Annotated in this window: 48 protein-coding genes (1 of these 48 running past the window's edge); 23 read left to right on the forward strand and 25 right to left on the reverse strand. The window is 41.0% G+C overall.

Features of this window, described 5'->3' with window-relative positions; all coding sequences use genetic code 11:
* Positions 1-305: 305 nt before the first annotated feature.
* Complete coding sequence (locus tag ABLA33_RS02785) at positions 306-1,016, reverse strand: Crp/Fnr family transcriptional regulator (protein WP_311490874.1); 711 nt, start codon at positions 1,014-1,016, stop codon at positions 306-308.
* Positions 1,017-1,773: 757 nt separating this feature from the next.
* Between ABLA33_RS02785 and ABLA33_RS02790 the strand changes: the two genes are divergently transcribed.
* The 12 genes from ABLA33_RS02790 (at position 1,774) to ABLA33_RS02845 (ending at position 18,777) form a co-directional block, all read left to right on the forward strand.
* The gene (locus tag ABLA33_RS02790; RefSeq protein ID WP_347719156.1) at positions 1,774-3,747 is read left to right on the forward strand and encodes a glycogen debranching enzyme N-terminal domain-containing protein; all 1,974 of its coding nucleotides are present in this window, start codon (positions 1,774-1,776) and stop codon (positions 3,745-3,747) included.
* Between the two features lie 42 nt (positions 3,748-3,789).
* Positions 3,790-5,064: a glycosyltransferase family 4 protein gene (locus ABLA33_RS02795; protein ID WP_347719157.1), complete on the forward strand. Its 1,275-nt coding sequence runs from the start codon at positions 3,790-3,792 to the stop codon at positions 5,062-5,064.
* 17 nt (positions 5,065-5,081) lie between these two features.
* A complete protein-coding gene (locus ABLA33_RS02800) occupies positions 5,082-6,548 on the forward strand; it encodes a glycoside hydrolase family 57 protein (RefSeq protein WP_347719158.1) in 1,467 nt (488 codons plus the stop codon).
* Between the two features lie 165 nt (positions 6,549-6,713).
* On the forward strand, positions 6,714-7,505 hold the full coding sequence (locus ABLA33_RS02805; RefSeq protein ID WP_311490870.1) for a polysaccharide biosynthesis/export family protein: 792 nt from the start codon (positions 6,714-6,716) through the stop codon (positions 7,503-7,505).
* Positions 7,506-8,129: 624 nt separating this feature from the next.
* Complete coding sequence (rfbA, locus tag ABLA33_RS02810; protein ID WP_347719159.1) at positions 8,130-9,005, forward strand: glucose-1-phosphate thymidylyltransferase RfbA; 876 nt, start codon at positions 8,130-8,132, stop codon at positions 9,003-9,005.
* A gap of 195 nt (positions 9,006-9,200) precedes the next feature.
* A complete protein-coding gene (locus ABLA33_RS02815) occupies positions 9,201-10,709 on the forward strand; it encodes a hypothetical protein (protein ID WP_347719160.1) in 1,509 nt (502 codons plus the stop codon).
* Positions 10,710-10,738: 29 nt separating this feature from the next.
* Entirely contained in the window at positions 10,739-11,188 is a 450-nt protein-coding gene (locus ABLA33_RS02820; RefSeq protein ID WP_311490867.1) for a hypothetical protein, read from the forward strand.
* Positions 11,189-11,233: 45 nt separating this feature from the next.
* Entirely contained in the window at positions 11,234-12,787 is a 1,554-nt protein-coding gene (locus tag ABLA33_RS02825; protein ID WP_347719161.1) for an NAD(P)H-hydrate dehydratase, read from the forward strand.
* Complete coding sequence (locus ABLA33_RS02830) at positions 12,784-13,845, forward strand: DUF4831 family protein (RefSeq protein ID WP_347719162.1); 1,062 nt, start codon at positions 12,784-12,786, stop codon at positions 13,843-13,845. The genes ABLA33_RS02825 and ABLA33_RS02830 overlap by 4 nt, the downstream gene beginning before the upstream one ends.
* A gap of 62 nt (positions 13,846-13,907) precedes the next feature.
* Positions 13,908-15,653, forward strand: a complete 1,746-nt coding sequence (locus tag ABLA33_RS02835) for an alpha-1,3-galactosidase B (protein ID WP_347719163.1) — start codon at positions 13,908-13,910, stop codon at positions 15,651-15,653.
* Between the two features lie 124 nt (positions 15,654-15,777).
* Positions 15,778-16,593: a Cof-type HAD-IIB family hydrolase gene (locus ABLA33_RS02840; RefSeq protein ID WP_315091395.1), complete on the forward strand. Its 816-nt coding sequence runs from the start codon at positions 15,778-15,780 to the stop codon at positions 16,591-16,593.
* A gap of 414 nt (positions 16,594-17,007) precedes the next feature.
* Complete coding sequence (locus tag ABLA33_RS02845; protein WP_347719164.1) at positions 17,008-18,777, forward strand: DNA mismatch repair protein MutS; 1,770 nt, start codon at positions 17,008-17,010, stop codon at positions 18,775-18,777.
* Positions 18,778-19,103: 326 nt separating this feature from the next.
* On the opposite strand, the gene ABLA33_RS02850 is transcribed toward ABLA33_RS02845, so the two are convergent.
* Entirely contained in the window at positions 19,104-20,117 is a 1,014-nt protein-coding gene (locus ABLA33_RS02850) for a class II fructose-bisphosphate aldolase (protein WP_311491248.1), read from the reverse strand.
* A gap of 187 nt (positions 20,118-20,304) precedes the next feature.
* Positions 20,305-21,102: a DUF3256 family protein gene (locus ABLA33_RS02855; RefSeq protein WP_347719165.1), complete on the reverse strand. Its 798-nt coding sequence runs from the start codon at positions 21,100-21,102 to the stop codon at positions 20,305-20,307.
* Here ABLA33_RS02855 and ABLA33_RS02860 point away from each other — a divergent pair.
* Positions 21,085-21,339, forward strand: a complete 255-nt coding sequence (locus tag ABLA33_RS02860) for a type B 50S ribosomal protein L31 (RefSeq protein ID WP_009346781.1) — start codon at positions 21,085-21,087, stop codon at positions 21,337-21,339. The genes ABLA33_RS02855 and ABLA33_RS02860 overlap by 18 nt on opposite strands.
* Positions 21,340-21,429: 90 nt before the next feature.
* The gene (locus ABLA33_RS02865) at positions 21,430-22,548 is read left to right on the forward strand and encodes a Gfo/Idh/MocA family oxidoreductase (protein WP_347719166.1); all 1,119 of its coding nucleotides are present in this window, start codon (positions 21,430-21,432) and stop codon (positions 22,546-22,548) included.
* A gap of 43 nt (positions 22,549-22,591) precedes the next feature.
* On the opposite strand, the gene ABLA33_RS02870 is transcribed toward ABLA33_RS02865, so the two are convergent.
* The 6 genes from ABLA33_RS02870 to ABLA33_RS02895 form a co-directional block, all read right to left on the reverse strand.
* Complete coding sequence (locus tag ABLA33_RS02870) at positions 22,592-23,497, reverse strand: DMT family transporter (RefSeq protein ID WP_347719167.1); 906 nt, start codon at positions 23,495-23,497, stop codon at positions 22,592-22,594.
* Positions 23,498-23,502: 5 nt separating this feature from the next.
* Entirely contained in the window at positions 23,503-24,240 is a 738-nt protein-coding gene (gene truA, locus ABLA33_RS02875) for a tRNA pseudouridine(38-40) synthase TruA (protein ID WP_347719168.1), read from the reverse strand.
* Between the two features lie 124 nt (positions 24,241-24,364).
* Positions 24,365-24,889 (reverse strand): 50S ribosomal protein L9, encoded by a 525-nt coding sequence (gene rplI, locus ABLA33_RS02880; protein ID WP_311491253.1) that lies wholly within the window; start codon positions 24,887-24,889, stop codon positions 24,365-24,367.
* Positions 24,890-24,908: 19 nt separating this feature from the next.
* Positions 24,909-25,178, reverse strand: a complete 270-nt coding sequence (gene rpsR, locus ABLA33_RS02885) for a 30S ribosomal protein S18 (RefSeq protein WP_009346786.1) — start codon at positions 25,176-25,178, stop codon at positions 24,909-24,911.
* Positions 25,179-25,197: 19 nt separating this feature from the next.
* Positions 25,198-25,524, reverse strand: a complete 327-nt coding sequence (gene rpsF, locus ABLA33_RS02890) for a 30S ribosomal protein S6 (protein WP_311491254.1) — start codon at positions 25,522-25,524, stop codon at positions 25,198-25,200.
* 227 nt (positions 25,525-25,751) lie between these two features.
* On the reverse strand, positions 25,752-26,720 hold the full coding sequence (locus tag ABLA33_RS02895) for an ROK family protein (protein ID WP_311491255.1): 969 nt from the start codon (positions 26,718-26,720) through the stop codon (positions 25,752-25,754).
* Between the two features lie 240 nt (positions 26,721-26,960).
* On the opposite strand from ABLA33_RS02895, the gene ABLA33_RS02900 reads away from it, so the two are divergent.
* The 7 genes from ABLA33_RS02900 (at position 26,961) to fmt (ending at position 34,423) form a co-directional block, all read left to right on the forward strand.
* The gene (locus ABLA33_RS02900; protein WP_311491256.1) at positions 26,961-27,632 is read left to right on the forward strand and encodes a LysE family transporter; all 672 of its coding nucleotides are present in this window, start codon (positions 26,961-26,963) and stop codon (positions 27,630-27,632) included.
* A gap of 10 nt (positions 27,633-27,642) precedes the next feature.
* Positions 27,643-28,185, forward strand: a complete 543-nt coding sequence (locus tag ABLA33_RS02905; protein WP_311491257.1) for a DUF4924 family protein — start codon at positions 27,643-27,645, stop codon at positions 28,183-28,185.
* Position 28,186: 1 nt separating this feature from the next.
* Positions 28,187-29,041, forward strand: a complete 855-nt coding sequence (gene rfbD / locus ABLA33_RS02910) for a dTDP-4-dehydrorhamnose reductase (RefSeq protein WP_347719169.1) — start codon at positions 28,187-28,189, stop codon at positions 29,039-29,041.
* 30 nt (positions 29,042-29,071) lie between these two features.
* Positions 29,072-30,640, forward strand: coding sequence for a peptide chain release factor 3 (locus ABLA33_RS02915; RefSeq protein ID WP_347719170.1), 1,569 nt, complete (start codon positions 29,072-29,074; stop codon positions 30,638-30,640).
* A gap of 362 nt (positions 30,641-31,002) precedes the next feature.
* Entirely contained in the window at positions 31,003-31,653 is a 651-nt protein-coding gene (locus tag ABLA33_RS02920; RefSeq protein WP_311490089.1) for an L-threonylcarbamoyladenylate synthase, read from the forward strand.
* Positions 31,654-31,673: 20 nt separating this feature from the next.
* Positions 31,674-33,455, forward strand: a complete 1,782-nt coding sequence (locus ABLA33_RS02925) for a chloride channel protein (protein WP_347719171.1) — start codon at positions 31,674-31,676, stop codon at positions 33,453-33,455.
* Positions 33,456-33,457: 2 nt separating this feature from the next.
* Entirely contained in the window at positions 33,458-34,423 is a 966-nt protein-coding gene (gene fmt / locus ABLA33_RS02930; protein WP_347719172.1) for a methionyl-tRNA formyltransferase, read from the forward strand.
* 199 nt (positions 34,424-34,622) lie between these two features.
* Here the strand turns inward: fmt and pyrF are convergent, their stop codons facing one another.
* From pyrF to ABLA33_RS02960, 6 genes are all read right to left on the reverse strand, one after another.
* Positions 34,623-35,450: an orotidine-5'-phosphate decarboxylase gene (gene pyrF, locus ABLA33_RS02935; protein ID WP_347719173.1), complete on the reverse strand. Its 828-nt coding sequence runs from the start codon at positions 35,448-35,450 to the stop codon at positions 34,623-34,625.
* Positions 35,443-37,185, reverse strand: a complete 1,743-nt coding sequence (locus ABLA33_RS02940; protein ID WP_347719174.1) for a DUF4153 domain-containing protein — start codon at positions 37,183-37,185, stop codon at positions 35,443-35,445. The genes pyrF and ABLA33_RS02940 overlap by 8 nt, the downstream gene beginning before the upstream one ends.
* Positions 37,186-37,214: 29 nt before the next feature.
* Positions 37,215-38,324, reverse strand: a complete 1,110-nt coding sequence (gene prfA / locus ABLA33_RS02945) for a peptide chain release factor 1 (RefSeq protein ID WP_347719175.1) — start codon at positions 38,322-38,324, stop codon at positions 37,215-37,217.
* 60 nt (positions 38,325-38,384) lie between these two features.
* Positions 38,385-39,548, reverse strand: a complete 1,164-nt coding sequence (locus ABLA33_RS02950) for an AIR synthase-related protein (protein WP_347719176.1) — start codon at positions 39,546-39,548, stop codon at positions 38,385-38,387.
* 24 nt (positions 39,549-39,572) lie between these two features.
* Positions 39,573-40,181: a LemA family protein gene (locus ABLA33_RS02955; RefSeq protein WP_347719177.1), complete on the reverse strand. Its 609-nt coding sequence runs from the start codon at positions 40,179-40,181 to the stop codon at positions 39,573-39,575.
* A 93-nt stretch (positions 40,182-40,274) separates the two neighbouring features.
* On the reverse strand, positions 40,275-41,237 hold the full coding sequence (locus ABLA33_RS02960; protein WP_347719178.1) for a TPM domain-containing protein: 963 nt from the start codon (positions 41,235-41,237) through the stop codon (positions 40,275-40,277).
* A 233-nt stretch (positions 41,238-41,470) separates the two neighbouring features.
* Here ABLA33_RS02960 and ABLA33_RS02965 point away from each other — a divergent pair, with 233 nt between their 5' ends.
* Positions 41,471-43,183 carry an endonuclease gene (locus ABLA33_RS02965; RefSeq protein ID WP_347719179.1) on the forward strand — a complete coding sequence of 571 codons (1,713 nt, stop codon included), beginning with the start codon at positions 41,471-41,473 and terminating at the stop codon, positions 43,181-43,183.
* A 384-nt stretch (positions 43,184-43,567) separates the two neighbouring features.
* Here ABLA33_RS02965 and ABLA33_RS02970 read toward each other — a convergent pair whose 3' ends face one another.
* The 5 genes from ABLA33_RS02970 to ABLA33_RS02990 form a co-directional block, all read right to left on the reverse strand.
* The gene (locus ABLA33_RS02970; RefSeq protein ID WP_347719180.1) at positions 43,568-46,384 is read right to left on the reverse strand and encodes an outer membrane beta-barrel protein; all 2,817 of its coding nucleotides are present in this window, start codon (positions 46,382-46,384) and stop codon (positions 43,568-43,570) included.
* Between the two features lie 132 nt (positions 46,385-46,516).
* The gene (locus ABLA33_RS02975) at positions 46,517-47,260 is read right to left on the reverse strand and encodes a shikimate dehydrogenase (RefSeq protein WP_347719181.1); all 744 of its coding nucleotides are present in this window, start codon (positions 47,258-47,260) and stop codon (positions 46,517-46,519) included.
* Positions 47,257-47,991, reverse strand: coding sequence for a bifunctional demethylmenaquinone methyltransferase/2-methoxy-6-polyprenyl-1,4-benzoquinol methylase UbiE (ubiE, locus tag ABLA33_RS02980; RefSeq protein ID WP_347719182.1), 735 nt, complete (start codon positions 47,989-47,991; stop codon positions 47,257-47,259). Before ubiE ends, ABLA33_RS02975 begins: the two co-directional genes overlap by 4 nt.
* A 134-nt stretch (positions 47,992-48,125) precedes the next feature.
* The gene (locus ABLA33_RS02985; protein ID WP_347719183.1) at positions 48,126-49,067 is read right to left on the reverse strand and encodes a phosphoribosylaminoimidazolesuccinocarboxamide synthase; all 942 of its coding nucleotides are present in this window, start codon (positions 49,065-49,067) and stop codon (positions 48,126-48,128) included.
* Between the two features lie 66 nt (positions 49,068-49,133).
* On the reverse strand, positions 49,134-50,129 hold the full coding sequence (locus ABLA33_RS02990; protein WP_347719184.1) for a PhoH family protein: 996 nt from the start codon (positions 50,127-50,129) through the stop codon (positions 49,134-49,136).
* Positions 50,130-50,279: 150 nt separating this feature from the next.
* Between ABLA33_RS02990 and ABLA33_RS02995 the strand changes: the two genes are divergently transcribed.
* Positions 50,280-51,095 carry a DUF5715 family protein gene (locus ABLA33_RS02995; RefSeq protein ID WP_347719185.1) on the forward strand — a complete coding sequence of 272 codons (816 nt, stop codon included), beginning with the start codon at positions 50,280-50,282 and terminating at the stop codon, positions 51,093-51,095.
* Between the two features lie 292 nt (positions 51,096-51,387).
* Here ABLA33_RS02995 and ABLA33_RS03000 read toward each other — a convergent pair whose 3' ends face one another.
* The 5 genes in view from ABLA33_RS03000 to ABLA33_RS03020 are tightly spaced (at most 57 nt apart) and all read right to left on the reverse strand, a layout consistent with a single transcriptional unit that may run on beyond the window.
* Positions 51,388-53,943: a transglycosylase domain-containing protein gene (locus ABLA33_RS03000; protein WP_347719186.1), complete on the reverse strand. Its 2,556-nt coding sequence runs from the start codon at positions 53,941-53,943 to the stop codon at positions 51,388-51,390.
* Between the two features lie 57 nt (positions 53,944-54,000).
* Positions 54,001-54,912, reverse strand: a complete 912-nt coding sequence (gene miaA / locus ABLA33_RS03005; RefSeq protein WP_347719187.1) for a tRNA (adenosine(37)-N6)-dimethylallyltransferase MiaA — start codon at positions 54,910-54,912, stop codon at positions 54,001-54,003.
* Positions 54,909-55,469 carry a hypothetical protein gene (locus ABLA33_RS03010; RefSeq protein WP_311490107.1) on the reverse strand — a complete coding sequence of 187 codons (561 nt, stop codon included), beginning with the start codon at positions 55,467-55,469 and terminating at the stop codon, positions 54,909-54,911. Before ABLA33_RS03010 ends, miaA begins: the two co-directional genes overlap by 4 nt.
* Before the next feature lie 30 nt (positions 55,470-55,499).
* The gene (gene lpxA / locus ABLA33_RS03015) at positions 55,500-56,279 is read right to left on the reverse strand and encodes an acyl-ACP--UDP-N-acetylglucosamine O-acyltransferase (RefSeq protein WP_347719188.1); all 780 of its coding nucleotides are present in this window, start codon (positions 56,277-56,279) and stop codon (positions 55,500-55,502) included.
* A gap of 13 nt (positions 56,280-56,292) precedes the next feature.
* Positions 56,293-57,671, reverse strand: partial view of a bifunctional UDP-3-O-[3-hydroxymyristoyl] N-acetylglucosamine deacetylase/3-hydroxyacyl-ACP dehydratase gene (locus ABLA33_RS03020; RefSeq protein WP_315091347.1) — the 3' portion only. Its footprint extends 7 nt past the window's final position; only the last 1,379 of its 1,386 coding nucleotides appear in the window; the start codon falls outside the window, past its right edge; it ends in the stop codon at positions 56,293-56,295.

The following is a 57,671-nucleotide window of genomic DNA, read 5'->3' on the forward strand; positions in this document are numbered from 1 at the left end:
AGGGCTTCGGGAAGCTTTCTTGTGCCGTTTGGAAGTTTACCGGACAGCAATATTTCAATATCGCTTTTCATCTATCAGGCTAAACATTTGAAAAGAAAGCTATGACCGTCTACACGGGATCAATCAGCGAATATGGGAAAACTCCCAGTACTGTTTTCTCACAAGAAACTACTCAATATGGCATAAGTGACAAAATTTTCAGAAATAAGAAATGCTACAGTTAACATACTTATACCACAAAAAAACTGAAGATAGAATTCTAATGAGGAAATAGAGTTTCTACTTCCTTAAAAGTTACGAAAAATTTAACCTATTTCTGAGACAAGTTTCAATTTCTGTTCATCAAGAATCGTGATCTTCCGTCCATCTACTACTATTAGTCCTTCTACAGCAAACTCGGATAATGTACGAATTGCATTAGATGTTGTCATATTAGAAAGATTTGCCAAATCTTCACGCGGAATCTTAATTGCTATCGCATGAGAATCTTCAGCAACGCCATAAGTATCGCGCAAGAAAAGCAAAGATTCCGCCAAGCGCCCTCGTATGTGTTTTTGAGTAAGACTAACGGTGCGAAGATCCGAACTACCTAAAGCTTGTGCTAGATTCGTGATAAAAAACCTACATAACGCATTATTTTTTTGTAGAGCAAAATCAACTATCTTCATAGGAATCAGGCAAACGACTGAATCTTCAAACGCTGCAGCTGAAGTCAGATAACATTCGCCTGCCATCGAAGCACGATAGCCAAAATACTGAACAGGACGCATTAAACGGAGCAATTGACTTCGACCTCCTACACCATCACGATAAATTTTAACCTTCCCTGAAATCAAACACATTAAGTATTCAGGTCGATTGCCAACTTCATAGATAGGTTCGTGTTTTCGATAAGTCACAACTTGCATACTCTCTGCAAAACTTTGCCTTTCATCCTCAGAAAGAAACAGCCATAAATCAGCCATTAAAGCTGTAATCTCTGATATTTCCCATTTATAACTTGACGCTATTCTCATAAGATTAAATAAAAAGTCAAAACAACAAAGTTCGAGTATGTTTCATAACATTTCTTGCTACAAATATAAGAACGTCATTTTATTCGTACAAGGCTTTAACATCTTTTTCATAAACTTTTATACATCTTTACCCTTGCTTTATTATTGCACTTCGACTGTTCGCATCATTTGGCATTCATACTTGACATTTATTCCTCAAATAGCTATAACTATAGAAATGTCGTACGAATTTGTCTAAGAATAGAATCCCCCCCCTATTAACCCGACTGATGCAATAAGCGCATCAGCCGATAGGCTTATTCTGCCGGCTGACAGCCTTATTATATTTTCAAACGCAATAAGGATATTTTCGGCTGTGTCACAAATCTTTCACAGTATAGGACAAACGCTGTTCACTAATATAAAGTTTCAACTAGTGAAATCCTAAAAAAGAATAAATAAATTATTACTTTTCATTCAAAACTGGTTGTAATGAAAATACACCTGAAATCATCTCTGTATCTGTAAAAAACGCAACAGAAAGAAACCTCCTCAAGCTCTTATGAGAAACACAAATTCATTAGCTTTTAGAGATGAAAAATATTAACTATGCATAGTTTTATCAAGTCAAAATAAAAAAAATACATGAAAAACATCCTTATATCATTTTTTTGTATAATTTTGCTTTTAGGTCAATAACTAAGCTGTCTACATAGCATGATGGCACCAAATGAATCATCCAAAGTAATATCAAACCTTAATCATAACTTATTCTACTATGTCCTATTTGCAATTTGATAAAACGCAGATGACAAACCTTCAGGACTCCCTCTTCAAGGAGTTTTTGATAACAAGTCGCTCCGGTGCGTATTGTTCCACAACACTTGTGGGCTGCAATATTCGTAAGTATCATGGTCTTCTTGTAGTCCCTGTTCCTGAATTAGATGACGAAAATCATGTAATTCTCTCGTCACTAGATGAAACTATCATTCAACATGGTGCTGAATTTAACTTAGGCTTACATAAATATCAAGGAGAAAACTACAGTCCCAAAGGACACAAGTACATCACAAAATTTGAATGGGTCAAAGTTCCTACATGGACATACAGAATTGGCGGAGTTGTCCTAAAGAAGGAAATTAGTTATGGAGTCCACGACTCACGACTATATATTCGCTACACACTACTTGAAGCTCACAGTCCTACCACACTCCGACTTCGTCCATTCTTAGCTTTCCGCAATGTTCACGAATGGACACATGCGAATGGCACTGCCGACAAGAGTTATCAACTCATTGAAAATGGCATAAAGATGCGCCTATACAAAGGCTATCCAGAGCTTAATATGCAGCTCACAACCGAAGCGGCCAAATTTCATTATGAGCCCAACTGGTATATGGGACTTGAATATCCAAAGGAACGAGAGCGTGGCTACAACTCATTAGAAGATCTCCTCGTTCCAGGATATTTCGAAATGCCTATTAAAAAGGGAGAAAGCATTGTTTTCTCTGCATCGGTCAAAGAGCCTGAGGAAACTGCCAAACTATCCGCCATGATGGACAAGGAAATAGCCCCACGCCTTCCACTTGATAGTTTCTACCATTGCCTAGTTCACGCTGCCCATCAGTTTAAATTCCAAAAAGACGGTGAATCTTATCTCCTTGCTGGCTATCATTGGTTTAAGTCGCGTGCTCGTGATACGTTCATCGGACTTACAGGATTAACACTTTCAATTGGAGAGACTGAGGAATTCGAATCATACATGGTTACAGCTCAAAAAGCCATATATGACTATATAAACAAGCGCCCTATTAGTGTTCAAATCTATGAAATGGAGAAACCAGATGTCTTACTTTGGGCCATTCGTACAGTACAAAACTACGCACTTTACACATCCAACAAACAATGCTATGCAAAATATGGTACTTTGCTCAAAGATATGCTGGAATTTATCTGGAGCGGTAAGCACCCAAACCTCTTCCTTCATGAAAATGGTTTACTTTATTCAAATGGAAAAGACGAACCTATTACATGGATGAACTCCGTAGCCAATGGCAAACCGATTGTAGCACGTTCTGGATACATTGTAGAGTTCAATGCTCTTTGGTATAATGCTTTAAAATTCATTGAAGAACTCCTCTTAGAAGCAGGAATTGAAGAAGAGAAAGATTTTGCAACCCGAATCCATCGCATGGCAGAGAAAGTGGCCATCTCTTTCAAAAATACATTCCTCAATGAATATGGCTATCTTCTTGATTATGTTGATGGCAACATGATGGATTGGAGTGTCCGTCCCAATCAGTTGATTGCTATTGCTTTGGAATACTCTCCACTTAACATAAAAGAACGAAAGACTGTTTTAGATGTTTGCACAAAGGAACTCGTAACACCTAAAGGCATCCGCTCACTCTCTCCTAAGAGTGGAGGTTACAATCCTATGTATATAGGCAAGCAAACACAGCGCGATTACGCATACCATCAAGGTACTGCATGGCCATGGCTAACAGGGTTCTATCTCAAAGCCTACCTCAAAGTCTACAAGATGAGCGGAGTTAACTATATCGAACGACAACTCATTGGGTTTGAAGAAGAACTCTTCTATCACTGCATCGGAACTATTCCTGAACTATTTGATGGAAATCCTCGTTTTAGTGGCCGTGGTGCCATCTCTTTTGCAATGAATGTCAGTGGTATTTTAACAGCACTGCATCTTGTAGAAAAGTTTCGAATCTTGGAAGAAGAAGATTACTAAGAAGATATAAATAAAAAGTCTAGCTTTATCAACTATAACGCAATGAATGTATTAATGTTCGGTTGGGAATTTCCCCCACATATCCTCGGAGGTTTAGGCACAGCAAGCTATGGCATCACCAAAGGACTTTCCCTACAGCCAGACACACATATAACTTTCTGTATTCCTCGTCCTTGGGGCGATGAAGACAAGAGTTTTATGGATATCATAGGAATGAGTGAAACCCCCATTGTCTGGAAAGATGTCGACTATGATTATGTCAAGCAACGCCTTGGAGACAAGATGGATCCACAGCTTTACTATGCGCTTCGTGACCACATTTATGCCGATTTCAGTTACCGGATGACTGACGATTTGGGTTGTATCGAATTCTCAGGAAAATATCCGAGTAATCTATACGATGAAATCAACAACTACTCTATAGTTGCAGGAGTCATCGCCCGCCAACAAAAGTACGATATTATACATGCACACGATTGGCTGACTTACCCAGCAGGTATTCATGCCAAAAACATAAGTGGCAAACCCCTTGTCGTCCATGTGCATGCTACAGATTTTGATCGTAGTCGCGGAAATGTAAATCCTACGGTTTACAACATTGAGAAAGATGGGATGGACCATGCCGATTGCATAATGTGCGTCAGTGAACTTACTCGCCAGATTGTTATAGACCACTACCATCAAGATCCAGCCAAGTGCATTGCTATGCACAATGCTGTATACCCGTTGGAACAAGATATCCTCGACATAGTTAACCAGCGTAAGCCTTTCAAAGAAAAGAAAACGAAAGTGGTCACATTCCTTGGACGTCTCACTATGCAAAAAGGACCAGAATACTTCGTTGAAGCTGCTGCGCTTGTACTAAACCGTACACGCAACATACGCTTCTGCATGGCTGGTTCAGGCGACATGATGGAAGAAATGATTAATTTAGTGGCATCCCATGGTATAGCAGATCGCTTTTTCTTCCCTGGATTTATGAAAGGTAAGCAGGTGTATGAAGTTTTTAGAGACAGTGATGTATATGTCATGCCTTCTGTTTCTGAACCCTTCGGAATCTCACCACTCGAAGCAATGCAATGTGGCGTTCCTTCCATCATTAGCAAACAGAGCGGCTGTGCTGAAATCCTAAAAACATGTATCAAGACAGATTATTGGGATATTCACGCCATGGCCGATGCCATATATTCAATTTGCGCCAATAATTCCCTCCATGAGTATCTGGCAGAAGAGGGAAAGATTGAGGTTGATGAAATCACCTGGGAAAAGGTGGGTCAACGCATCTATAATTGTTACCAGAATCTCCTTAACAAATAATCTAGCAGCATACAAAAATGAAAACCATTTGCTTATATTTCGAAATCCACCAGAATATCCATCTGAAGCGCTATCGCTTCTTCGACATCGGTACAGACCATTACTATTATGACGATTATGAGAATGAGCGTTCCATTACTGAAACAGCAGAAAAGTCATATATTCCAGCTCTACAAACGCTCATTGAAATGGCCAACAAGAATAAGGGTTTCTTCAAATGTGCCATTTCTTTGTCAGGCTGTGCTATAGAACAGTTAGAAAACCATGCACCACAAGTGCTTGAGTTACTACAAGAACTCAACGAAACGGGTTGCGTTGAATTCCTCGCAGAACCTTATTCGCACGGATTCTCTTCATTAAAAAACAAAGAAAGCTTCATAACTGAGGTTCGTCATCTTTGCCGTAAAATAAAAACACTCTTTGGACAAGAACCAAAAGTGTTCCGCAACTCTTGTTTGGTCTACGATGACGAGATTGGTGAAACAGTTGCAGAAATGGGCTTTAACGCTATGCTGGCGGAAGGAGCCAAACATGTACTTGGCTGGAAGAGTCCTCATTTTGTTTACAATTGCTGCCGCAATCCTAAATTAAAGCTTCTTCTCCGCGACTATAGTTTGTCCGAAGACATTAGTTCTCGTTTCAACGACTCTAGTTGGAGTCAATATCCACTCTTTGCGGATAAGTATGCGAATTGGATTGCACAACTTCCAGAAGAAGAACAGATTGTAAATATTTTTATGGAACTTTGTGCACTAGGTATCTTCCAACCACTCAACAGCAATATCCTTGAATTCTTCAAAGCTCTTCCTGAACAATTCCGTCAGCGTGGTATTACATTCTCCACACCGTCTGAAATTGTAAGTAAAGTAAAATCTTCTGGAGATCTCATTGTGGAATATCCAACTAGCTGGGTAGACGAAGAACGCGATATGTCTCCATGGTTAGGCAATATTATGCAACAAGAAGCTTTCGATAAGCTCTATAGCATCGCTGACCGTGTTCGCATTAGCCGGAATCGCCGTTTACAACAAGATTTCGATTATCTGCAAGCATCCAACAATCTACGCTTCATGTCAACTAAAGCAAATAGCTACGGAGGCTATAGAGGCATTTACGACTCGCCTTATGATGCATTTACCAACTATATGAATATTCTTGGCGACTTTATTGCGCGCGTCGACAGTCTTTATCCTGACATTGAGAATGAAGAATTGGATCCACTACTCACGACCATCAAGAATCAAGAAGAGGAACTTGAGCGAAAAGACCGTGAGCTAGAAAAATTCCGTTTAATGTTAGCTAAATTTGAAGCTGGTGGCAACGCAGAAACGCCTATTACTGAAACAAAAGTTGTGAAAGATAAAAAACAGAACGCAACAACAAAAAAAGCAAAGGCAAAAAAAGCAGATTCAAAAAAGTCAACTGCAAAGAGCAAGGCTACGACGCAAAAGACTTCTAAGGTAAAAGCCACAGAAAAGAAATAGGAAATTCCTTTGCACACTCATTGAGAAGAGGACAGTCTATGAGGCTGCCCTCTTCTTCGTTTCGAACATGTAAAAAGATAAGTTTTTATGGCAAATTAAAATTATTATCCTAACTTTGCAACAATTTCACGACTTATAGTATATAAATAAAGCTATTAATTCATAATGAATCGTTTCTTTCTCCTTATTACAATGGTGTTGGCATTATTTTCTTCATGCCGCACGCAGGAAAAAATTGTCTATTTTCAAGATTTGCAAAATGGTGAAAGCTTCTCCACCCAAACTGTTGAAGCAATGAAACTGCAACCGGGCGATAAGGTTAGTATAATCGTAAGCAGTGCTGCAACTCCAGAACAGGCTCTACGCTACAATCTCGTTGTTGCACAACAACAAGTGGGATCCGCAACAGCTCGTCAAAACAATCAAGTATCGCTCTATACTATCGATGAACACGGAGAAGTTGATATTCCGTGTATGGGGCGCATAAAAATTGGTGGACTCACACGTTCTGATGCTGCAGCTAAAATTCAAAATCTTTTCCGCAACGGCATTCTCAACGATGCAGTGGTAACCCTCAGTGCCTACGATCAATTCATAACAGTTCTTGGTGATGTAAAGAATCCTGGGCGCATTCAGATTGGTCGAGACAATATTACTCTGTTAGAGGCACTTGGAGGAGCAGGCGACCTCAATATCACTGCTCGACGCGATCGCATTCTTGTGCTACGGCAAGAAGGCAACGAAACAAAATCCTACTACGTTGATATTCGTTCTAAAGACCTTATGAACTCTCCTGTCTATAATCTTCGCCAAAACGATGTTGTAGTGGTTCAGCCAAATAAGTTCAAAGCAAACCAATCCACAAACAACGCAAATAGTTTGACACAGGTTGGAACTTGGATTTCAATAGCTTCATTTGCAACAACACTTGTAACTCTCTTCCTTATTAAGAAATAAGGCTATAAAATAACTACAAAACGCCTCACAGTTTTATCTGCTGAGGCGTTTTATTATTCTTACTACGGTTTCACATAGAAACCAAAGAGATAGAAAGCTGGGCAATCTACAATGGCATCCAAGAGTTTTCGCCTCAAGATTAACTAAAATATCCTTATTCTATTTTCAAATACAATAAGGATATCTGCCGACGCACTTATTGGGCCAGCCGACACTCTTATTGTATTTTTAAGCACGATAAGGATAAATACTACGTGAAGAAGAATAGGATAAGATAATTCTATTTAATCCATCCCCTTCTTATCATATCTAAACCCACGATATATTCCATTAGTACCTCTTTGTGATATTCTTTTATATCAAGGCCACAACAATAAAGTTGACAAATAGATATCTCTTTGTTAAAACATCAATATTTTCACAACTTATAAAATAGTTGATTAGCAAATTTTTAAACTCCAACTTCTATAGATCAAGTCCAACATAACGCTTTCAGCCAAATTCCTATACAAATAAACTTTGTTATCGCTCTTATTTTACCATACAGAAGTACAAAAAAATAGGATTCCTTTTTTCTTCATCATTTTTATTTTAACTTTGCGGAAATAGATAATTCTCAAAACTATGAAAGGAATTGTTCTTGCAGGCGGTAGTGGTACTCGCCTCTATCCTATCACTAAAGGTATTAGCAAACAACTTCTACCCATTTTCGACAAGCCTATGGTATACTATCCTATCTCCGTGTTAATGCTTGCAGGAATACGCGACATATTGCTTATATCCACACCTCAGGATCTTCCAGGATTCAAGCGGCTCTTAGGAGATGGTTCCTCTTACGGCATAAATATCAGTTATGCTGAACAGCCGAATCCCGATGGATTAGCACAAGCTTTCATCATTGGCGAAGAATTTATTGGAAACGATAGTGTGTGCCTTGTTTTAGGTGATAACATCTTCCATGGCAACGATTTTCGTCAGCTCCTTGTTGGAGCTGTTCACAATGCAGAAAAAGAAAATAAAGCTACAGTTTTTGGCTACCATGTTAATGACCCACAGCGCTACGGCGTTGTAGAATTTAATGAAATGGGTAAAGCTGTAAGCATTGAAGAGAAACCAGATAAACCTAAATCAAATTACGCAGTAGTAGGACTCTATTTCTATCCCAATAAGGTTGTCAGTGTGGCAAAAACCATTAAACCTTCAAAGCGTGGGGAATTAGAGATTACCACTGTCAACGAACACTTTCTTAAAGACAATGAACTGATGGTTCAGACACTCGGCAGAGGATTTGCATGGTTAGATACTGGAACTCACGACTCACTCAGCGAGGCAAGTACCTACATAGAGGTCATTGAAAAACGCACAGGATTAAAAGTTGGATGTATAGAAGGAATTGCCTATGAGATGGGATGGATTACAGCAGAACAGTTGCTAGAAATTGCTAATCCCATGAAGAATAACGAGTATGGCCAATACTTGTTAAAACTCATTGAAAATTAAAAAAGAATGCTTATCAAGCTATCTCAGATTCTAGTAATCCTGCTATTTTTATGCAGTCCTATTCTTGCACAGACGAAAGGTATCCCCGACTTTTCGTCTGCAACATTTGTTCGAGTTACCTCGCTAGACCAATTGCACGACGATACTTTTATCCTCATAGGAGGTACTGACTCAAAAGACGAACACCTCTACATCATGACGAATAAGGGAAGCAAAAGCAAACTGCAAGCTCGTTTCATTCCCAATGGTATCCCCACTATTCTTTCTCCTAAAAATGCATCTGAGATTTGGAGCCTCAATGAGAAAGCGCAAGGCTTCCTAATCCTTACATCTGACAAAGAAAATGCTCTTTCTGCAAAAGCTAGAGATCTTTATCTCTGTGATGCCAATAATGGAAAATCATGGGAAATTAAGGCGTATGAAGGGAATCGATTTCGTATTTATAACAGCACTGATAAAGAACGCTTCATAGGGCTTTCTGTCTATGATACCAACTCTTCTTATTTCGGTAATTTCACGAAAACAGGAGCAGATAAACCAGGCGTCTTACTCTATAAATATGCTGGCCCTGCAGAAGATAAAAAAGGCGAAGCTACACTACCTACTAATGGTCAACACGTTGCTATAACCTCAACACAAAACCATCTTTTACATAAGGCTCCATCAGTCGATATCTCAGATATTCTGCTCAGCGATGGTAGCTTGGCCCCTAGTAATTATTCAGTGTGGACAGCAAAAGTAGATAATGGGGATTTCATGCTTATGAATACTGCGGAAGCACACCTACAATATAATCTCACCAATGGAAGAGAAGAAAGTCTGTGGCAAATCCAAAATGGAAGAATAGCAACACTTGAAGCTAGTCCTCGCTTTCTTTTGGAGAAAGATGGGAAATTCTTTCTAAGCAGTAGAAGTCAAGATGGTAACACCTGCTTTTTCAGAAACGTGCAAAATCCCCCCACGAGTGAGATCAAAGACGGTCGTCGTATACTACAAGGAGGTTGGAGTTCAAGTCTTTTGGCCAACATAGACTGGGAAGAAGGATACAATTTAGACCTATCGCATATTACCATACCACGTTATCCACAATCCTTCAATAAAAAAAGTAAGACGTCAAATCAAATCATTTATATAGCGGATGATCAAATAGGCAACATTCCATCAAGCTGGACTTTAACAGCTACATATAAACAACTAATCAGAGGAGGAACACTCACAGATAAGTCGGAAGTAAGCGTAAAAAAAAGTATTAATACTGATGCAGGACAACTAACTTACTCACGCCAATTTATCGATAAGAATTGGGAGACACTATGTATTCCTTTCACCGCAAATGTACCAGAAGGATTTCAAGCAGAAGAGTTACAAGGCTATGCCGATAACCAATTAAAATTTACTCCCACAAACACCATAACAGCTAACGTACCTGTCATCATTCGGAGTACTGGAGCAAAAACAACACTTATCCTAACAAATACAGGTGGAGATTTTATCACAGGCACGGATTCTAATGCAGTTTTCTTAAGCAACTACCAACCACTACAGGTAAACCAGACAGACGAGTCTTATTTCCTAGGCAATGAAGGACAGAGTTTTGTGAAAGCAGCAAGGGGTAGCAAACTATCTCCTTTTCGAGCCTATATCCACATTAAGGCTGCTCCTTCAAAAATAAGGATAACCCCCTATACAGAACAAAAATATTAAGATTAGAAATAATAAAACAAGAGATTAGTATGATTATAGCAGTTGATTTTGATGGTACAATCGTTGAACACCGTTATCCAGCTATTGGAAAAGAAATTCCTTTCGCCACTGCCACACTTCGCCAGCTTATGCAAGATGGGCATAAGCTCATCCTGTGGACCGTTCGTGAGGGAGAGCTCCAGCAAGAAGCGATCGATTGGTGTGCAGAACATGGTGTTCGCTTTTATGCTGTTAATGGATATCTAGATGAGGATAATACAGAAGATCATGATGCAGAGCGAAAATCGAACAAACATTATAGTAGAAAACTCAAAGTAGATTGTTTCATAGACGATCGTAATGTAGGTGGATTACCCGATTGGGGAGCCATTTATCAAATGATTTCTCGTCACATAAGTTACGAGCAGTACATTGAAGAACAACTCGGTCATGTTTCAAGAAAAGAACCACGCAAGAAAAAGCACTGGTGGAATTTCTAAATACTAAAAAGAATCGCATTTCACTGATACGTCCAATATTAAAGTATGAAGATTTTTTCTCAACAACAGTTGCCTGACATAGATGCAGCCACCATTCAAGAACAGGATATAAAATCAATTGATCTTATGGAACGTGCTGCTCAATATGTAAGCTTATACCTTTCGAGCCTTAACTATTCTCACTACGTTATCTTTGCAGGACCAGGCAATAATGGTGGGGATGCCTTAGCTGTGGCTCGTTTGTTAGCAGCAAAAGAAGGTAATACCGTCACAGCTTATCTCTTCAACATTGGCAAAGGACTAAGTAGCAACTGTGAAGCTAATCGCAACCGATTAGCTGAATGCCCTAATGTAAACTTTACAGAAATTACTGAAAAATTTGAGCCTCCGCAGCTTTCTGAAAATACCGTTATCATTGATGGGCTTTTTGGAACGGGGCTCAATAAACCTCTCAATGGAGGGTTTGGAGCTTTGGTACAATTCTTCAATGCCTCTTCAGCTCACATTGTTAGCATTGATATGCCCTCTGGACTTATGTGCGAGAACAACGCACAGAATGTACGCAACCATATCGTAAGAGCAAATACAACTATAACTTTTGGTGCTCCCAAGATAGCTCAACTAATGGCTGACAACCATGAATTTGTGGGTAAGCTAATAGTAGCAGATATAGGTCTTTCAGATGGAAAAAGTAAGGGATTAGACTCCAACTACGAATTTACGGATAAAGAAGACATTAAGAATATTATACGAAAGCGCGATCCTTTCGGACACAAAGGAACATTCGGCCATTCTCTTCTTATTGCAGGTACATATGGAATGGCTGGTGCCGCAATTCTTGCAACGCGTGCTTGCCTTCGTAGCGGTGTAGGAAAAGTCACTGTTAGAACCCCCCTTCGCAATAACGACATCTTACAATTGACTGTCCCAGAAGCAGTATTAAATCTCGATAGTCATGAGAAACATTTTTCTTCGCCTATCAACACAGATGACTATACAGCTTTAGCTATAGGTCCAGGCCTCGGAACGAACCACGACACAGCTGTAGCATTTATCGAACAGGTGAGACGCACTCGCATTCCTTTAGTTATTGATGCAGATGGCCTTAATATCTTGGCCGATCATAAAGGATGGATACAACAAATACCGTCTGATGCAATTCTTACACCGCATTTTCGAGAAATGCAACGCATAGGCTCTCATTGCAATGACTCCTTTTCTGCACTGACTGAGGCACAGGAAATGGCGATAAAATACAGCTTCTTTATTATTCTTAAGGGGCATTTCACTGCGATTTGTACGCCAGAAGGCAAAACTTTCTTTAATTCCACAGGCAATAGCGGGATGGCAACAGCAGGCAGTGGCGATATTCTTACAGGCATCATATGCGCCCTATTAGCACAAAAATACACACAAGCAGAAGCTTGCAGATTGGGAGTATATATACACGGATTGGCAGGCGACATTGCAGCTAGCAAACTCGGGGAAACTTCACTCATTGCTTCCGATATTATTGAGGCTATCCCTGAAGCCTTCTTACAACTTTCAACCAGAGACACAGAGGACTTGCCTTCACCAGATTTTTTATTTTTGAAATGAAAAAGATTTTCGTTTTTTTTCTCGGCTGTTTCTGCACTCTTTTATTAAAGGCACAGACAGAAGTAACTCCCTATCAACCAGGAATAACTGAAAATGGCATTACTTACTTTCTACCTAGAACAGCTTTTCACATCGTCCTAACAATGACGCGCACTTCATACAAGCCAGGGCGCTTAGCTGCATATGCAGAAGTATATCTACGTCAGAACAATGTGGTGAGAGAGGCTTATGATGAATGGACAATTCAGAATATACGCATCGAACCCTATGGTACGCCCGATAAGAGCCAAGCCTATACGATTAAGCTAAAACCGCGTACCTCTGCTCCTCTTGTAAGTCTCACGCACGAAGGACTTTTACTAGGAATAAATACTTCTGTACGATTACCTGGAGAACTTACGCAACCTTCTATTACGAAACTCATTGCAGACTCTGCTGAGAACTTCGGAACACAGGAAATGCTTGCTGCTGGGAATATCGACAAACTTGCACAACTTGCAGCCGAAGAAATTTTCAATATTCGTGATAGTCGTTTAGCATTGGCTAAAGGAGAGGCTGATTTTATGCCGCAAGATGGTGAGCAATTAAAACTAATGATGGCAAGCCTAGACAAACAAGAAGCTGGACTTTTAAAACTTTTCCTAGGAACTCACACTTCTGAAACTTGCGTCAGTACAGTAAATTGCATACTAAATACTCCTATCGAAAATAGCGTGCTCTGCCGTTTTTCGTCCCAAAAAGGACTCCTCAATCAAGACGAAGCTGATGGCCAGCCCATCTACATTAGCATGACATCTCGTGAAAATATTCCTCAAGCAGTTGAAACTATACAGAAAAAGCAAGAAGAAGACGTACGATACGTTGTTCCTGCTGTAGTTCAGGTGAAGATTTTTGATGATAAACAAATATATACTAATTTAGAAACACCTGTAGCTCAACTCGGACGTATTGAACATCTTGGAGGCGATTTATTTAATAAAAAAATGAATACGCACATCACCTTTTCTCCTGAAACAGGCGGAATTCTTCGCATTGAGGCAGAAGGACAGAATCAATAAAATGTAACATTCATATACTAACTCTGTCCTGTCAGCTTATAATATTCTCTCTTTAATTCAAAATGAAAAAGACTCTCGTTTTTTCCCTTTTTCTTCTTTTGTGCTTCCCCGTGATGGCACGCAAAGTGGTATATCATATGAAGCATTTTGGTATTCACCAAAACAACACTGATAACACAGCTGCCTTAACTAAGTTCCTCCAAAGCCATCCGCCTAAATTGGGAGATAAAGATAAAATTGTTCTTCGCTTTGATAAAGGTACCTATAACTTTCGCTTAGAAGAAGCTCCAGAGATAGAATGCTTTATTTCTAATCATGACCAACAGCCTTTACGCAAGGCTGTTTTCTACCTAAATCACTATGAAAATCTTACGATTGATGGAGGTGGGGCGCAGTTTCTCTTTCAAGGAGCCTTACTCCCAATTGTTTTGAACTATTGTGAGAATGTCACATTAAAAAACTTTTCGATTGATTTTGTTGACCCACAAATAGAACAAGTAGAAATCATTAAAAGTGACACCACAGGTATTCGCTTTAAACTCTCACCTTTTTCCCGCAATACGAATGATTATCAGTGGCTCTTTACAGAACAAGGGTATTTTGAAACACAGGGAGAAAACTGGCGCTCTCATTTTGCGTGGGGTATAGGCTTTGACAAAAAGACACATCACATTCTTTATAACACTGGCGATTTAGAAATAAATCTTCTCAACTGTCGCCAAGAAGGAGAATACTTTTATGCCCCTAATTGGAAAGACTTGCGACTCAAAACTGGGAATATTGTAGCAATGCGCAACTACAATCGCCCGTGCCCGGCTATTTTTCTCAACGAGAGTAAAAATACAAAACTTCAAAATGTTACTGTTAACTATGCGTGGGGAATGGGACTTATCGCACAACATTGTACAGATATAATCCTCCATGGTTTTAATGTATATCCGTCCAACGGGCGCTATTTCTCCACACAAGCAGATGCCACTCATTTTTCTCAATGCCGTGGAAAAATCATCTCACGCAAAGGTATGTATGAGGGCATGATGGACGATGCTATCAACGTACATGGAGTATATCTCCGTATCCTTCAACGCAAGGATGATCACACTGCAATTTGTGCTTTTATGCACAGTCAAGCCTATGGCTTTAATTGGGGAAACACGGGCGATAGTGTTCGCTTCATCAACTCCACCACACTCGACTCTGTACAAACAAATGTTATCACGGCAATCCGCCCACAAGATGCCGTAACACTGCAAGGGATGAAGAGCTTTCTCATCAGTTTTCGCGACCCAATACCTGCAGAAGCAGATTGTATAGAAAACCTCAAATGGACTCCTTCTATCGTTTTTTCGGGTAATACGATACGCAACAATCGTGCCCGCGGCGCACTCTTCAGTAGTCCTCAATATACTCTGTGTGAAAAAAATCTTTTCGATCATACGTCAGGTTCAGCAATTCTTCTCAGTGGCGATGCCAATGGATGGTACGAAAGTGGCCCAGTGAACAATATAGTCATTCGAAGAAATCGTTTCATCAACGCGCTTACAAGCAGATACCAATTTACTAATGCGGTTATTTCCATCTATCCTGAAATTCCTGAACTCAAGAATCAGCGTAACTACTATCATAATCGCATTTCTATAGAAAATAATCTTTTTGATACCTTCGATACTCCGTTGGTATATGCTAAAAGTGTTCACCATCTAATTTTTAGAAACAACAAAGTGAAGAAGAATTCCGAATTTCCTCCATTCCTAAGCAATACTCAACCTATAATTACAGAAAAAGTAGAGAAAATAACGAAGAATTAGAATATTCTCCACAGAGCAAGAGGCTATAGCGATGCGTTTTAAAACGCCAAAATTATTTAACGCTGTAAAAAAGAGTAAGACAACTTTCTTGAACACGGCTCAACACAAGATACAAAATACAAAGATGAAATACAAAATAATCGTTCTTGACTTAGATGGGACACTAACCAACGATAAAAAAGAAATAACACCACGCACAAAAGAAGCACTGATCAAAGCTCAAACAGAAGGAGTCAAAGTTGTTCTCGCATCAGGCCGCCCCACTTACGGCATCACAGCAATCGCTGAAGAATTGGAACTACCACACTTTGAAGGTTATATTCTAGCCTTTAACGGCGGGCGTATTATTGATTGTAGGAACAATAAGGTAGTCTTTGAACAAACGCTCGATCAGAATCTTGTCCCAAAGCTCTACTATAGCAGCCGTGAAGCGGGATTGGAAATTCTAACTTATAAGGGTGAGGGTATTCTTGCAACAAAAAAGACAGATCAATACGTTCAAATTGAAGCTTCTATCAACAAGATGAAAGTAGAGGAAGCAAGTGATTTTCTCCAACAAATAGAATATCCTATTAATAAATGTCTCATTGTGGGAGATCCCACTCCTCTTCATCAATTAGAACTGCAATTGGCTGAACAACTAAAAGGAAAGATAGATATATATCGTTCTGCGGACTACTTCCTCGAATGTGTACCCGTAGGTATTGACAAAGCAACTTCGCTCAACCGGCTTATCACAGAACTACACATACAATCTGAAGAAATCATTTCGTGTGGCGATAACTATAACGATCTAAGTATGATAAACTTTGCAGGTCTAGGCGTTGCAATGGCCAATGCTCCAAGCGAGATTCAGAAACAAGCTAACTACGTCACTTACTCCAACGAAGAAGATGGTGTTGCCCACGTAGTAGAAAAATTCATTTTAGATCAAAAATAAGAGTTCCTTCCGCAAATAATAAGGTAAGCCTAAAAAAGAAACATTCGCAATTATTACTCCTAAAAATACAATAAGCGCGTCAGCTGACATCCTTATTCTGTCGACTGATATCCTTATTGTATTTTCAAACGCAATAAGGATATTTAAGACTGTTGAAATAGCTAAAGAAACAGGAAGTAAAATTATTGAACTAGAGCAAACATCATATTATCCCAAAGTGATGTCTGGTGCTTTTGTTGAGAATATATACTATGGATTTTGGTCTGATAAAACATTATACAAATACTTTATTAAGTATCTTTTTGGCAAGATATACACTCCGCCCCAAATACATCACCACGTTTATTCAGATGTTGTCCAATCACACGCATATCGTCTTCTAAAAGACAATAACATAAACCCTTTAAACTAAGAATGAGTAAATTATATTATGTAGATAAGGTTAATAAACTATTGGTTGCACAAAGAGTTTTATCTAAGAGAAGCCATCTTTTGGTTTGGGGAAAATTAATATCATTTTGCCTTATGATTATTGCAGGATGGAATGGACTGGATGGTTTCCCTAATATATGGTTGTCTCTCTCGGTCATATGCCTTCTTGTTTATCTATTTTTTGTGTATGCAGATAATAGAGTTGATAGAAAAAGAGAGCATAACCAACAGATGATACAATTTTACGAAGATGAGATTGGATATTTGGGTAATGAGTTTTCCTTTCAAGACGGCAGTGAATATATAGATATACACTCGCCATATTCTTATGATTTAGATATATTTGGCCCTGGGTCTTTGTTCCAAAGATTAAACCGAACCACAACAGTGCCTGGTGAGAAAGCTCTTGCACACAGGCTGATCAATGTGAACACAAGAATATCTAAGAACGATATAGACCAGGATGCAATAAACGAGCTTATGTTGTCGTCAGATTTTCGTGAGGATTATTTATCAACCCCTCACTTTAAGTCTAAAGTGAGGGGAACTAGCATGTACTCTAATGTGAATACGATGCCAGATAAAAACATTAAATGGCTTCAAATATTTCCTATTTGTAGTTTTTTGTTGATTCTGTATCTTATACTTAGCTACATACTTGTAGGAAAAATAAGTTCTATCACATCGGCAACCTTAACAGTATTATTTGTATTACAATTATTTATAACGATAGCGTTAAGCAGTAAGCTTAAAACAGCCTTTTGTGTTTCCAAATCAATAATAGACTTCAATAAAGGTTATATGCCTGTCATTAAAAAGATTTCCGCTTATAACTTTAAGGCTTCGGAGCTTCGGGAAATTCGTAATATAGCTCAAGAGTATCTTGAGGATTTAAAATCAATTCAACGAATTGAAAGTATATATGCTTTGAGAGCGAATCCTTTTTTATGGTTGCTTCTGAATGGCTTTCTGTCGATAGACGTTATGGAAGTTCTGAAATTTCAGCGATGGAAAGTAAGAAGATTAGCAAGCCTTCCTACGTTGTTAGAAAGTATAGGGAAGATTGAGACTTTAGCAAGCTTTGCTCAATTCAATTTTAATCACGCTGATTATTGCATTGCAAAGCCGCAAGAGAATATGCTAATCAATATGAAAAATGGGAAGCATCCTTTTTTGGGAAACTCAGGTGTTGGAAATGATTTCTCGATTTCAAAAGGTTCTATTTCTATTATAACGGGAGCTAATATGTCTGGTAAAAGTACGTTTTTAAGAACGATAGCTCTTAATCTTATTTTGGCAAAAAATGGATGTCGTGTTCCTGCTGATAAGTTCTATTTTAATCCCAACTTGCAAATATTTACAAGTATGAGAACTCGTGATGATATTAAAGGTGGGATATCCTATTTTCAATCTGAAATAATAAGACTGGACAAAGCTATAGACGTTGCATTAAACACTCCTAACGTAATTCTTTTTCTGGATGAAGTGCTTAAAGGAACTAATTCTGTAGACAAGTTAGAAGGGACTAAAAAACTTTTGAGTTTCTTTGTGGAAAATGGAATTACAACAGTATTAGCAACACATGATATAGATGTTACATCTTTGGAATTATCAGGAGTTAAAAGGAACTATTGTTTTGAGATAACCGCAGAAAATCCTCCGAGTTATCCTTACAAACTAACCAATGGAGTATGCCAGAATAAGAATGCTACTTTTTTAATCAATTGTATTTTACAAAAACAACATAAATGAAAACTCTCATATTTAACACGTTCTCAACATTTCCAATGTTTAATCCTGCATACTTAAAAGGGTTCCTTCTAAGGGATGGAATAGAATGTGAACATATAGATATCAATCAAATAATTTGTTCCAAACTATTGAGTAAGGATTTCCTGCAATCTTTGGTATTCAATAAAAATAACGTGAGTTCGACGAATTCAGAACAATGTAAGCGATACTGTCCTAAAAAAAGGTGTAAGTTCCTTCAATCTTATCTTTGTAATTGCAAAAGAAGAAAGCCTCGACTTCTTTCATAGAAGTTGAGGCTTTAAGTGATAATAATAAGTCAACTAAAATTAGTCGAGCTGAGCAAGTTTATTTTCAGAACCCAGAACTTCTTTAATCTTGTGTTCGTAGAGTTCAATCATGAGGTCGCGTGCAGGACCACAATACTTACGTGGGTCGAATTCACCTGGTTTCTCAGCAAACACCTTGCGTACTGCTGCAGTGAAAGCAAGACGAGAGTCAGAGTCGATATTGATCTTGCAAACAGCGCTCTTAGCTGCCTTACGAAGTTGCTCCTCGGGGATACCAACTGCATCAGGAAGTTTGCCACCGTTAGAGTTAATCATATCAACATACTCCTGAGGAACAGAAGAAGAACCATGAAGCACGATGGGGAAACCAGGAAGTTCCTTCATAATGTCATCGAGGATGTCGAAAGCCAAAGGAGGAGGAACGAGAAGACCTGTCTTCGGATCACGAGTACACTGTTCAGGCTTGAACTTGTAAGCACCATGAGAAGTACCGATAGAAATCGCGAGAGAGTCAACTCCCGTACGCTTTGTGAAGTCGATAACTTCTTCGGGACGAGTGTAGTGGCTTTCTTCAGCAGCAACTTCATCTTCTACACCTGCCAAAACGCCAAGTTCACCTTCTACTGTTACATCGAACTGGTGCGCATACTCAACAACCTTCTTTGTCAGAGCGATATTCTCCTCATAAGGCAGAGAAGAACCATCGATCATAACGCTAGAGAAGCCCATATCTACACAACTCTTGCAAAGTTCGAAGCTATCACCATGGTCTAGGTGAAGAGCGATTTCTGGATGGTTGCAACCAAGTTCCTTTGCATATTCAACAGCTCCCTGTGCCATATAGCGCAGAAGAGTCTGGTTGGCGTAGTTACGAGCACCTTTGGAAACCTGAAGGATTACCGGGCTCTTGAGTTTGCTGGATGCAGTGATGATAGCCTGCAACTGCTCCATATTATTGAAGTTAAATGCAGGAATAGCGTAACCGCCATTGATGGCTCTCTTAAACATCTCACGGGTGTTAACGAGGCCTAAATCTTTGTAGCTAACTGCCATAATAGTAAGTTATTTAATTAAAATGAATTACAATCTTCTTTTCTAAACGTTGCAAATTTACTTTTTCTTTTTTGCATAAGGAAATTAGAGGCAATTTATTTAGAACCTACGAAAAAGAAATCATGCATAGCTGCTTTGTTTATTAAGTATAAATAGTCTATTTTGTATATCAGAGTTACCAAAACACTCATGGTATTTCAACGAAACTTTGTCCTGTCCATTCATATCGAATCGGATGCAAACAGGTTGCAGCATCTTTTGCGTCATCGAGCGGAAGAGCTTCAAGTGAAACAGCATAAGTAAGCACACTCATTTTAGCATCCCAATGTAAATATACACTTGGAGTTTGCAGAATTCTTTTCAGTTCATCAAGACGTACTATTGAAAGTTCCTTATTATCCATCCAAAAGTTGTCAAGACGAACTAAGGGAAAAGGCGGATATATCTGGTGCCATTGCGTGTCGAAAAAATAAATACGACTAGACTTAGTGCCTGCTGTTATCGTGTGAATAACAGCATAAAAAGGGTCTTGCTCCCAACCATTACCCTCTGCATCAGGAACAAGATTATACAAACGTTTTAGTTCCCAAGAACTTACTTCTGTGAGTTGTACTCCAACATAGTCGCTATCTTTTTCCACCATTAGTGTGCGCCCTCCAAAAGAATTTTCAGCCTCAGCCTTCATCTTATAATTATATAAATCCAGAAGATTGAGCCGTTCGGCTTCTTCGAGCAAAGGCAAATACTTTTTGGGGACAGAAACAAAAATACTATCGATGGACTGCGCTTGCAGTTCACCGGCAAAAATCAGGAAGAAGAATATAATAAGTTGTCTCATTTCGGGGCGAAGATACAAATTTTCTTTAGCAAGATTTGCCAATACAAGAGAAAGTTGTAATTTTGCGTTCGATTCGACCATTACACAAGTGTTACCAACATTTGAAAATAATAAAATAGCTATAGCAAAATGAAAAAAGGTATTCATCCCGAGAACTATCGTCCAGTTGTTTTCAAGGACATGAGTAACGGCGATATGTTTCTCTCTCGCTCTACTGCAAAGACGAACGACACTATTGAGTTCGAAGGCGAGACTTATCCCGTAGTTAAGTTGGAAATCTCCAGTAGCTCACATCCTTTCTATACTGGTAAGAGCAAGCTCGTCGACACTGCAGGACGTGTTGATAAGTTCATGAGCCGCTACGGCCGTGCATCTAAGAAGTAATTCGCGGTTACTACTTAGCACAAACAAATAACAAGGAGCGTGTCGAATTTCGATGCGCTCTTTCTTTTTCTCTACTTGCTTCACAAAAACATGATTTTAGAATCTATTCGTATCGGGCTCATCGGAGTGGGACAGCGTGGGATGAAAACTCTTGAACGCTATGCCTTCATACGCCATGCTCAAGTTTGCGCAGTGGCAGATACCCACGAGGAGCGACTAACTATGGCCAACAATCTGCTCAAAGAGCAAGGACGAGAAGCTGCAAAAGAATACTCCGGAAAACACGCCTGGAAGAAGATGTGTGAAGCAAAAGACATCAATCTCATTTATATTTGTACGGATTGGAGCTCACATACGCAGATGGCGGTATATGCTATGAAACAAGGCAAGGATGTAGCAGTAGAAGTTCCTGCGGCCACTACTGTAGAAGAATGTTGGCAACTCGTGGATACTGCTGAGCAAACAGGGCGGCATTGTTTCATGACAGAAAACTGCTGTTACGACCGTTTTGCTTTAGCCACTCTCGAGATGAAACGGAGAGGTCTGTTTGGAGAACTAACCCACTGTGAAGGAGCCTATATCCATACTTTAAATATTGCGGAACATGATTGGATGGAGAAAACATACAAACAACATGGTGGCAATCCCTACCCGACTCATGGCCTAGGTCCTATCGGTTGGCTATTGAATCTACATCGCGGCGACCGTTTGGACTATCTTGTTTCCATGACCTCACAGCCTGGACAAATAAACACCACGCTCTTAAAGACCATAAAAGGGATAAGCATATTCTTACAACTCGATGTATGCACATATCGCCCCTACAATCGTTTGCAAACAATCTGTGGTACAAAAGGTTTTTCTCAAAAGTATCCTGTTCCCACACTGCAATTTGGGGAAACCAAAGTGCTCGTAGGTGACAAAGCTTTAGAGGAAGCAAAAAAGTATGAAATAAGTGATGCTTCCTTGCGTTGGCTTCAAGGACAGAAATTAGGTGTCCCAAACGAAATGAATTATGCGATGGACAGCCGCCTCATCCACTGTTTACGACATGGACTTCCACTAGACATTGACGTGTATGATGCTGCCGAATGGTCATGTATTGCAGAACTTTCACAAATCTCAGCACAAGAAGGTAGTCGTCCCATAGAAATCCCGGATTTCACACGCGGCCGCTGGAAAGAATTTTCTCCACACAAATTCTTTTAATAAAAAGATTGAAAATAGAAAATACTCAACTATCTTACAACTATCAGCGCGTGCCTATATATAGGCATATCATCCCCAATAGGACAAGCAGTAAGTCGAAACATTTGGCCCTCAAATTCTTTTCATGAAAAACAAAAGCACCAAAAAGAAAGCTCACCAATACACTACTACGGCGAACCATTGAAACGACAGAAATCATAGCACCAGGCAAACTAAGGGCATAAAAGTAGGCCAGATCAGCAGCAGTAAGAAAAAGAGAGATACAAACAATTGACCAACGCCAATGAAAAGGTGTTGTACGCTTTCGTAGAGGTAACCAAAGGAAAACCATTACTCCCCCCATAAGAAGCATCTGATAAAAATTATACCATCCCTGCACAAAGAGTTTGTCAAGATGTATAGTGACCATTAAATATTTGTCATATAGTCCACTGACAGCCCCTAAAATCGCCGCCAAAGCAAGAAGAAGAATCCAACGATTATGGCTAAAATTGATTCCTTCTTTCTTTCCACTCCTACTAAGAAGGAAACAGGATAAAATTGCAAGTAGAACACCACCCCATTGCCACAAGTTAAGAGTTTCTCCAAAGACCAATAAAGCGCCAATTAATGTCATAATGGGCCGTGTCGCATTTATGGGCCCCACGATGGTAAGAGGCAGATGCTTAATGGCATAATACCCACAAATCCAACTACTAAGCACAATAAAGGCCTTTAGGATTACATAAAAATGGGCACTACTTCCTAGTTGCGGAACGAAGTAAGATTCTGTAGGAACGATCCACCCCACAGCTGAGCCTATGATAAAGGGAAAGAATAGACAGTTGCACACTACTGTATTTATCACTAACACAGGAATAACAGCATTGTCACGTAAAGAGAGTTTCTTGAAAACATCATAAAAGCCTAATAATGCAGCAGAAAGAAACGCAAATAGAATCCAAAACATTACAATCAGAGATAGGGATATTGAATATCAACAAGAAAGAGTGCATTTCCAGGCACGGAATCAGCAGCTGCACAACGATCTTTACGAGCTATGACTTCCTCAAATTGGGCCAGTGTCATACGCCCACGCCCCACTTCAATAAGTGTTCCCACAATGGCACGAACCATATTACGCAAGAAACGATCGGCTGTAATTTCAAACCGCCAAAGATCTTCATCCACTTGTTTCCATTCTGCTATTTGAACTCGACAATTATTTGTTTTGGTATCCGTATGTACTTTACTGAAACTAGTAAAATCAATAACATTGAGAAGCAGAGATGCTGCTTTATTCATTAAATCAAAATCAATCGGACCATTAAATCGAGTGGCAAAATCTCTATAAAAAGGATTTTTATCTTGATAAATAAAATAATGATAAGTACGTGCTGTTGCATCAAAACGAGCATGAGCATCATCAGCAACAAGAACAATACGCTGGATCGCAATATCTTCTGGTAGAAAACGATTGAGTTTGTAAGACAACTGTACACCATCTATCTCACAAGTATAATCAAAATGTGCCCACATCATTTTAGCAGACACACCAGCATCAGTACGCCCTGCTCCTGTCGTTACAATTTCTTGTCGCAATATGGTAGACAAAGCATGATTAATTTCTGCCTGCACGGAATGGGCATTAGGCTGTACTTGCCAACCATGATAATTACGCCCATCATATGAAAACTGAATAAAATATCTCATTTGAGAATCACTGGAGAACACGTATTAATTTACATACAATAGTTCTCTACCGATAGGTTTAAAAAAGAAAGCCGCACCAGAAGGTACGGCTATTGTATTGGGAAAAATTTGTTTTGGGGTGAGATTAAGCTTCTGCAGGAGCTTCTGTAGGCTCAACAGTTTCAGCTGCAGGTGCAGTTTCTTCAACTACAGACACAGCTTCAGAGCCTTCAGCAACTACTGTAAAATGAACTTCTACTTCTACATCTTTGTGGAGCTTAACAACAGCCGTGTGAGGACCTACCGTTTTTGCATCCTTCATGACGATGATTTTACGGTCGATTTCCAGACCTTGCTTGCCAAGTTCCTCTGCAATAGTAGTAGCATTTACAGAACCATAAGTTGAACCATTAGCACTAACCTTCATTTCAATAGAAATAGGTTTAATACTATTCAATTGTGCAGCCTGAGCCTCAGCGTCAGCCTTAATCTTTGCAATCTTCTTAGCGCGTTGCTTGAGCTCTTCCTCAAGTACCTTCAAAGCAGATTTGCTTGCGATGATAGCCTTACCTGTAGGAATAAGATAATTGCGACCATAACCATCTTTGACAGTTACAACCTCGTCCTTGTAACCAAGGCCGATAATATTTTCCTTAAGAATTACTTGCATAGTCTTGTTCCTCCTTAAATTATTTCATCAAATCTGTTACGAAGGGGAGCAGAGCCAAATGGCGTGCTCTCTTAACTGCCTGAGCAACACGACGCTGATACTTCAGAGAAGTTCCAGTAATGCGGCGAGGCAGAATCTTACCTTGTTCGTTCAAGAACTTCTTGAGGAACTCAGGATCCTTGTAGTCAATGTACTTAATACCGCTCTTTTTGAAACGGCAATACTTCTTTTTCTTAACGTCGATTGACGGGGCGTTCAAATAACGGATTTCACTTTGTGCTTGTGCCATTCTTTAGTCCTCCTTTAATTTACTTGTTACGACGCTTTTCTGCGTACTGAGCTGCATACTTGTCAAGTTTCACCGTGAGATAACGGAGCACACGCTCGTCACGACGATAAGCAACTTCCAGTCTCTCTATCACCTCAGGTTCTGCTTTGAACTCGAGGAGAGTATAGAAACCAGTGGATTTCTTTTGAATGGGATAAGCCATTTTCTTCATACCCCAGTTCTCTTCGTTCAGGAGTTCTGCCCCCTTTTCGGTGAGCAAAGCCTTGAACTTTTCTACCGTCTCCGTCATCTGTTGTTCAGACAACACGGGAGTCAAGATGAAGACGGTCTCGTACTGATTTGTCATACGTTTAATAATTTAATTAATTGATTTATGCTAAAAAGCGCTGCAAAATTACAACATTATTTCGACATTACAAAATATTCTTTCGTTATTCATCCTGTTCTTCAGATTTCAAATATCATTCAAGTTAAAACAAAGAATCTCACACATGAACAGACCAATGAAAGTCTGCCTGTATGAGATTCTCATTATATATAAAACTCTAAAAGAGTCAGATTTAGAGTAGAAGATTATTCCCACCCAAGAGCAGAAGCACCCAAAACTGCGGCTTCAGAACCATTCAAGGAACTAACAAGCAGATGGGCCTTACCGCGATATGTCATCAAGCTATTCTCCTCATAAGCTTTAGCTATTGGATCCATGAGCCAGTGACCTGCTTTTATTAATCCGCCAAAGAATATAAAGGCCTCAGGAGCATTAAACAAAGCAAAGTTTGCACAAGCTTGACCTAAAATACGGCCAGTAAAATCAAAGATATCTTTTGCTACTTTCTCGCCAGCTTCTGCTGCTTTAAATACATCGAAACTCGTAATATCCTCAGGCTTTAAATCCCTCAACATACTTGGTTCGTCAGTGCTTTCTAGCATCAAACGTGCAGTACGTGCTACACCTGTAGCAGAACAATAAGTTTCCAAACAGCCTTTACGGCCACAACCACAGACACGAGCTTCTATGGAACGATCAACAATTGCATGACCTAATTCACCCGCAAATCCATCAGAACCATAAACGACATTTCCATCGACGACAATGCCAGAACCGACTCCTGTGCCAAGGGTTATCATAATGAAGTTCTTCATACCACGAGCTATACCATATGTCATTTCGCCCAGTGCTGCTGCGTTTGCGTCGTTTGTTACGCGTACAGGAACACCTAATGCCTCCTCAAAAAGAGAAGCAATAGGTACAGTACCTCTCCAGGCCAAATTAGGAGCATTTTCAATATTTCCTGTATAAAAATTCGCATTGGGGGCACCAATTCCCATACCTTTTACAAACTCAATACCGCCAATCAAATCTAATGCGGGTTGCAAAGCTTCAACTGCAGCTTTAACGTAATCATTTACATCGGGATAAGCCTTTGAACTAATTACCGTTTGAGCTTTTATTGTACCTCGTTGATCAACAACGCCAAAAACAGAATTTGTTCCGCCCATATCAAGACCAATCACGTATGGTTTCTCAAAATCCTCTGCCATAATTATCGTAGTATTTTTATTTGTTTAAATAAGTTGGTTATGTAATATTTACTTTGCAAAAGTACAATTTTAAAATAACTCGCAAAATTTTTCTTCTTTTTTTTATCCCTTAATAAAAAAAATCATATGCTTTACACTTCCTACTCACGTTTCTAATCACACACCAAATACGAATCAGACTTTAAGATACAATCATTTAATTTTGCGGTCTGATTATATTGAAGTAACTTTGCACCTGCAATGGATATTTTTGCAGATTTCATAGGTATTTTTCAATTAATGGTGAAGGGGCTTCTTATTGGCATCTTTGCCTCTGCTCCTATGGGTCCTGTAGGTATCCTTTGTATTCAGCGAACTATGCGCAAAGGAAAGCATTATGGAATGGCGACAGGGGCTGGTGCAGCCATTAGTGATATCTTCTATGCACTTATGACGGGGTTTGGCATGTCGTTTATGATGGATTTCATTGACGATCAGCGCAATCTTTTCTGGCTAAAGCTCGTTGGTTCAATAATGCTTTTACTCTTTGGTATCTGGACACTCCAATCTGACCCAAAGAAAATTGTTCGTCCACCACAAAATAGTAAAGGGAAAGGGACGCTTTTTCATAATTTCCTTACGGCCTTTTTTCTTACTATCTCAAATCCTCTCATTATCTTTTTATTCATAGCACTCTACAATATGCTAACATTTGTCATCCCAGATCAACCTCTGATGATGTGTGTAGGCTACATAAGTATCATGGTAGGAGCTATGATGTGGTGGTATGGACTCACTTATGTTCTCACAAAAGCCAAGAAGAGTTTTGGAGTACGTGGTATAATTAGGCTCAACCAAACAATTGGATGGGTTGTTGTTATTGTAGCTGTCAGCTACGCTTGTATGACAATTTTCCACCTGTCACTCTATTAAATTTTCTATTATGATTATTGCCAACAAGCTCCGTTCTTCAAACCGCGCGGAATATCTTCTCTATATGTGGCAAGTGGAAGATATCCTTCGTGCCTACCAATGTAACATTGATCGTATCAAGAGTGAATACTTGAATCGCTTTACTCTCACGCCTGAACAAGAAAAAGAAGTGGAAGAATGGTACAGAAATCTTTGCGAGATGATGATCAGTGAGGGGAAAAGAGAAAAAGGACATCTCCAAATCAATTGCAACACACTAGAGGGACTTATAGAAATCAATGCTCAACTATTGAAGTCTGAAAAGTTTCCTTACTATAAGAGTATGTATTATCGCGTTCTGCCTTATGTGATAGAAATTAGGGCTAAAGGAGAGAAGAAAGAAAAAAACGAAATAGAAACTTGTTTCGACATTCTCTATTGTACAATGTTGCTACGACTTCAGCACAAAGAGATTTCCGCCGAGACTCAAAAAGCAGTAACGGATATTTCGACACTGCTGGGACAACTATCCGACTATTTTCTAAAAAATCAAAAAGAAGCAATAGATTTCTAATATGAACATATTAGTTACAGGGAGCAATGGGCAGTTAGGTTCTGAAATTCGGCTTCAAGCACCACTTCACAAAGACTGGCATTTCTTTTTTACCGATGTTGAGGAACTCGATATTACAAAGCCTAAAGAGATTCAGACCTTTATTCAGATAAAGAAAATCAACATTATTATTAACTGTGCAGCTTTTACAGCGGTTGACAAAGCAGAAAGTCAAGAAGAACTTTGTGATCTACTAAACCATAAGGCTCCAGGTTATCTAGCAGAAGCTATTCAGAAAGTAGGAGGTTCGCTCATTCATATCTCTACAGATTATGTTTTTGATGGAACGAACCATATTCCTTACAAAGAAGATTTCCCAACTTGTCCTAATAGCGTTTATGGGTGCACAAAACTAAAAGGAGAAAAAGCTGTCATAACAGCTTGTCCTAGTGCTATCATCATTCGTACAGCATGGCTTTACTCCATTTTCGGCAATAACTTTGTGAAAACAATGATACGCCTAGGCAAGGAGAAAGAAGAATTAGGAGTCATCTTCGATCAAATCGGCACACCTACTTATGCTGCAGATTTAGCAAAAGTTATTTTAGATATCATAGAAAAGAGTCCTATCCCTGGCATCTATCACTTTTCGAACGAAGGAGTTTGTTCCTGGTACGACTTTACAAAAACTATACATCGGTTGGCTGGCATAAAAGATTGCCACATTAAGCCTCTCCACACAGAAGAATATCCTACACCTGCAAAACGTCCACATTATTCCGTTTTAGATAAAACTAAAATTAAAGACACCTTTGATATAGAAATTCCTTGGTGGGAAGATTCTCTCAAGATATGTATCGATAAACTGAAAAAATAACAGAACACACAACGCACCATATATATAATAATGAATCAGGAAATTGAACGCAGGCGAACATTCGCCATTATTTCCCATCCAGATGCGGGTAAAACGACACTAACTGAAAAGCTTCTACTTTTCGGTGGCCAAATTCAAGTAGCTGGCGCTGTCAAGAACAATAAGATTAAAAAGTCTGCTACATCGGATTGGATGGAAATAGAGAAACAACGTGGTATCTCTGTAACCACTTCTGTGATGGAGTTCGATTATGAGGGCTACAAAGTTAACATCCTCGACACTCCAGGTCATCAAGACTTTGCCGAGGACACGTTCCGCACACTAACAGCTGTCGATAGTGCAATCATTGTCGTTGACAGTGCAAAAGGTGTAGAAAATCAGACACGTAAATTGATGACGGTTTGCCGTATGCGCAAGACGCCAGTAATCATTTATATAAACAAGATGGACCGTGAAGGTCGTGACCCTTTTGATCTTCTTGATGAACTTGAACAAGAGCTGCAAATAAAAGTTCGCCCACTTTCTTGGCCAATCAATCAAGGACAGCGATTCAAGGGCGTCTATAATATCTATGAACAGAAACTCAATCTTTTCACTCCCGACAAACAGCACATCACAGAAAAGGTAGAAGTTGATATTCACTCTGATGAACTTGAAAAGCACGTTGGACAAGCTGATGCAGAAAAGTTACGTGAAGATCTCGAAATGGTAGATGGTGTTTATGATGAATTCAATCGCACAAACTACCTTAATGCTGAGGTTGCACCTGTTTTTTTTGGTTCTGCTCTCAACAATTTTGGCGTGAAAGAATTGCTCGATTGCTTTGTAGAGATTGCTCCTAGCCCTCGCCCTACTCAGGCTGAAGAGCGACAAGTAGTGCCCGATGAACCTAAGTTCACAGGTTTTATCTTCAAGATTACAGCAAATATCGACCCTAACCATCGCTCTTGTATTGCTTTTTGCAAAATTTGTAGTGGCAAGTTCACACGAAATATGCCCTATCTCCATGTGCGACAAGGCAAAATGGTACGTTTCTCCTCCCCTACTCAATTCATGGCGCAGCGCAAAAGCACCATTGATGAGGCATGGCCAGGTGACATCATTGGTTTGCCCGACAATGGGATTTTCAAAATTGGCGACACACTGACAGAAGGAGAAAATCTTCATTTCCGTGGCCTCCCCAGCTTCTCTCCAGAAATGTTCAAATACATAGAAAATGCTGACCCGATGAAAACAAAGCAACTTAACAAAGGTATCGAGCAGTTGATGGACGAAGGTGTTGCACAGCTATTTGTAAACCAGTTTAATGGACGAAAAATCATCGGCACAGTAGGACAACTTCAATTCGAGGTTATTCAGTATAGATTGGAAAACGAATATAATGCAAAATGCAGATGGGAACCGATTTCACTCTACAAAGCGTGCTGGATAGAAAGCGATGATGAAGCAGAACTTGAAAAGTTCAAACAACGCAAATATCAATATATGGCAAAAGATCGTGAGGGACGCGATGTATTCCTCGCTGATTCTAGCTATATGCTCACTATGGCACAACAAGATTTCGAACACATTAAGTTTCACTTTACAAGTGAGTTCTAAAACTTATTATACTCACAAACAAAACACGGACGCTTCTTTTGACTGCGCCCGTGTTTCATATTTATAATAGCGGGATTATTCATATTCAGTATAGCTATGGCAATCTACATATCAATCAAATATTTATTCAAAGGAAAAACATAAAATGCCCTCTGAAAAATAAGAAGTTCGTTTCATCCCATCCCCCAAACGAAAGATATAAGAGGAAAGAAAATTCTTATCCATTTAGAAAGAAATACTTCTATTTCGTTATATGTGATCTCGCATACGTTCAATGCAGTAGAAGCTACTTGATTACGGGCAATAAATAATTATCCCACTTTGTCATATTGCTTTTTTAATGTAATTTCGCGCAACCACTTTTGACTTCTATGAGTAACAAGAAATTTCAGAAAACGACATCAGAAGAGAGAGCTCTTCTTGAGCGTCCCAGACCGCTTCCTCGCGAATGGCAGGAAGATATTCGGCAAGCCGTTGAAGTAATGAACCGTGGCGGTATTATTCTCTATCCCACTGATACCATTTGGGGATTGGGTTGCGATGCCACTAATGAGGAAGCTGTCAAAAAGATCTATGAAATCAAACACAGAGTTGATTCTAAAGCACTCATTACTCTTGTCGACTCCGAAGCAAAAGTACAGTTCTACGTTCGTGAGGTACCCAATGTGGCTTGGGACGTTATAGAACTCAGCACAAAACCCACAACGATTATTTACGATGGAGCGCGCAATCTTGCAGCTAATTTGTTAGCCGAAGACGGTAGCGTAGGCATTCGCATTACAAAAGAGCCTTTTAGTAAGCAGCTATGTTTTCGCATGAAGCGAGCAATTGTTTCCACCTCTGCTAATATCAGCGGAGAACCCTCTCCCCATAAATTTCGTGACATTTCTGATGAAATTTTAGACGCAGTTGATTACGTATGCACCAGCCGCCGTAGCGAGAAAAGTAATCCGCCAGCCTCAAGTATTATCAAATTAGGAGCAGGCGGTCTGGTGAAAGTCATTCGCAGATAACCTCATTTGAGTTGCCATTTATGGAAATTATCCTCAAAAGCTTTAACATCTGGAGAGAGAAGCACCTCAGTGCACGCCAATTTCTGCTCTTGCTAGCATTCCTTGCTGGCATAGGCGCAGCTCTGGCTGCACAGTTCCTCAAGTGGCTTATCAGTGAAATAGAATTTCTACTCACCTATCAATTCGACACTACTCGAGCGCAGTGGCTCTATCTTGTCTATCCGATTATTGGCATCCTGCTAACGGCACTCTTTATTAAGTATGTCGTCAAAGACAACATTGGGCACGGTATCACGAAGATTCTTTATGCCATCAGTCGGCAGCGCGGACACATTAGGCAGCACAACTGTTGGTCGAGTGTCATTGCTTCAAGTATAACAATTGGCTTTGGTGGCTCTGTTGGAGCTGAGTCACCTGTCGTGCTGACGGGCGCAGCAATAGGCTCCACCTTGGGAAACACATTCAAATTGGACCATCGTACCTTAATGATACTGGTGGGGTGTGGTGCATCGGCTGCCATTGCTGGCATCTTTAAGGCACCTATTGCTGGCGTAGTTTTCACATTGGAAGTTTTGATGTTGGATATGACGATGTCTTCTATCGTTCCGCTTCTGATTTCTGCCTTAACTGCAACTTGCGTCACCTATTTTCTAACAGGTACGGAAGCAATGTTCAATTTCCACCTCAATGCTCCCTTTGTGGTAGAGCGTATTCCTACCTCTATATTGCTCGGCATCGTTTGCGGCTTACTATCACTCTACTTCACTAGAGCTATGAGTTCCTTTGAACAAGTGTTTGGACGCATCAATAATCTATACTATAAGGTAGCACTTGGAGGTATAACCCTAGCTATCCTCATTTATTTCTTTCCTTTGCTTTATGGTGAAGGCTATGAAACAATTAGCCATATCATCAATGCCAAGAGTCTAACAGACTTAGATAGACTGATGAACAACTCTCTCTTTTATGGACATCCAGAGCTATTATTACTTTATCTATCACTCACTATCATCGTAAAAGTGTTTGCTACCACGGCTACAAATGGTGGCGGTGGTTGTGGCGGTACTTTTGCCCCTAGTCTCTTCTTGGGGTGCTTAATGGGCTTTGTATTCTCCTGCGGTTGGAACGAGTTTCATCCATTTGACATATATCTACCATTCCAAAACTATGCACTTTTAGGTATGGCAGGTTTGATGAGTGGAGTGTTCCATGCACCATTGTTAGGCGTATTCCTCATTGCAGAGCTAACAGGGGGATATGATATGTTTGTTCCACTACTTATTGTAAGTGCTGTATCCTTCATCACTATCAATATTTTTGAGAGGCATAGTATATACGCCATTCGTCTTGCTCGTCGAGGCGATTTGCTCACGCACCATATAGACCAAAGTATCTTAACATTGATGTCTCTAGAATCTGTTATAGAGAAAGAACGCCCCACGTTCTCTCCCGACACTCGATTGGGGCAAATAGTACAAACCATCTCAACCACAGGAGGAGAAGATTTTGCTGTAACAGACCGAAAAGGTACACTATTAGGAATCATCAACTTGCGCAAAATCCGCAAATTTATTTTCCGTAGCGAGCTCTATCGTCTCTACACTGCTGAACAACTCATGCAACAACCTGCTGCCGTTCTAAATGTGGACGATACGATGCAAACCGTCATGGACAAATTTCAAGGTAATGAGGCAGAAGTTCTTCCCGTCCTCCGAGCTAATCATACGTTTGCAGGTTTTGTATCAAAGACTCATGTTTATAGCTCTTACCGACAACTCATCAAAGATTTCTCACAAGAATAATAATGACAAAAGAAGATTTAAGAATCGTATATATGGGCACTCCCGATTTTGCTGTGGAGAGTCTACGTCGCCTTGTGGAAGGTGGCTATAATGTTGTGGGAGTGATCACTATGCCCGACAAGCCTATGGGGCGTCATCAGGATCAACTCTCGCAATCGGCGGTTAAGAAATATGCCGTAGAGCACGGATTAAGGCTGCTCCAACCTGTGAAACTGAAAGATCCTAACTTTATTGAAGAGCTTCGTTCACTAAAAGCGGACTTGCAAATTGTAGTAGCATTCAGAATGCTACCTGAAATAGTATGGGCTATGCCACGCTTAGGAACGTTCAACCTCCATGCTTCACTCCTTCCGCAATATCGCGGAGCAGCCCCTATAAACTGGGCTGTTATCAACGGCGACACTGAAACAGGCATCACTACCTTCTTCCTTCAGCAGGAAATTGATACGGGGAATATCATCCAGCAAGTGAAAGTTCCCATTCTCGATACAGATAATGTAGAGGATGTACACGACAAACTCATGGTACTGGGTGGCAATCTCGTATTAGAAACAGTCGACAATATCATAGCCGATAATGTGCGTCCCATTCCTCAAGATCAGTTCGCCTCTGAAAAGCCTTTACGCCCAGCTCCAAAAATTTTCAAAGAAACCTGTAAAATTGATTGGACATGCGGTGTTAAGCGCAGCTATGATTTCATTCGTGGTCTCTCCCCCTATCCTGCAGCTTGGACTACTCTTGTAGCTAATGGAAAAGAGCAGATGCTGAAAATATTCAAGACCGAAAAAGAATTTTGCTCTCCCACAGATCCTATTGGTACAGTTGTTTTGGACGGAAAGAAATCTATGAAAGTTGCCCTCGAAGATGGCTACTTAAACCTGTTAGAAATCCAACTTGCTGGTAAGAAACGCATGCATGCTGAAGATTTTCTCCGTGGTTTCCATGCAGAAGACGTTTTTGTAAAATAGAATCTTAGTTTGACAAAGCAAAGGAATATTCTACAAAGAATAGATGAAGGCTACAATCACTCCACAGATTGTAGCTTTTATTATCTACGAAGCAAGTATATTAACGTTGTTGGTTGATATTTATAGCCCTCGAAAGCATTTCCTATCGTTCGAGGGCTATTATTAAGAAAAACACAACAGTGTGTTACTGTGTGATATTTTACAATCCTTTTGCTGTTAAGAGAGTATCCATTTGTTGCTGGAGCTCCTGAGCTTTTTGGGCAGCTACTTCGGCATAGTCCTCTTCTGAACTTGCATAGATGATACCGCGAGAGGAATTGACAAGGAGGCCACACTCGGAAGTCATACCGTATTGGCATACTTCTTCAAGACTTCCACCTTGAGCTCCTACACCTGGAACAAGCAGAAAATTATTTGGCGCAACACGCCGAATGTCTTCAAAGAGACGACCTTGGGTAGCACCAACAACATACATCATACGGTCAGCATCTGCCCATTGCTGGCTGACGCGGAGCACTTTTTCAAACAAACGTTCGCCATGACAATCCTCCGTTAATTGGAAATCGTGACTACCTTTATTGCTCGTCAGCGCTAAAAGTATGACCCATTTGTCGGGATATTGCAAAAATGGTGTAACACTGTCTTCTCCCATATAAGGAGCGACAGTCAGGGCATCAACATTCATCTCTTCAAACATCCCACGAGCATACATCGCACTCGTGTTACCAATGTCCCCACGCTTAGCATCGGCAATGACAAGATGGTTGGGATATTCTGCCTTGATATACTTGATCGTATCTTCTAAAGCCTTCCAACCTTCCAAGCCAAAGCATTCATAAAAAGCTAAGTTTGGCTTGTATGCCACGCAGTATGGAGCAGTAGCATCAATTATAGTTTTGTTGAAAGTAAAAATAGGGTTGTCACCTTTCAAGACACACGCGGGCATTTTTTTAAGGTCTGTATCCAGACCTACGCAAAGGAAACTACGTCGCTCGCGTATTTGGTGAATGAGTTGTTGCTTATTCATTTTTATCTTTATGTTTATAGAAGAGTAAATAGCCATGCACAGAAAGGCTCTTATCTTTAGTGTCTAATTTCTTCGATTCAGAATAGAAAGAGATATTAGTAACCAAAAGATTTACATTCTTATGCCGAGTTGGAACGATAAGAGGTTTGATAGGAGTTTGTAACTTGGACCATTTCTTAATATCTGAAAGATGGAAGGGCACAAAGTATTCATGCTCTTTTCCAGCTTCTTCTATAGTTTGAGAAACGACCATTATATCAGTGGTGCGAACGGAATCAGCAACATCACTACTATACACATCAAATGCAGCTATACGTTCTACTCCCGCAGGAATAGTGAAAACATCGCCCTCCACCTGAAAATCATAATTAACGCTTGATGTATCGGCAACTTCTTTATCCCACAAATTAACATCCTTCGTGATAAACTCTTTTACTGCCGAAGAACCAATATTATAATGAAGATAGCTCAGTTTTTCCACCAACATACTATGCTGCTCATAAGGAAGCGTTTTCACATAAGTATCTAAGGCTTCATCATCCATCGGTAATTTTGGTTTCTTCACGCTATTCTCGATGATTTCTCTCACCTGACTCGCCAGTACACGCTGTGTAACATTCACAAAATTCCAAGGTCCAACAGAGGAAAGCACAAAAAGAATGCTGAAAGATAGCAAAATAGCCTTGATTTTCAGCGAGCGTGTAAAGATGAGATACACACAGATGCCATAACACCAAAGATTGAAAAGCAGGAGATAAAGGCGCATGTAAGTAATACCGTAATCGTTTAGACGCTTCGCTATTCCCACTGTCATTAAAACAAGCAAAGGCAAGATAAGAAGTGGCATCCATCGACAACACAACTTATCAAACTTATTTGGAGTTTCTTGCATCCGCGCTGGATAAAGCAATGTGATAAGTAAGATCACACCTATCACCAAAATGCTAACAGGAACGGAAACCCAGCCAACGGGCAAAGTCCACATCGCAAGAATACGAGCAGCATAAACATAAAGCACAATTGCGTAGATCAGCAAGAGCGGAGCCAACAGAAAGCGTGCAAAAATATTTAGAATCTGAACGGAGTGCAGCGTATAATTGTGCTTTTTCTCTCCATAGGGCTGTTGCAAGAGAAAAAGGAACACAGGCAATAGCAAAGCAGCAATAAAGGAGGTATCAACATATACTTTCCAAGAGATATCTATATTGAATAGTACATCTAGCATCCAATAGAGCAAGGACATTCCTCCCTGAAGTATGCCACCAATAATTATAGATACAATAGCTGTAGCAAGCGTGTAAAACGAAAAGTTCCAATATGGCAAATCATTCTTTGAACGGAAGAAAGAACATACTAAAACGCTCAAACCAAAAGATGTAACTAGTGAGAGATTACTCACAAAATGTTCTACGCTGAAATCAGACACATTATAGAGGTAGATAGCATTAACTACCCAAAGTGCTTGAAGAACTCCAAAGACTGTCCAACGTAACCACTTCCGCCGTACTTCTTCACCCCACAATTGTAAAGAGAGCGACAATACAGCTCCACTACTCAAAAAATAGACAGCAACCTGCCACCAACGTTGTGCTTCCAAATTTTCAATATGGACTCCACATAAGAGTAATACAGCCAACACACAAACCTCGAGTAATGGCAACCAGAAGCGACGCCACAAACGCTGAAGAGATTCGGCCGACAGCATATCCAAGTATTTGTTGATAAACTTAAACATAACTGCTTTTTTAATGGTTAATAATAAATTTACATTTCTGTTTCTTTCAAACGCTCTGCATTCTCCGCCACGATGAGATGATCAATGCAATCTTGAATATCTCCATCCATGAAAGCAGAAAGATTATATATGGTGTAGTTGATACGATGATCCGTGATGCGCCCTTGAGGATAATTATAGGTACGAATCTTGGCTGAACGGTCACCCGTAGAAACAAGCGACTTACGACGATTGGCAATGTCGTCAACATACTTCTGATGCTCGTGGTCGTAGATATAAGTACGCAAACGAGCTAACGCACGCTCTTTATTCTTAGGCTGATCACGCGTTTCGGTACACTCAATCAAAATCTCCTCCACTTCACCCGTATTGGGATTCTTCCAATTGTAGCGCAAGCGCACACCAGATTCCACCTTGTTCACGTTCTGACCACCAGCTCCTGAACTACGGAACGTGTCCCATTTGATTTCACCTTCGTGAATTTCTACATCGAAAGGCTCTGCTTCGGGCAACACGGCCACCGTAGCCGCAGAGGTATGAACACGTCCCTGTGTTTCTGTGGCTGGTACACGCTGAACACGATGTACACCACTTTCATATTTCAGCACTCCGTAGACATCTGCGCCCGTTACTGAAATAACAATTTCCTTGAAACCACCAACAGCTCCTTCTGAGGCAGAACTAACTTCAAAGGTCCATCCCTTTGTCTCGCAAAACTTAGAATACATACGAAAAAGGTCACCAGCAAAGAGCGCAGCCTCATCACCGCCAGTACCAGCACGGATTTCGAGAATGGCATTCTTACCATCTTCTGGATCTTTTGGCACAAGCATCAGCTTTATTTGTTCTTCCAGCTCGGGGATCTGTGCTTCGCACGTAGCCACCTCCTCTCGAGCCATTTCTTTCATCTCTGGATCGCTCTCATTGAGTAAGATATCCTTACTTTCTTCCAGATTCGCCAACAAATGCGCATACTTCTCACGTGCATCCATCAGATCTTCCAAATCTTTATATTCCTTCGTCAAGCGAACATAACGTTGCTGGTCGGCTATGACATTAGGGTCTGTAATGAGTGTTGAGACTTCGTCGAAGCGGCCACGCAGGCCATCGAGCTTCTCAAGTATAGAATTATTTGACATAAGCTGTTATTAGAAAATCTCGGAAGTCTAACGAAGCAGACTATCCGAGATGTTCGAAAATCAATAATTAAACGTGCCGAATTCGCTCTGAATGGTCAAACTGCGTTTGCCATCTTCGATACGGCCAACAATTTGAGCGTCGATATTGAAACTTTTGGAGATTTCAATAACCTTATCAGCATCTTCAGGGGCAAGATAAATCTCAAGGCGATGTCCCATATTGAACACTTTATACATTTCCTGCCAATCCGTTTGACTTTGCTGCTGAATAGCACGGAAGAGAGGAGGAACAGGGAACATATTGTCTTTGATAACACGACAATTTTCGCCAACGAAATGCAACACCTTTGTTTGCGCACCTCCCGTACAATGCACCATACCATGAATGCGCGGACGGAGTTCATCAAGCAAACGCTTCACTACAGGGGCATACGTTCTCGTAGGACTCAGCACGAGTTTTCCTGCATTAACGGGTGCACCATCCACTTCGTCCTCCAAACAGAAAGTCCCGCTATAGACAAGTTCTTCAGGAACAGCATGGTCGTAGCTCTCGGGATATTTCTCAGCCAGATACTTAGCAAAAACATCATGACGGGCACTCGTCAAACCATTAGAGCCCATCCCGCCATTATATTCTTTCTCGTAAGTGGATTGTCCGCAACTGCTCAAACCTACAATAACGTCGCCTGGACGAATATTGGCATTGTCGATAACATCGCTACGCTTCATTCGACACGTTACCGTACTGTCCACAATTATCGTACGAACCAAGTCGCCCACATCAGCCGTTTCACCTCCGGTAGCATAAATACCTACGCCCATATCACGCATTTGTTGGAGAAGTTCATCAGTACCATTTATAATGGCACTTATTACCTCGCCAGGAATGAGCATTTTGTTGCGACCTATCGTACTGGAAACAAGTATATTGTCTACCGCGCCCACACAGAGCAAGTCATCCGTGTTCATTATGAGTGCGTCTTGCGCAATACCTTTCCATACGCTCACATCGCCAGTTTCTTTCCAATACAGATAAGCCAAAGATGATTTGGTACCAGCACCGTCAGCGTGCATGATATTACAGTAGTCTGGATCGCCTCCTAAAATATCTGGAATGATTTTACAAAAGGCTTGAGGAAAAAGTCCCTTGTCGATATTCTTAATAGCATTATGTACGTCTTCTTTCATAGCCGAGACGCCGCGAGCCATATAACGATTGTTCATATAATAAATGAAAACTTAGGAAAATTAGAACTCTACTTTCGGTGCATTTTGTGCAGCAGCATCTGCTTCAAACTTATTCTTTGTTTGGAAGCCACAAATATTAGCAATGAGGTTAGAAGGAAATGTACGAACCTTCACATTGTAGGATTGAACGGACTCATTATAACGTTTCCGGCTCTCATTGATACGATTCTCTGTTCCCTCCAATTGTGCTTGTAATTCCATAAAATTTTCGTTAGCCTTGAGTTGGGGATAGTTCTCGCTAACGGCAATGAGTTTGCCGAGTGCACTTCCCAGCTCGCCTTGCGCAGCTTGATACTCCTTGAGCTTCTCAGGCGTCAAGTTCTCTGGATTAACCGTGATTTGAGTTGCCTTTGCACGTGCTTCAACCACTTCTTTGAAAGTCTGCTCCTCATGCTTGGCATAACCTTTCACGGTATTTACAAGATTAGGAATTAAGTCAGCTCGACGTTGGTATTGTGTCTGCACATTGGCCCAAGCCGTAGAGACATTTTCATCTTCTTGAACCAATCCGTTGCGCACTATGACTCCCCAAAGCAGACAAAGGCCTATAACAGCCAAGAAAGAGAGCAAAACAATCATGCTCTTCGGTAAAACGCTTATACTTTTCATTTTTGCAATATTTATTTATCGAGTTAATAAGTCTTTTAGAACATAGGAAGATATTGCTCCTCTACAGAAGGGTAAAGCTTTGAAGCCATCCTATCAGAAAGATCCACCAGCACCTCCTCCGCCAAAGGAGCCACCACCAAAGGAACCGCCAGAAAAACCTCCACCGCCTCCGCTACCACTGCCAAGACCACCACCAAAGAAAGGAGGAAAAACAGAAATAGGATGATGATTCCCGTTCCCATTGTTGGGATCTTCGTGTGTATATTCAGTGTGTCCACAAACGGAGCAACGCCACAATGTGCGTATGCGCCATTTCCCATTGACTTTCACATAAGTTTGTTGAACTTTACGCATCTGTCTTTTGCCGCAGTTCGGACATTTTCGTTTAGGCTGGGCTGCCGCGATGAAAGCAAACAGAAGTACTCCTATAAAGATGGCAACAAACGCTCCCATAAGAGGATTTTCCTCTTCCGACTTTTCAGCTTCAAGGCTCTCATCGCCATTCATATACCCCACTAAAGCGTCAACACTCTTCAGCATAGCATTGTCCCAGTCCCCTTTTTTCAAGAGAGGTTTCATTATTCGATTCTCCACACGCGAGCAGATAGCATCGGGTAGAGTTCCTTCCAATCCCTCACCAGTGAGGATATAGAATTTCCTATCCGTTGTTGCCAAAACAATAACAAGCCCTGTGTTTTGCTTTTTACTACCAATGCCATATTTACTCGCCAAGTCCATACCAAACTGATACGCATCGGCATTTTCAACACGCTCTACAGCAACAACGATAGCTTGTACACCACGCGTTTGCTCAAGAGCCACTAATTTTTGATTGATAGAATCTTCTATAGCAGGCGAAAGCACTCCATCAGGATTACACACATGATGAGAAGCATTCTGCAAATAAGGCATCGGAAGGTTTTCGGGCGTCCATACTTCAGCCCGACAGAAAAAAGGTATCAACAAAAGAAGCAAGAGAAGCTTACTTTTTATTGTTGCATAAAAGCGCAAGAAATAAGATGTCTCTTGCGTTGTCGGTAGCTTTTGATAATCCATAAAATGGAATCTATTCTTTTTACGAGTGCTAAGATACGGGAAAATGCAAATACTACCAAATTTTTCCGACCAGCAAAGAGATATAATAGGCGAAAAGAGATATTCAATAATACAAGAATCATAGAAAAATATTACTTTCTCTACTATTTTACTTACCTTTGCGCCCCACTCACCAGTTTCACTTTTGAAAACCCGAATAACTAATTTATAATTTCTTACAAACATCATCATACATGAAAAGAACTTTTCTTTTTGCCCTACTATTAAGTATGGCAACAATGCTTTTGGCGCAAATTCCGAGTGGCTACTACAATACAGCTTCTGGAAAGTCGGGACAAGAACTCAAAACCGCCCTCTTCAAAATTATTGGGCCGCACACCGATGTAGGCTATGGTGGACTCTTCACCGTCTACCAGAAGTCAGACATTCGCCCTGATGGCAAGATCTGGGATATGTATTCTGGCACCACCAATTATTCCATCGACGATCACAATGGAAGTTATAGTAAAGAGGGAGATATGTACAACCGTGAGCACAGCGTACCCCAAAGTTGGTTTCAGAAGGCTTCGCCCATGAAGAGTGACGCTTTCCATGTCGTTCCAACGGATGGATATGTCAATAATCGCCGTGAAAATTTCCCCTTCGGTAATGTTTCTGCACCTACTTACACCTCAAACGGAGGTTTCTCAAAGGTGGGTCGCTGCGCCAATCCTGGCTACTCAGGCACAGTGTTTGAGCCCAACGATGAATACAAGGGCGACTTTGCTCGCATCTATTTCTATATGGCAACGTGCTATGAGAATCGTATCGGCTCTTGGGGAGGCGTTTTTGGAAAAGGCACTTATCCTGGCATTGCTCAATGGGAGCTTGATGTCCTTCTGAAATGGGCCAAGGAAGATCCTGTGAGCAAAAAGGAAATAGACCGCAACAATGCTGTTTACAAGTTCCAGCACAATCGTAATCCTTATGTAGATTTCCCTGGACTTGAGCAATACGTATGGGGAGAAAAGAAGGGCACAAACTTTGACCCTGCCAACTATAACGGATCAACTACGCCCTCTGAAGCAAACGCTCCTGCAGCTCCTGTCTTCAGCCTAGGCAGTGGCGAAGTAGCGGCAAATACTGTTGTTACTATCTCTATTCCAACAGCAGGTTCTACACTCGTCTACACCATTAACGGAGGCAGCGAGCAAACTGCCACATCTACAGTTACATTGACTATCAGTCAGGCGACAACGATTTCTGCTTACACCACAAAAGACGGACACAAGAGTGGCATCATCACGCGCAGTTGGACCGTTGAAAGCATTGCTCCTCAACCTACTGGCGAGAATCTTTGGGTACGCGTAAATAGTGCTTCTCAACTCAAAGCAGGCAGCCGCTACCTCATTGTTTGTGAGGGTGAAAGCCGAGCTATGAGCGCACAGAGTTCTACCGACTATCGCACAGAGACAAACATCTCCTTTGTTGATGGTACGATTCAGACAGAAGTAAATGCTTCTGGCAAACCCTATGCTTTCAAATTGGGAGGCCAGAACAATGCTTGGACACTCCTTGACGAAGTGGACAACGTATATCTCTCACTCGAAGTGGACAAGAATAAAATTAACACGAATCAAAGTGCAACGACCACTTCTGCTCAGTGGACCATTACTCTGACTGGTGGCGACACACGCATTGCCAACGTAGCCAATAATCGTCGCGAAATTCGCTACAACTCTTCAGCTTCGCGCTTCTCCACCTACACGCAAGGTCAACATCCTATTACACTCTATGTTGAAAGCCCCACAACTGGCGTCAATACAATGAGCCTCAACACGAAAGGAGTAAATGTCTACGATACTACAGGCCGTTTGATTCTCCGCAACGTGAATCCTACACAAACCAACTTTAATCTCCCCGCTGGTATTTATATCATTGGTGGTCGCAAGATTATAGTTCGATAAACAGCGTCCTAAATTTTTCTCAAAAACAATCCCCACATCTTTCAGCCGCATAGGCTTTGGATGTGGGGATTTTCATTCTACAGAAAAGGGGAACACTCCCAATCAGAAAATCATATAGCACTGATATACAACAACATAAGCAATGCTAAAAATATCCTTATTGCGTCAGCTGACACAATAAGGATGTCAGCTGATTTCCTTATTGTATTTTCAAATACAATAAGGAAATTTTTAGATAGAATAGGAGTATCGTAATCCCCTCTTTATACATCAATAAATAGCCAGTAAAATAGGGTTCAAACCATTGAGTAAAACGAGCATTGATAGGCTCTTTTTCCTCCACTCTATCTAAAGTCTATTGACAAAGTCAATAAATGTCTTTATTTACTCTGAAGGATAATTATACTTCTCACGTTCTCTCCCCTCTTTTGTTTTGTGTGCATCAAAATGATACTTAAATGTCAACGAAACAAAATGGTTCATAGTGCCATAGATGGTTTCAGTACGACTATAAGCAGATACATCTGTGAAGAAAAGACGTCGCTGATTGAGAATATCATCGACCGAGAGTGTGAGATGAGCCTTCCCATGTAAGAATCCCCAATCTATGTTGGAATCCCAGATAAAGCGTGGACGATTCATGGCAGGAACGACATAGCCATGATAACCTTGAACTCGGAAATTGGTTTGAAATGTCCAGTTGGGTATTTTATAACGAGCTGTGAAATTCGCAAAATAGGACCCCAAGCGATTATTGTAGTTGAATGTCTCACTATTGTTGCGATAGCTAAAAGAATAAGAGCTAGCCAACTCTAAGAGCAATTTTTGGCTTTCATAAACCAAATTGGGGCGGAAACTAAACTGCGTTTGCTGAGAACGATTCAAAGCAGAGATAGGTGCCAGAGGAGTAGCCGTTAGATAACCATAGCTACGAATCAGAGAAACACTGCTTCTTCCGCCCATTGTGAAATAGTCCGACAAAGCACGCTGATAACTGCCGCCGAACACCCACTCATAACCTCCGCGTACATTGATGGGACGAGAGCGATAGACTCCCGTTGTAGAGTCGTAAGAAAAGAGAGTCCCGATAGGATTCACAAAGCGTCGGTAATCAGCCGTGAACTGAAAACTCTGTACAGAACGGGCAATATTTCCTAAAAACGAAAGCGAAACATGGTGAGTGTAACTATCTTTCAAGTTCGGGTTGCCTTCCGTGATATACAGCGGATTTGAAGTGTCCACCCAAGCTATTTGGCTAAGTTGGTCTGCGGGAGTAGCAGAGTATTCATAGCCCCCCTTCAACGTGACTCCTTTTCGAATTTTCCATTGTACAAAAAATTCTGGTTTAACATACCAATCACGACGTGTGGAAGTAGTATCCACTCTTCCACGCAAATAGTTAAGTTGACGGTGCAGATTCTGTACTTCGAGAGATGGAAAGAATTGGAAATTGGCCACATTCCACGTTGCGTCAAGACTGATTTTCTGCGAATTGCCGATATCGCGACGACGATAAGAATTATTCACGTCACGAACCCGATTAAGAGAATCATGAGGAAAGGGAGACAAACCATCATAAGAGGGCAAATCGCTCAGCCTATAAAGATCCTCACGAACAAAACCACGCTCATGGTCATACTCATACTTCGCTGAAAGTCTACAATTACGCCCGAACCAACGCTCATAGCTTACAAACGCTTCTAGGTTTGAAGAATGAGATGGAGTGCGCCCATATTGTACCTCGCTAATAGGAGCACGCGACACATAGGATATGTCGCGATTGAGCAACTCACGAACAACTCCGCTCTTACCTCCTGCATTCATACCAATTTCCAGCTGACTCTTGTCGGCAAAGAAATGTGTCCATTTAAATTTTCCCTGTACGCTTGACGCATCCTCGCGCGTAGTTTGCCGCGTGTCAGAGTTGACCGTTCTTATGACCAATAGTGCTGGAAGACTGGAATGCAAAGGATTATCGACAAGCGAATAAGGGTCGGCACTATAAACGCCATAAAGCGTATTATCAACATGATTTTCTTTACTATATCCCGCTTCAAACGAATAGGACAAAGAGTTGGCTGAATCTGGATTCCATTCACCTTCCAACATAAACTTAGGGTCAAAGACATTCTTACGCACATAGTGGTCAGTTAACTGGAAAGTTCTATCTTGGTTAGGAAAGAATGTTTCTTCAGTTTTATGCGTATTCTGCCAAGTATCCGTCCGGCCGATATTCAGAAAAGGAGAAATATAACTAGCCTGAGAGTCCTCTCCTTTTTGATGTTTATAGCCCAAAGCACCAAAGAGCTGTCGGCCAAAAGGAGAGTAAGAACCTGTCATTGAATTGCTAAAACTTTTTTCCAATACATGATTTGCCAAATTATCCCAGTTGAACACTGCTAAGACAGGGTCATGGATTGAAAGATAAGTGGCATCAAGATTCACCTGCGCCCGTTTGGGCGTTTGCCCTGTTAAAGAAGCCGTGCCATACCACTTATCAAGGAAACCAGGCTTAATAGTAATATCGAGAACATGATCTTCCGCTCCATCGTCCTTACCTGTGCGTTCCTTCATTTTTGAGGCTTTGTTATAAGCCTTGATATTCTCAACAGCTTCTACTGGCAACTGCTGCGTCAGCAAATCATTGTTGGCCATCATAGGTTGCCCATTCATCAAAATGCGAATGGGCTTATCCATCCAGTAGAGTTGCCCGTCTTTGATGGTAACTCCCGGTAGCTTCTTTATGAGTTCTTCTAAACGAGCACCTTCACTGAGGTTGAAAGCTGCAGGATTGAACACAACTGTATCTCCACGCATTGTAAAACGCTTTGCATGACCTTGAACCACAGCACTCTTCAATAAAACATCGGAAGGATCTATGGCAATATCACCAATGTGTATCGTATCATTTCCTCCTAAATCACCCGCTACAAATCGCCGAATAGTAGTTTTATATCCCACCATTGTAGCGCGGAGCGTGGCCATACCCATTGCGTCCGTAGAGAAGTTTCCCAAACTATCAGTCATAGTATTTATCACGAAACTCATTCTATCCACTTTCGATTCAACAGCCACAACTGCTTCCTCTAAAGGTTGCTTGGTCAAGGCATCAATCACTCGGCCGACGACAACATCTGCAGCAACTGGCACAGATAGCATGGCCAACAGCATTACCATAAAGATTTTTCGTGAAGTTTTCATAGACTTTTGTTTTGCGCAAATGTAAGTTTTTTTTTAAGCAAAACAAGAATTCTAATAAAAAAGATAGAATAGAATTACATTTATCTGTATAAATGCACTAATATATATCGTGAAGGACAACAGACAGAAGGACTAACTTTCGTGCCAGAAATCCCACGCCACAAGGGCTTGAACATGGAGCATCTCAAGGCCATTCTTCACCACAGCTCCATGGGCTGCTCCGCGAGTCATAAACTGAGTTTGCTCGGGATTATAAACCAAATCGTAAAGAAGGTGTTGAGGAGTAAGCGAAGCGTAAGGAATGGCAGGTGCCTCATCTATGTGCGGAAACATTCCAACAGGAGAGCAGTTAACAATAACGGTATGCTCAGCCATAATATTCGGAGTAAGTTCTTCATAAGTCAGCTGCCCAGGTTTCTTACTCCTGCTGACGAAAGTAGAGGAAATGCCGAGTTGCTGAAGACCATACACAACAGCTTTAGAAGCTCCGCCTGTTCCAAGAATCAGTGCCCGTTTGTGAGAAGGATTGAGCAGCGGAGCTATTGAACGACTAAAGCCTACAACATCACTATTGTAGCCGTACAGATGAGTACCATCGGCATCGTGGCTTACACGAATGACATTGACTGCTCCAATGGCTTTGGCCTCTTCCGAGATTCTGTCGAGCATTGGCAGGACGGCTTGCTTGTGAGGTATAGTGACGTTCAAACCTCTCAACTGCGGATCTTGAACGATGTCTAACAAATCCTCAGCCTTGACAATTTCATAGTTCGTATAAACAGCTGCAATGCCTTCTTTCTCAAATTTCTCTGAAAAGAAACGAGCAGAAAAGGAATGTCCCAAAGGATAACCAATCAAGCCGTAGTGCTCCGTCATTTCGTTGCAGTATAGAGAGTGCTCAAACCAAAGGTGAAGCGCTTAAATCGAACGTCCTTAAAACCTGCTTTTTGCAGAATCTTCTGCATTTCCTCGCCTTGCGGGAATGCCTCCATCGAAGCGGGGAGATAGTGATATGCCTTTGTATCTTTTGATATGAACCGCCCAACCAGCGGCATGAGTACGTGAGAATACAATCCGAACACTTGCTTCATCGGGAAAGAATGAGGCGTAGTGAGTTCGATGATAACAAGGCGGCCACCTTCTCTAAGAACCCGGTGCATCTCACAAAGTCCACGGTCGAGATCCTCAAAGTTTCGGACACCATAAGCCACCGTCACAGCATCGAAAGCATTGTCGGGCAAAGACAGGTTCATACAGTCTTCCTTTTGAAACTTTATAACGTCAGAAAGGCCTGCTTCTGCAATTTTGCGACGTCCCACTTCCAACATTCCTTCACTAAGATCCACACCCAAAAGCTGCTCTGGCTTTAACCGACGAGTAGCCAGCAAAGCAAAATCTCCGGTTCCTGTTGCCACATCAAGAATCTGCTTGGGAGCATAAGGCAAAAGAGTATCAATAGCTGTATTGCGCCAATAGCGATCAAGGCCTAATGATAAGGAGTGATTAAGAAGATCATAAGTAGGAGCTATATTATCAAACATTTTCTCTACTTGTTCACCTTTTCGACCTTCTTCACTGTAGGGTTTTATCTTCTCTTGGTTATACATCTTCTTTAGAATGCGTTTTAGAATAGAGACAATAAAAAATTAGAAAAGATTACGAGATGCGAGCAATGGGTGTATGAGAACAAACTCCATGCCTCGCACCTCGTAAGCTTATGAATATAATTATAAGAAGGGAGTTATTTCAAGTAGGCTGCAACATTTTGCTCAATACGTTCTGCAAGACCTTCGCTCTCGTCACCTTCAAACTTCTCGCCTGTAATGTGCTCGTAGAGCTCTATATAGCGTTCACTAATACTACGAACAATTTCGTCCGTCATTTCGGGAACTTGTTGTCCTTCCTTACCCTGGAAACCATTTTCCATTAACCATTCACGAACAAACTCCTTAGAGAGTTGCTTCTGAGGCTGACCTGCTTCAAAACGCTCTTCATAGCCTTCACTATAGAAATAGCGAGAAGAGTCGGGAGTATGGATTTCGTCCATCAAATAAATCTCTCCATTGTGAAGTCCGAATTCATATTTCGTATCTACGAGAATCAAACCGCGCTTTGCCGCAATCTCACTACCACGTTTAAACAACGCCATAGTATATTTCTCCAAGACAGCATATTCTTCAGGCGTTGCTAGACCACGAGCCAGAATCTCTTCCTTAGAAATATCTGCATCGTGCTCCCCTATCTCAGCCTTGGTAGTAGGAGTAATGATTGGCTCTGGAAATTTTTGGTTCTCTTTCATACCGTCAGGCAGACGAACACCGCAAATCTCACGAACACCACTCTTATAGGTACGCCAAGCACTACCGCAGAGATATCCACGAACAATCATTTCAACGGGAAAGCCTTTACAAAGAACGCCAGCCGTAACCATAGGATCGGGAGTGGCTAACTTCCAGTTGGGACAAATATCCTTAGTGGCATCTAAGAACTTTGCCGCAATCTGATTGAGAACTTGCCCCTTAAAAGGAATACCTTTGGGAAGTATGACATCGAAAGCAGAAATGCGATCCGTTGCAATCATTACCAACTGCTCGTTGTTAATGTTATAAACGTCACGAACCTTTCCGTGGTAAACTCCCTTCTGACCTGGGAAGTTAAAATCAGTTTTTGTTAAAGCATTCATTTTGTTTATAGATTTTTTGTTGACTTTCCTGTTGTCGGCAGCAAAGCCAACAGCAGAATTGTCTTGTTAGCTTTTTGGAGTTAAAGATGAAGCAGATTGAGACTTTACTTCACGTTTTATTTTTTGTTCTTTTTCGTCGGACTCATAGGCTTCAACAATGCGCGTGACAAGCTTATGGCGTACGATATCCTTCTTTGTCAACTCTATAAATGCGATACCAGGAATTCCTTTGAGGATGCGCTGCGCTTCCTTCAGACCGCTTTTCTGACTCAGCGGTAGATCTATCTGCGTTAAATCGCCTGTAACAATCATCTTAGTATCTTTGCCCATACGGGTAAGAAACATTTTTATTTGAGCAGTTGTCGTATTCTGCGCTTCATCAAGAATCACTATCGCGTCATTCAGCGTTCGCCCACGCATAAAGGCTAGAGGGGCAATTTGAATAACATTCGTATCCATATATTCTTGCAACTTTGCAGCGGGAATCATCTCTTGCAGAGCATCATAAAGCGGTTGGAGATATGGATCTATCTTTTCTTTCATATCGCCAGGTAAGAAACCTAACTTCTCTCCAGCTTCCACAGCAGGACGGCTCAAGATGATTTTACGAATAGACTTATTCTTAAGCGCACGCACAGCCAAGGCTATAGCTGTATATGTCTTACCTGAACCAGCCGGCCCAATGGCGAATAGCAAATCATTCTTGCTGAAATTTTCAACAAGCTTGCGTTGATTTTCAGAACGAGCCGTAATGGGACGTCCGCCTGTACTGTAAACTATTACATCCTCTGCAATCTCATTCTTGGTCGTCTCACCACGAGTTATATCTATGATGTTTTCTTCTGTGAGGGTGTTGAACTTAACACAATGTTCAATAAGCGCTTGAAAAGTTTCTTCAAAGGCAACCATTTCTACTTCATCCCCCATCACTTTTAGGATATTGTCACGTCCTATTATACGAAGCTTAGGATGAAGTGCCCTTATCAAGCGTAAATTAGCATTTCCTGCACCATAAAATACTACAGGATCAGCCTCTTCGATAACGTAATGTTTCTCTATCAAACTGGTAGTGAATTAATAAAGACTCCACGACAAGATGCCATATAGGAGCATATATTATTTTCCTGCAAAAATAATGAAAGCAAAGCATAATCCCACGTTTTTTAGTACTTTTGTTAGCGACAAAATCAAACGCTATTAGCAAATAAACATATGCGATTCACTCGACTTCACTTTCTGGGCTCATTCTTCACTATTGTCTTTATACTTCTCATCGTTAAATGCACTAATCCGAATCTTACTCTTTCGTATAGCCTTCATACGGTAGATTCTGTTCTCTATTCTTACAGAACAGGAAAGACAGATTCCATTTTAGTGCAAAGTGCAAAAGTGGACTCTATTTTCCTCCGCCCACGTGCACATATAAAACTGATGACAAAAGATGGACAACCTGTGAAGAATCGCGTGGTCAGTGTACCAACCTTTGCAGATGCATTTCCAGACATGAACGATGTGCAGTTAGCTACAGCCCAACGATTAGGATTGGCTAGTGTCATTGCTAATCGCTCAGAAGCAATAAAACACTCAGATAAGCTGGTTTATATTGGCGACAATCCTTTCTACAAAGTTGAACGTCTACATCAATCTATTCCCTATCTTGTTCCCCGTGCAGCTACATTACTCAATGAAATTGCGCGCTCCTTTATAGATTCTTGCGCAAGTAAAGGCGTAGGATTCCATAAGATTGTTATCACCTCCGTCACAAGAACACGAGAAGATGTAGAAAGATTGCGGCGATTCAATTCGAATGCATCCGAACAAAGTTGCCACCAATATGGAACTACTTTCGATATTGGCTACAACAAATTTGAACGTGTGAATGATCCTGATGGAACGCAACGTCCCACAGAATGGGGAACGCGCTTAAAGAGTATCTTAGCCGAAGTTCTTAACGACCAACGCAAATTGGGAACCTGCTACATAAAATACGAGTACCGCAAACCATGCTTTCACATAACGTGCCGATAAGCCTTGATTAAGACTATCTAAAATTTCACCAAATAGTAATAAAACACAATAAAGATCTTCGAAAATATCCTTATTGCGTTTTAAAACACAATAAGGACGCCAGCTGACATCCTTATTCCTTTCGCCAATATCCTTATTGTATTTAGTGAAATAAATGGTATATAAAATTTTGGCTGTTTATAGGCATCGTAGATAATTCTTTTCTACAGAGTTATTACTTTTATGAACAGCTATTATCATAAGAAACGACAGGCCTACAAAATGTAGACCTGCCGCTAATTAGAACTATTTTTTAGTTGAAAAGATCTTCATTAGATTCTTTGTCTTTCTTCGTTTTCTGTATCCCATTTTTCTGCGAAGAGACGGTCGTATGCGATGAACTACTTTGTACTTCATCTGTTCGCGAAGTAACAGAAGGTTCTTCTCTCATATCACCCTCTCCTCCCATCAAATCATCGGCAGAAGAATTTAAGCTATCTGATGCATGATGAGAAGAAAGAGAATCAGCATGATTATTAGAAGGAGCTGAGAAATTGAAATCACCGCCATAGGTAGCAGGATCTACAGTTTCGGGGGTTGGTGCATAACGTTGTCTGTACTTCTGACCTAGGTCCGCATCTGCCAAGACTTTTTGCATAAAGAGACCTACAATAGGAAGAGCAGTTCGACTACCTTGCCCTAAAGCTCCAGTCCGGAAGTGTATACAACGATCTTCCGCTCCAACCCAAGCTCCACAAACAAGGCCCGGCGTAACTCCCACAAACCAAGCATCAGAGTGATTGTTAGAAGTACCCGTCTTGCCACCTGCATCTATCTGTTTGCTCCATAAAGCACTACCTAAGTAGCTTTGGAAAGATTGCGAAGTTCCGCCAGAATCCATCATGCCGGCCTCCAACATTTTTTGCATATAGAAAGCTGCTTTCCACGGAAGAGCTTGTACAGGTTTCGGTTCTGCTTCGTAGACTACATCACCATCTTGATTCACTATTTTTGTAACCAAAGTGGGTTCTATATAGGCACCATTATTAGCAACAGCACTATATGCCCCAACAATTTCTTCCAACTTTACATCGCTTGCACCCAAAGCCAACGCAGGAGTATCATCCAGAGGAGATTTTACACCCAAATCTTGGGCAGTACGAATTACCTGTGGAATACCCACATCTTGCCCTAAACGTACAGCTACTGAATTGATACTCCGGGCAAAAGCCGTGCGTAAGGGCATATCAACACCTGAGAAACGACCATTAGCATTTGTAGGACGCCACACGGTATTTTCCTTCTTAATTTTATCGTAGACAGTCATCTCAATCATCTCATCTCTGCGAGTATCTGCAGGCGTAAGACCTTGCTTCATTGCCGTAGCATAAACGAAGAGCTTAAAAGTAGAACCAGGTTGGCGCATAGATACAACTTTATCATACTGCCAAGTCTTGTAATCTATATCACCCACCCAAGCACGTACATATCCCGTTTGCGGCTCCATAGCCATAAAACCTGCGTGCATAAAACGGACCATATATTTCAAAGAATCTACTGTTGACATGATTCGTTCCTCAGAGCCATTATAAGTAAAGAGTTTTACTTTATGTGGCTTATTAAGATAATAGTTTACCGAATCTGGATCGTTGGGATAACGAGCAGCCAGCTGCTTGTAGACATTTTCTTTTTTCAAACGGTCCTCGATAAAATTTGGAATAATATTACCATGTTCATCACGCCAGGGATCTTGCCCGCGCCAATGGTTATCGAAGTTGTTTTGTACAGTTTTCATTTGCTGCTTAACAGCTTCTTCCGCATATTTCTGCATACGCGTATCCAGCGTAGTATAGATTTTTAGACCATCTGTGTAAGGATCCACATCAGGACACTTTTCTTTAATATAATCGGCTACGGCATCGCGGAAATAGAGAGCTTGTCCATCAAGAGCACTCTCTACACTGAAGTCCAATTTTAATGGAAGTTTTTTCAGTGAATCAGCTTCTTGACGCGATAAGAAGTTGTGAGTATACATATTCTCCAACACAACATTTCTGCGTGACTTACTTCGCTCAGGATTTGTACGAGGATTATAAGCAGTAGTTGCTTTCAACATTCCCACTAATACTGCAGCTTCTTCAGTCTTCAGTTTAGCAGGAGTTGTATTAAAGTAGGTCTTAGCAGCAGTTTTTATACCAAAAGCATTTGAGCCAAAATCTACAGTATTTGCATACATTCGAAGGATGTCTTGCTTAGAGTTGGTCATCTCAATCTCTGTTGCAATAATCATCTCCTTACTCTTCATAATGAGGATACGAACACCTGGAATTTTACCAAGTAGACCTGTACCATATTCTGAGCGTACTTTAAACATATTCTTCACCAACTGCTGCGTGATTGTTGAAGCACCGCGGGCATTACCTCGCGTAGCATCTTTGGCAGCAGCCAGCATCCCTTGAAAATCTATGCCGTGGTGCTCATAAAAACGTTCATCCTCTGTAGAAATCAAAGCCTTGAAAAATACAGGATTGATATCTTTATACTCTACAGGCATACGATTTTCACTAAAGAATTTACCTATTACCTTTCCATCAGAACTGTAGATTTCGGAAGCCATTGCTGTTTTAGGGTGCATAATCTCACTTAGCGAAGGTGACTTGCCAAAAAGCCAGAAAAGATTAAAAGTGACCGCGAAAACATAAAAGAAGAGAAAGGCAATAGAAGAAGAAATTACCACAATGGTTTTCTTCCACCATGGCTGGTCTTTGTATAAGCTTTTATACCAGCTCCAAAAACCTTTCAACTTGCGGATACACCAACGAAAAGGACGAAGGAGAGTATTCAATAAAGACTTTTTATTTTCTGACATATCTCAATACATTATTAATGTGCAAAAATACGGTAACAAAGCCGTACCGGCAAAGATTTAGACATTTTTATACGCAGCCACTATATCATGCAATCGATCACAAATCGAGTGTTCTTCAGGATGGAACCAATAAATACTTTCATCACGCTTGAACCATGTGAGCTGCTTTTTGGCATAAACGCGTGTATTCTTACGCATTCTGTCGAGAGCAAAATCCAGTTCCCATTCTCCATCCAAATAATTGAACAATTCCTTATATCCCACTGTATTCAATGAGTTACAATTACGAAAAGGTAGTACACGCTGCACTTCATCCAAAAGTCCCTCACCCATCATTGCAGAGACGCGGTGATTTATTCTATCAAACAATTCTGGACGTGGGCGATTCAACCCAACCTTTATAATATTGAAGGGACGCAGCTTCTTTTTGCCCGTGCGAAAAGAAGTGAAAGTATGCCCCGTTTGGTAACAAATCTCTAGGGCGTGCAACACACGTGCAGTATTTTTCCGATCCACGCGGTCGTAATAAGCAGGATCAAGCAAGCGTAACTCGGAAACCAAAGTTTCCAAGCCCTCCGCTTCATAACGAGAACGCACCATTTTGCGCGTTTCATCCGTCACTGTTGGAATGTCATCAATGCCATTGCAAACGGCGTCGATATACATCATTGAGCCCCCACTCATAACGATAACCTCCTGCTGTTCAAAAAGTTGAGAAAGCAATTTTAGTGTATCGACCTCATATTGTGACGCGCTGTAGTAATCCTCCAAACCAAGTGTACCAACAAAATAGTGTTTCACTCGTTCTAGCTGGTCAGGAGTGGGAGCAGCTGTACCTATGGGGATATCACGATAAAACTGGCGACTATCTGCGCTAATAATACAGGAACCGAACTGCTCTGCAATTCGCAAAGACAATTCGGTTTTTCCTACGCCCGTAGGCCCCAAAATGACTATAAGAGTTTTCAATAGGGCTGTCCGTCGCTTATTTCGAATCCCTCCAAATCGAGTTCATCATCATTAAATTGTGGTCCTTCTGCACCAAAGAGCACATCATCTTCTACTTCTCCTGCTCCAGCAGTAGCGGTTTTAGGAGCTGGCATAGAGAAATCCAACTCCGCTATTTGCTGCGGAGCAGTTCCTTTGGAACGTACGACCTTGGGGTGACTCAAATTCGTTCCTGGAATCTCTTCGCAAACCGTAGCATAAAACATCCGGTCTGAAAAAGGATCAAAAACAAAGACAAGGCGTTGTCCTTCATCCTCCAAGAACTCACTAAGGCGCGTGTTCTCCATGACATAGACATCCTCATCAGCACTAGATGCACCCATGTCCTCACGTGTCACTTGCTGCCCGCGTTCCCATTCTTCATCACACAAATAGAAGGAGGTCATCTGATCGTCTGGATAATTACAGGAAGCAAGTATCGCTTTATTCAAATCGAGGAACGTTGCATCGCTATCAATTTCAAACTCACGTAAGAAACCTTCAACCTCGTCTGAGATAAATTTTATTTTTAAAATCATACCTTATTAGCACTATTGAAAGAACAGTCTTTAGTCAGCAATAATACCCCGCTGTGAACTGCTGCAAAAATCCACAATATAATCTACTTCTTTGCAGCCACCGAGGGTTTCACGCACTTCTTCAAGGCGTTCTTTCATCAATTTGTCACTATCGTAAATAATCTTGTAAGCCTTATGCACCTTTTCGATAACTTCTGAAAAAAATCCTCTACGACGAAGTCCCACAAGATTCAGACCGCAATACTTTATAGGTTCTCGAGCAGCCATGGTGAAAGGAGGTATATCCTGACTTGTACGAGAACCGCCACCCACCATCACATAACTACCAATGCGGCAGAACTGATGTACGAGAACATTCGCAGACAAAATAGCAAAGTCATCAATGACAACCTCACCTGCAAGTTTTGTGGAGTTTCCGATAATACAACCGCTGCCTACAAAGACATCATGAGCCACGTGCATTCCCTCCATCAGCAGATTATTACTGCCTACCACAGTCTTGCCCTTCGCAGCTGTTCCGCGATTGATGGTAACATTTTCACGAATTGTATTATTATCACCAATTTCAGCAGTAGTTTCTTCACCACGAAACTTCAAGTCTTGGGGAACAGCACCGAGTACTGCACCAGGAAAGACCACGTTTCCACTTCCCATCCGCGTGCCGTAGAGCAATGTAACGCTATTCATCAAACGATTATTATCGCCAATAACGACATTCTTATCAATAAAGCAGAAAGGTCCTATTTCACAGTTCTCTCCAATTTTAGCCTCGGGATCGACGTAAGCCAAAGGACTTATCTTATTTGCCATAGCTATTCAATGATTATTTATTTTCAACAAGTTGAGCCGTAAACGATGCTTCCATAACAGCTGTTTCGCCCACAAATACAAAGCCATGCATTGATGCAATACCATGACGAATAGGGGCTGTCATACGCACCTTGAAAAGCAGCGTATCACCGGGTACAACCTTTTGGCGGAATTTTACACCATCTATCTTCAAGAAATAAGTACTACATTTCTCTGGATCTTTCATTGTGTTCAGCGTGAGCAAACCGCCTGCTTGAGCCAAGGCTTCGATTTGCAAAACACCAGGCATAACAGGCTCTTGGGGGAAATGACCTTGGAAGAAAGGCTCATTACTTGTAACATTCTTAACAGCCACAATATAGTCGGAACCCATTTCAATGACTTTGTCCACCAACTGCATCGGATAGCGATGTGGTAGCAAAGCACGAACACGATTGATATCCATCAATGGTGCTTGATTTGGGTCGTATTTCGGAGCTTGTACTTCGTGCTTGCGAATTTCTCGACGCATCTGTCGTGCAAACTTATTATTGATGGTATGACCAGGTTTGGTAGCAATAATTCTACCTTTCAGCGGGCGACCAATCAGTGCCATATCACCAATGATGTCCAACAATTTATGGCGAGCGGGTTCATTGCGCCATTCAAGCGGGCGGCGCTGTATATAACCTAACTTCGTTGCGTCACGATGATCCACATGGAGATTGTCGGCCAAGAGGTCGAGCGCACCTTGTTCCATAGGTGTTTCATAGATAACAACGGCGTTGTCCAAATCTCCCCCTTTGATAAGTCCCATCTTGAGCAGCGGCTCTATTTCTCGAACGAAAACAAAGGTGCGAGCAGGAGCTATCTCCTTTCCGAAATCTTCCATATTATCGAGCGTGGCAAACTGGCTGCCAATAAACTCTGAATCGAAAGAAATCATAGCCGTCAGAGAGAATTGCTCATCGGGCAGAATGATGATGCTAGAACCTGTTTTGTCATCGCGGAACTCTATCTTACGTTTGATAACAAAGAAATCTTTCTCTGCATTCTGCTCTTCAACACCCACTTTCTGGATATTGTCCATATAGATTTCCGCACTACCATCGAGGATAGGAAACTCTGGTCCGTTCACCGATATAAGGCAGTTGTCAATACCACTGGCATACAAGGCGGCCATGGCGTGCTCAATCGTGGAGCAACGAGCCTCACCTTTCGCAATAACTGTACCACGAGAGGTATCTACCACATTTTCGGCAATGGCTTCAATGAGTGGTTCTCCTGGTAAATCGATACGCTGAACTTTATATCCGAAATTCTCTGGAGCAGGATTGAACGTCACGGTCAGGTTTAGACCTGTATGAAGTCCTTTCCCGAAAAGAGAAAAACTTCCTTTGAGAGTTTTTTGCT

Source organism: uncultured Alloprevotella sp., from assembly GCF_963536905.1.
Classification (GTDB): domain Bacteria; phylum Bacteroidota; class Bacteroidia; order Bacteroidales; family Bacteroidaceae; genus Alloprevotella.

What these genes read in the sequence shown, in the direction of transcription:
- ABLA33_RS02965 (WP_347719179.1), top strand. Translation starts at nt 41,471, where the DNA reads ATGAAAAGAACTTTTCTTTTTGCCCTACTATTAAGTATGGCAACAATG.
- ABLA33_RS02795 (WP_347719157.1), top strand. Translation starts at nt 3,790, where the DNA reads ATGAATGTATTAATGTTCGGTTGGGAATTTCCCCCACATATCCTCGGA.
- ABLA33_RS02950 (WP_347719176.1), bottom strand. Translation starts at nt 39,548, where the DNA reads ATGAACAATCGTTATATGGCTCGCGGCGTCTCGGCTATGAAAGAAGAC.
- ABLA33_RS03000 (WP_347719186.1), bottom strand. Translation starts at nt 53,943, where the DNA reads ATGTCAGAAAATAAAAAGTCTTTATTGAATACTCTCCTTCGTCCTTTT.
- ABLA33_RS03010 (WP_311490107.1), bottom strand. Translation starts at nt 55,469, where the DNA reads ATGATTTTAAAAATAAAATTTATCTCAGACGAGGTTGAAGGTTTCTTA.
- ABLA33_RS02825 (WP_347719161.1), top strand. Translation starts at nt 11,234, where the DNA reads ATGAAGATTTTTTCTCAACAACAGTTGCCTGACATAGATGCAGCCACC.
- ABLA33_RS02840 (WP_315091395.1), top strand. Translation starts at nt 15,778, where the DNA reads ATGAAATACAAAATAATCGTTCTTGACTTAGATGGGACACTAACCAAC.
- fmt (WP_347719172.1), top strand. Translation starts at nt 33,458, where the DNA reads ATGACAAAAGAAGATTTAAGAATCGTATATATGGGCACTCCCGATTTT.
- ABLA33_RS02820 (WP_311490867.1), top strand. Translation starts at nt 10,739, where the DNA reads ATGATTATAGCAGTTGATTTTGATGGTACAATCGTTGAACACCGTTAT.
- ABLA33_RS02940 (WP_347719174.1), bottom strand. Translation starts at nt 37,185, where the DNA reads ATGTTTAAGTTTATCAACAAATACTTGGATATGCTGTCGGCCGAATCT.
- ABLA33_RS02815 (WP_347719160.1), top strand. Translation starts at nt 9,201, where the DNA reads ATGACGAATAAGGGAAGCAAAAGCAAACTGCAAGCTCGTTTCATTCCC.
- ABLA33_RS02975 (WP_347719181.1), bottom strand. Translation starts at nt 47,260, where the DNA reads ATGACGGAGCACTACGGCTTGATTGGTTATCCTTTGGGACATTCCTTT.
- ABLA33_RS02925 (WP_347719171.1), top strand. Translation starts at nt 31,674, where the DNA reads ATGGAAATTATCCTCAAAAGCTTTAACATCTGGAGAGAGAAGCACCTC.
- ABLA33_RS02805 (WP_311490870.1), top strand. Translation starts at nt 6,714, where the DNA reads ATGAATCGTTTCTTTCTCCTTATTACAATGGTGTTGGCATTATTTTCT.
- lpxA (WP_347719188.1), bottom strand. Translation starts at nt 56,279, where the DNA reads ATGGCAAATAAGATAAGTCCTTTGGCTTACGTCGATCCCGAGGCTAAA.
- ABLA33_RS02860 (WP_009346781.1), top strand. Translation starts at nt 21,085, where the DNA reads ATGAAAAAAGGTATTCATCCCGAGAACTATCGTCCAGTTGTTTTCAAG.
- ABLA33_RS02900 (WP_311491256.1), top strand. Translation starts at nt 26,961, where the DNA reads ATGGATATTTTTGCAGATTTCATAGGTATTTTTCAATTAATGGTGAAG.
- ABLA33_RS02970 (WP_347719180.1), bottom strand. Translation starts at nt 46,384, where the DNA reads ATGAAAACTTCACGAAAAATCTTTATGGTAATGCTGTTGGCCATGCTA.
- ABLA33_RS02830 (WP_347719162.1), top strand. Translation starts at nt 12,784, where the DNA reads ATGAAAAAGATTTTCGTTTTTTTTCTCGGCTGTTTCTGCACTCTTTTA.
- rfbA (WP_347719159.1), top strand. Translation starts at nt 8,130, where the DNA reads ATGAAAGGAATTGTTCTTGCAGGCGGTAGTGGTACTCGCCTCTATCCT.
- ABLA33_RS02895 (WP_311491255.1), bottom strand. Translation starts at nt 26,720, where the DNA reads ATGGCAGAGGATTTTGAGAAACCATACGTGATTGGTCTTGATATGGGC.
- ABLA33_RS02850 (WP_311491248.1), bottom strand. Translation starts at nt 20,117, where the DNA reads ATGGCAGTTAGCTACAAAGATTTAGGCCTCGTTAACACCCGTGAGATG.
- ubiE (WP_347719182.1), bottom strand. Translation starts at nt 47,991, where the DNA reads ATGTATAACCAAGAGAAGATAAAACCCTACAGTGAAGAAGGTCGAAAA.
- ABLA33_RS02790 (WP_347719156.1), top strand. Translation starts at nt 1,774, where the DNA reads ATGTCCTATTTGCAATTTGATAAAACGCAGATGACAAACCTTCAGGAC.
- rpsF (WP_311491254.1), bottom strand. Translation starts at nt 25,524, where the DNA reads ATGACAAATCAGTACGAGACCGTCTTCATCTTGACTCCCGTGTTGTCT.
- rpsR (WP_009346786.1), bottom strand. Translation starts at nt 25,178, where the DNA reads ATGGCACAAGCACAAAGTGAAATCCGTTATTTGAACGCCCCGTCAATC.
- rfbD (WP_347719169.1), top strand. Translation starts at nt 28,187, where the DNA reads ATGAACATATTAGTTACAGGGAGCAATGGGCAGTTAGGTTCTGAAATT.
- ABLA33_RS02785 (WP_311490874.1), bottom strand. Translation starts at nt 1,016, where the DNA reads ATGAGAATAGCGTCAAGTTATAAATGGGAAATATCAGAGATTACAGCT.
- ABLA33_RS02960 (WP_347719178.1), bottom strand. Translation starts at nt 41,237, where the DNA reads ATGGATTATCAAAAGCTACCGACAACGCAAGAGACATCTTATTTCTTG.
- ABLA33_RS02905 (WP_311491257.1), top strand. Translation starts at nt 27,643, where the DNA reads ATGATTATTGCCAACAAGCTCCGTTCTTCAAACCGCGCGGAATATCTT.
- pyrF (WP_347719173.1), bottom strand. Translation starts at nt 35,450, where the DNA reads ATGAATAAGCAACAACTCATTCACCAAATACGCGAGCGACGTAGTTTC.
- ABLA33_RS02865 (WP_347719166.1), top strand. Translation starts at nt 21,430, where the DNA reads ATGATTTTAGAATCTATTCGTATCGGGCTCATCGGAGTGGGACAGCGT.
- ABLA33_RS02855 (WP_347719165.1), bottom strand. Translation starts at nt 21,102, where the DNA reads ATGAATACCTTTTTTCATTTTGCTATAGCTATTTTATTATTTTCAAAT.
- truA (WP_347719168.1), bottom strand. Translation starts at nt 24,240, where the DNA reads ATGAGATATTTTATTCAGTTTTCATATGATGGGCGTAATTATCATGGT.
- ABLA33_RS02915 (WP_347719170.1), top strand. Translation starts at nt 29,072, where the DNA reads ATGAATCAGGAAATTGAACGCAGGCGAACATTCGCCATTATTTCCCAT.
- prfA (WP_347719175.1), bottom strand. Translation starts at nt 38,324, where the DNA reads ATGTCAAATAATTCTATACTTGAGAAGCTCGATGGCCTGCGTGGCCGC.
- rplI (WP_311491253.1), bottom strand. Translation starts at nt 24,889, where the DNA reads ATGCAAGTAATTCTTAAGGAAAATATTATCGGCCTTGGTTACAAGGAC.
- ABLA33_RS02955 (WP_347719177.1), bottom strand. Translation starts at nt 40,181, where the DNA reads ATGAAAAGTATAAGCGTTTTACCGAAGAGCATGATTGTTTTGCTCTCT.
- ABLA33_RS02995 (WP_347719185.1), top strand. Translation starts at nt 50,280, where the DNA reads ATGCGATTCACTCGACTTCACTTTCTGGGCTCATTCTTCACTATTGTC.
- ABLA33_RS02800 (WP_347719158.1), top strand. Translation starts at nt 5,082, where the DNA reads ATGAAAACCATTTGCTTATATTTCGAAATCCACCAGAATATCCATCTG.
- ABLA33_RS02845 (WP_347719164.1), top strand. Translation starts at nt 17,008, where the DNA reads ATGAGTAAATTATATTATGTAGATAAGGTTAATAAACTATTGGTTGCA.
- ABLA33_RS02870 (WP_347719167.1), bottom strand. Translation starts at nt 23,497, where the DNA reads ATGTTTTGGATTCTATTTGCGTTTCTTTCTGCTGCATTATTAGGCTTT.
- ABLA33_RS02835 (WP_347719163.1), top strand. Translation starts at nt 13,908, where the DNA reads ATGAAAAAGACTCTCGTTTTTTCCCTTTTTCTTCTTTTGTGCTTCCCC.
- ABLA33_RS02985 (WP_347719183.1), bottom strand. Translation starts at nt 49,067, where the DNA reads ATGAATGCTTTAACAAAAACTGATTTTAACTTCCCAGGTCAGAAGGGA.